This window comes from Streptomyces sp. 6N223 (genome assembly GCF_052246635.1).
In the GTDB taxonomy this organism is placed as follows: Bacteria; Actinomycetota; Actinomycetes; order Streptomycetales; family Streptomycetaceae; genus Streptomyces.
Genome location: NZ_JBQQCA010000063.1, coordinates 1 through 41,719 on the forward strand (window position 1 = coordinate 1; position 41,719 = coordinate 41,719).

Here is a 41,719-nt window from a genome sequence, read left to right on the forward strand (position 1 = left end):
CTGTTCTATGAGGGTGGTGCCGTCCCAGGTGAAGTCGGTCTGTTCGGCGATGGTGTGGCCGTCGGGGGCGAGGCGTTGTTTGGCGATGCGGCGGCCGAGGGGGTCGTAGAGGTAGCGCCAGTGGGTGCCGTCCGGGGTGATGACGGTGGTGAGGCGGTCTTCGGCGTCCCAGGTGTAGTGCCAGGTGTCGGGCTTGCGCGAGAGGCGGGTCTTCTGGCGGAGGGTGACGCGGCCGGCGGCGTCGTGTTCGTAGCGCATGCGGCCGGCGCGGACCAGGCGGGTTCCGGTGTAGGCGCGCGGGCCGGTGGCGGCGGTGGAGGGGTGGCGGTCGGGCCAGGTGGCGTGGGTTTGGTTGCCTGCGGTGTCGTAGGCGTAGGTCTCGGTCCAGCCGTGGGCGTGGACGGCGGTGACGCGGCCTGCCGGGTCCAGGTCGAAGGTGCGGTCGCCGCGGGTTTGGTCGTGGATGCCGGTGAGGTGGCCGTCGGGCCGGTAGGTGTAGGCGCGGTGGCGGATGGGCCGGGCGGCGGTGGTGAGGGTTTGGGTGGTGAGGCGGCCTGCGAGGTCCCAGGTGTGGGTGAGGGTCAGGTCGGCGTTGCCGATGTGGCGGGTGGTTTCGCGGCCTGCCGGGTCGTAGGTGAAGTCGAGGGTGTGGCCGGAGGCGGTGAGCGTGGTGCGGTGGCCTGCGGCGTCGTAGCGGAAGGCGGAGGTGGCGCCGGTGGGGGTGGAGCGGCGGGTGCGGCGGCCGGCCGGGTCGTAGGCGTGGGTGAGGACGCGGCTGCCGGTCATCTCCGCCTTGATCCGGCTCATGCGGTCGTGGCGGTAGACGATCTGCGCGTCGGGTCCGGCGGCCTCGGTGAGGCGGCCGGCCCGGTCGTAGGCGTAGGTGGTGGTGCGGCCGTCGGCGATCTTGCGGATGACGCGGCCGAGCGCGTCGCGTTCGAGGGTGAGGGTCTGGCCCAGGGGGTTGGTGCGGGAGATCACCCGGCCCGTGGCGTCGTTCTCATACCGCAGGGTGCGGCCGTCGAAGTCGGTCTCGGAGATCAGGCGTCCGGCGGCGTCGTAGGCGTAGGTCCAGGTCAGGCCCTGCGGGTTGGTGACCTTCCGCAGGCTCAGGTCGGTGCCGTGCTCGAACTCGTACCGCGTCCCGTCCGGGTCGGTGCGGGCCGCGAGCAGGTCGAAGTGGGTGTACTCGAAGGTGGTGACGCCGCCGACCGCGTCGGTGTGCGCCACGCAGTTGCCCTCGCCGTCGTAGGCCCAGCTCTGCCGCGCGCCGTCGGCGTGTGTGCGGTGGGCGAGCCTGCCCTCGGCCGTCCACGCGAGGTGGATGGAGGAGCCGAGGGGGTCGGTGATGGCGGTGGGGCGGCCGAAGGTGTCGCGGCGGCAGGTGGTGACCGCGCCGAGGGGGTCGGTCATCTCCACCGGCAGGCCCGCCGCGTCGCAGCGGATGCGGGTGGTGTGGCCCAACGGGTCGGTGACGGCGGTGAGGTGGCCGTGGGCGTCGTGGTGGTAGCGGGTGGTGTGGCCGGCGGGGTCGGTGACGGCGGTGCGGTTGCCCCGCTGGTCGTACTCCTGGCGCCATACGGCCCCGCCCGGCTCGGTGATCACAGCCGGCAGGTTCAGCTCGTTGTAGGTGGCGGCGGACTCGCCGCCGTCCGGGTGGGTGACGGCCGTCAGGTTGCCGTGCTCGTCGTAGCGGAAGCCGGTGGTGTGGCCGACGGCGTCGGTGCGGGCCGTGACCCGGCCTCGCTCGTCGTAGGAGGTGCGGGTGGTGTGGCCTAACTGGTCGGTCGCGGCGATGACCCGGCTGGCGGCGTCGACCGTGTAGCGGGAGGCATGGCCCTGCGGCGTGGTGACGGTGGTGACCCGGTGGCCGGTGGCCGGGTCGGGCTCGCCGTAGGCGATGCGTACGGCGAGGTGGCCCTCGGTGCCGCCTTCGGCGACGCACCGGTGCAGGTCGTCGTAGACGTAGTCGTAGCGGCGGTCGTTGGTGTCGGTCCAGGCGATCACCCGGCGCTCGTCGTCGTACTCGAACCGCAGCGGCAGGCCGGAGGAGTTGGTCACCTCCGTGAGGTTGCCGTCGGTGTAGCCGTAGCTCACCAGAGTCAGATCGGAGCCGTCCTCGGCGCCGCCGGCCAGGTGCAGCCCGGTGATCCGGCCGCCGTCCGTGCTCAGCTTCAGGTGATAGCCGCCGGAGTGGACGATGCCTGCCGGGACACCGCCGTTGTCGTAGGTGATGGTGTAACGGTGGCCGTTGCGGTCGCTGACCTCCACCAGGCGGGCGGTGCCGTCGCCGCCGTTCGGCGCGCCGGGCGGGGCGGCGAAGCGCCGGGTGCGGCCGGTGCCGGGGTCGGTGAGGAGGTAGTCGCCCTCGGCCGTCCGCTCCAGCGGACGGCGGGGACCGGCCGAGGGCAGGGTGGGAACGCCGGGCGCGGGGTGGGGGTAGGTCAGCACCAGCCCGTCCTCGGAGAGGAAGACCACCCCTTCGGCGTCGATCTCCAGCCGCTCGTCCACCGTGCTCGACCACGACGGGCCGAACCACCGGCCCGCGCGGTAACCGGACTCCACCTGACGGTGGAACGCCAGCGGCAGCGCGCCCGGCAGCACCACGTCCGTCTGCGCCAGATACATCCTCCCGGTGGCCAGGTCCACCGGGTCCGTCCCACCCGACTCCCTGCCTTCGTTCGGGGTGGCGTTGGTGTCGGGGCCGTCCTCGCGCACCTGCGCCCGCCCCGGCGAGGGCGAGGGGGAGTCCGGCACGTGCCGGGCGGCGCCTGCGGCCGCCCTGGCGCCCCCCGCGCCCCGGGTGCCCAGTAACTCCGGCACCATCCGGCCCACGCCCTCCGACGGGTCCCGCTGCAACCCATCCCACATGCTGCTCGCCGCGCCGACCGGGTCGTTGGCCGTCTGGACCAGACCGGCGGCGGTGCTGTTGAGATTGGTGAGGTACTCCCCGGGGTGGGTGAGGTTGTACGGATCGAAGGGATTGACCCCGCGGACGGTGTTCAGCACACCGGCCGAACCGCGGACGATGCCGCCCCAGTAGTGGGAGAAGTGCAACCGCACGCCGTCGCGGACGTCGCCGACCTGCTCGGAGTAGGACGGCATCGGCGGGGCCGCGTCCCGCGCCGCCTCGATCTCCCGCTGCGCGGCGTCGCGGGCGTCGGTCCGCTGGCGCCGCGCCTCGGCGAGGATCTCCTCCGCCGCCTCCCGCTCCCCGGGGCCCGGATCATGGAACTCATCCGCCGGGCGCGCCGGCAGCGTGCCAGGATTCCGGCACTCCGGCGCGGTGGCGTTGTACACCTCCACCGCCGCGTTGTACGCCGCGACCTCCGCGTCGTACGCGGCACGGGCCTCCTCCGACGACTCGCCCGCCGCCTTGTACCGGTCGATCGCCTCCTGCGCCTGACCCTGTGCCCACTCCACCGTGTCCGCGAAATCGCTCAGCGCGTCAGCGGCGCGTCGGCACGCGTCCGCCGCCGTGAACCACTTCTCCGGCTCCACCCGGACCTGCGCGCGGAACGCGTCAGCCGTCTGGCCGCGCAGCTCGTCGGCGTCGACACCCCGCAGGCCCTCGCCGACGTCGTTGAACGCCTTCTTGAAGTCCCGCAGATGGGCGGCGGTGGAGCGCAGCTTGCCCACACTGCCGTGGATCAGCTGCTTCGGATCCTCCGTCTGCCCGAGCTGCCACTCCCCGACGTCGGCGCCCAGGCGGTTGGCAACCGAGTCGCCGGTCTCCCGCACCCAGCCCGCCGCGCCGTCAAGGCCGACGTCCTCCAGCCGATCCGCGCTGAAGTCGGACGCCGCGTCGACACCCTCGCCGACCATCTCGACGCCGTCCTCAACGGCGTTCTCGACCGAGTCCGGAGTGAGGTCACTGACGACGTCCCCGATCCCCACCGGACCTCACCCCCCGTCGCTGCCGGTATGTCCATCGGCGGCACCCAGGTCGCCCACCCCGAACGACTGCCTGGTGTCCTGCCACGTCTGCGCGATGTCACTGCCCGCCTGGCCCAAGGACTCCCTGCTGTAGTCCGGTGCGTCCGGCGTCAGGATGTCACCGAAGCTCTCACCGGAGACCTCCTCCTCCGTGGCGTGCGGATTCCCGGTCGCCAGCACGGCGTTGGCACCGATCGCGAGGGTGTCCGCCCAGTACTGGTCCTCCTCCCACATCATCCCCGCCGCCAGCCCCAGGCGCTCGGCCAGCACGTTCGCGTCCTGGATCAGCCCGCGCACCCCCCACTCCCAGCGCTCGCAGAAACCCTCGAACGCCTCGGTCAGCCCACCGCCACCGGCCTCCATCTCGGTCAGCGACATATCGTCAAAACCACTGCCCTGAAGAGCCCCCGTCGCGTCCCCGACGACCCCCAGTTCGTCCATGGCCGCCCGCAGCCCCCTGGTGATCAGGTCCACGGACTCCTGACTGATCGACAGATCGGCTTCGCCACTCATCGTCCGGCCTCCCCTCGTTCTTTGTGCTGTCAGCGTCGGGCTTCGGTCGCGTCCACCGCGATCGCGTCCGGCACGATCCCCCTGACCGGCGGGAACAGCATCGAACGCTCTTCATCCGCCACGTCCAGGGCCACCCCCACCGGGCCGTCCAGCGACGGCAGCACCACATCCAGCAGCCGCGCCCCCAGCACCGAGGCGTACTCCCACTCCTGACGCGGCGCCGCCCCACGGGCCACCGCGAAGCGCGCCAGCGCGGCCTCGTCGGAGAAGGCATAGACCCAGCGCACCCCACCCTGCACCGCCGAGACGAAACGCCCGGCGACCACCGGCACCAGCAGCGCCGTGCGCCGGAACTCCCCCACCATCGCGGCCGGATCACCCGCCCCCGCGCGCACCGCCGCGATATGTCCCCCCAACTCCATACACCCCATGCTGCAACGGGCTACTGGCCCCCGCAACCACCTTCCGCCGCGCCCCCTCAGGTATGCCGCGTCTGGTGGTCGATCCGGCCGCTCAGCAGCTCGGACGATCGGAAGCGGTCCCGGAGTGGGGGCGGGCGGACGTGGAGGGCGCCGGGCCTCCGTGTCAGCCTGTCCGGTCATGGTGGAATACGAGACAAGTGACGAAACGCTGGGCGCCATCGCCATGCGGCATGGGGCCACCGCCGAGCAAGTGCGGCCCCTTCCCACAGGGGTGGCCAACCGCGTCTTTCTTCTCGGTGACAACCTGGTCCTGCGCATCCCCCGGACAAAGCAGTTCCTCCCGGACCTGGTCAAGGAGGCTGCGGTCGCCCCTGCCGCCCTGCGCGCGGGCGTGTGCACGCCCGAAGTCGTCGCCTTCGACGACACCTGCTCAGTCGTGGACGTGCCTTACATGCTGCTCACCCGAGCGCCGGGAGCAGATCTCGCAGATCTCGAACTGCCCACCACCGACACGGACCGTGTCTGCCGCCAGGTGGGTCGAGAGCTTGCCAGGCTCCACCGGGTAACCCCGACGACCGCACCTGACCTTGGCACTGTCCCGGCAGACGATGGAACCGCAGACCCCTGGGCACTCATCAACCGCCTTCTCACGGATGGCTGGATAGACGTCGAGATCGCCCGCTGGCTCACCGGATGGTTCGACCGTCTTTCGCCACATCTGCCTGCGGACCCGCCCTTGGTCCTGGTCCACGGCGACATTGCTCCCCAGAACCTGCTCGTCTCCCAGAAGGGGGCTCAGCTGACGGGGATCGTGGACTGGGGCGATGCCCAGTGGGCCGATCCTGCTGTCGACTTCGCCAAGATGCCCCTGACCGGCATCCCGGCCATGCTCGACGGCTACCGGCTGGAAACCGGTGAACAAACCGCAACGAGTACACCGACCTGGGAAGCCCGTGTGCTGTGGTTCCACCTCACCTGGGCCCTCGGCCGCCTGGCAGATCCTCTCCCGCATCCAGGCGAACGCCACTGGACTGCCCCTCCAGCCAGTCGGCTCCTGGGCCTGCTCCGCTTCTTCGCCTCAGTCCCTCCGGCCCCCTGGGACAACCTGGCGTGATCCAAAGGTGCCAGTTCTCGCAGACATTCTGCGAGCCTCCGCCATCCTGATCTCGGCTGGTGTGCGGGGTGGTGTGACGGCCTGGCGTGATGCTCGGCCTGGTGGCGGGCGACAGTCACGCGTCTCGATCATCTGGCAGGCGTCCGCGAGATCCGCCGCTGAAACCGGCTAACGATCAAGACGTGGGACTTCCGCCGCCGACCATCCCCCATACCCCACCGACGCTTCACGCCAGCCCCGCCCACCAGTGGACATCGGGATGGTGGAGGGGGACTGTTCGTCGGCGCAGACTCGCTCGTTGAGATCAGGCGTCGCCCTGATCGGCAGCTTGCTTCTCGGCGAGGGCGTGCGCGTAGGCGGCGGCCATCCGCTGGGACGGGGGAGGCTCGGCACTCTCGGGACGGGGGATGCCCAGGTGCCGTTCGCGGAGCTCGGCCATGAAGTCGTCCCAAAACCTCGGTCCGGCGGCCAGCAGCCACTCGGCGCCGGCCCGCCGGTCGGGGGTGGTGGGGCGGTGCCGCACGCCCCAGGCACCCAGGTGCGCCAGGGTCGGGACCAGGTGGATGGCGGGCTCGGTGAGGCTGTAGGTGGCGCGCCGGCCGCGGCCTGGGGCGTCGCGGGTGAGCATGCCCGCCTCGACGAGCTTTGCGAGCCGGTCGGCGAGGATGTTGGAGGCGATGCCTTCCTCCGAGCCTGCCTGGAGCTGTCGGAAGTGCCGCCGGTCGCCGAAGATCATGTCGCGCAGCACGAGGAGTGTCCAGCGGTCCCCGAACACCTCTACAGCGGCGTTGATGGGGCATTCCGAGCGCGGCCCTGAGCGGGCCGCTGTCTGCGGTTTGGTCTTCATGTGATCCTCCTCGGGATACCGCTTGCATTTTACTAGCACTCTTGGTTAGGCTCGGAACCGCTTGCAAAGTACAAGCAGCTGAGGAGAGAAGGAACCATGTCCCGCAACAAGCAGACCGTCGAGCGCTACCTGGACGGCTTCCGCAAGAACGACCACGCGCAGATCCTCGGCTGCCTCACTGACGACATCCAGTGGACCGTCTACGGCGCCTTCAACCTCACCGGCAAGGAGGCATACGACGCCGCGATCGAAGGCCCGGGGTTCGTCTCCCCACCGAAGCTCGAGGTCGTGCGCATGGTCGAAGAGGGCGACGTGGTGATGGCGGAGCTCACCGGCAGCGTGGCCGTCGGCGATGAGAACACGGTGATGCGCATGACAATGGCCGAGGTGTTCCGCATGCGCGACAGCCTGATCTGCGAACGCCGCGCCTGGGTGATCCCGCTCAAGGAAAACGACTACCGCTGACCGCTCTCAGCGGAGCCCCGATCATGCAACACCAGAGCATGCGAAGCCAGCCGGCATGATCCTGCGCTTCACCGGGGACGGCAGGGAGCACATCACTGCTGCGTGGCGGGACGGCCGGCCGTCCGGCCTCCTCGAACCGTCGACCGGTGCAGGAAACGTCGGAGCGAGGCCTTGGAGTGACCGTAGGAAACCCCGCGCCCTGGCCCAGGGACGAGTCCGCTGTCGGACAGCAGCGGGGCCTGGCCACGCGACCTGCAAACGGACAGACCGGCGTTGACGTCTGCCAGATGATCAAGACGCGTGACGGTCGCCCGCCACCAGGCCGAGCATCACGCCGGGCCGTCACACCACCCCCGCACACCAGCAGAAATCAGGATGGCGGAGGCTCTGCGGTCCACTGATCGACAAGTGATGTCCAAACTGGAGCTCTGGCTCAACTCCCGTGATGCGGTGGCTGCCCGTCAGATCAGGGGAGTTCGCGCAGGCGTATGACCGCCTTGCCCCGGTCCAGATCAACCCTGGAGTGTGGAAGGGCGCCGTCCCCTTCCTCCTCACGGAGCAGCGTCATCGTCTCGCGCTGCCGGAGTTCGTGTTCCTTGCCCGGAAGGAGGCTGGCGTGCAGCATCTCGAAGCCCGTCGCCGAGACTCCGCCACCGCGCGCTACGCCCCGCCAGGACAACAGCACTCGATCGACGAAGGCCACCGCGATCAGCAGGATGACCAATCCGGGCAGCGTCATGAACACCATGATCTCCACAGGGCGCCCTCCTAGCTCACCTTCCAGTCTCCCCCACGGCCCGCGCGTCTTCGGATTGCTCAGGCGGCCTGCACGGCAACGCGTGGCGCCTGACCTGGTGGACGAAATCACGCGCTCTCTTCACGCGCGCCTCAGACCAGCACCTGAACTCTCAGTAACCGACCACGAAAACTGAGCCAGAACCGCATGTACCGGCTGGGGTGGATGCAAGGGGTTCTGCCCTGGTTGCTCGTTACTCGGCCGAGCCGGTAGCCGGGGGCACCTCCAGAACGAAGAAAAGGAAGCACATCTTGGTCGAGAGGCTGTGGAAGTCGTCGGGGTACAGCTCGCGGGCGGCCGGATCGGGCTGTGGCTCGCTGATGACGGCCAGGCGGAAGCCGGCCGCGGTGAAGGCGTCGGTCATGGCGTGCAGTGGCCTGCGCCAGAAGGTCATCGGGGCGGCCTGCCCCACCAGGTCGGCCCAGTCGTCGGTGTAGCTGGTGGTCGCGTGATAGTCGGGCCGGGGATCCTGGATGGCGTAGTCCACGAAAGGGTGCTGCACCGATGCGATCAGTCGGCCGCCGGGCCTGAGTACCCGCCGCATCTCGGCCAGCGTCGGCCTCCAGTCCTCCAGGTAGTGCAGCACCAGCGAGGCGAGGACATCGTCGAACGCGCCGTCGGTGAACGGCAGCGGGTCGCTCAGGTCGGCCACGTGCAGGTCGGCGTCGGCGCCCAGCCGCCGCCGCGCCAGCTCCACCATCCCGGCGCTGGAGTCGAGGCCGGTGACGAGGGCACCCCGATCGCGTAGCGCGGCGAACAGGGGGCCGGAGCCGCAGCCGGCGTCGAGGATCCGGCGGCCGACCACGTCCCCGGCGAGGGACAGCATCGCGGGCCGCTCGTAATAGGCGTTCACCAGGCTCGACTCGCTCAGCGCCGAGTACGCCTCGGCGAAGCTGTCATAGTCATTCGCCTGGGACGGAGGAGCGGGCTGGGCATGGTTTTCGGCGGTCGTCATCCTGCGGTCTCCGTCTTGCCATCTCGGCATATCGCACTGGCGTCGTCCTGGCGATCGACGCCGATGCGGTACGCCCCGGTTCCCGCGTCGCCGTCCAGGAGCTGGCCGGCGAAAACGCTGGCGCTTCGAGGAACGACGACACCCCCGCTGACGCGGGGGTGGGTTGAATACGCGCAGTTCGGTACTCATGGCGATATGCGCTCTTACTACGCCAAGAGCGCCATGCCGGAGGAACTCTCGAGGGCCGAGTGTGAGACCTGGGAAGACTTCCAAGCGAGCGGTAGGTACCTGTACACCGTGGACGGTGATCAGCGAGGCGAGATCGCCTGCTACATGAACCAGTACAACGAGGCAGTGATGATGTGGACCGATAGCAAGTTCAAGATCGCCACCTTCGCGACGGAAGACGACCCGAGGGACATCCCGGAGTTCGTGGACTGGGTACTGAATGAAGCCGGGCCGATATAGGAGCCCGGGTTCTGTTCTCAGGCGGATCGTGATGAGCGACGCCGCAGGCAGGCGCCAGCACCCCGGGCAGGAGGCCAGGAACCGTGGGTGACGTCTGCTGTCTGCATGGCATCAGGAGATCGAAGGCTCGCTGTGAGACCGTCAGAGCAGAGTGATGACGGTGCCGTCTCGAGTCAGGACTTGGCCATCGCTCAGGCAGCGGTGTTCCAAGCCGGCCTGCGCGAGCCATGCCGCAGCCCGCTCTGCCGCTGGACCTTCCGGGTGGTTTGAGCGCCAGTGCGGCACGATGCGGAACGGCACTAGTGGCTCGACTCAGTTGGTCGACCCGGTAATTGCTGTGTAGGCGGTTGGCCATCAGGCTGTCTCCAAGAACTGATCTTGGAGGTGGTCGTGGGGCGTCGTCCGGGAGTGTTTGTTCGGCCGGTGAGCATGGAGGAGGGCCGGAGGCTCCAACGGATCGGCCGGACCTCGAAGGATCCGGTCCGGCTGCGTCGAGCAATCGTGGTGCTGATGTCCGCCCAGGGCCAGCCGGTGCGGAACATTACCTCACTGTTGCAGGTCAGCGATGACTACGTGCGTGATGTCATTCACGCGTTCAACGAGCGGGGGTTCGACGCGCTGGACCCAAAATGGAGCGGGGGACGGCCCAGAACGATCAATGACCAGGTGCGCGAGCGCATCTGTCTGATCGCCCGGACGTCCCCCGCCGACTGGGGCATCGCCGCGTTCTCCACCTGGAGCCTGACCAAGCTCGCCGAGCACTTGGTCAAGCGGAAGGTCGTGCCGGCTCTCAGCCGGGAACCCTGCGCCGGATCCTGCATGAGGGCAAGGTCTCCTGGCAGACCACGACGACATGGAAAGCCTCCACCGACCCGCATTTCATAGCCAAGATGCACCGCGTGCTGGAGCTGTACGACGCTCCACCCGCCGACGGCCGGGTGGTCTGCGTCGACGAGTTCGGCCCGCTCAACCTCCAGCCCCGCAAGGGCAAAGCGTGGCGCCCACTGTGCTCCCCGCACCGACTGCGGGCCACCTACAACCGCTACGACGGCGTGATGCACATGCTCGCCGCTCTCGACCTGTCGACCGGCAAGATCTACTACCGGATCCGCAAGCGCAAGCGGTGGCGTGAGTTCCTCGGCCTGCTCAAGGCCCTGCGCAGCCGCTGGCCCCGTGAGAGCTCTACGTCGTGCTGGACAACTTCTCCCCGCACAAGCACCCGAACGTCCGGGCCTGGGCGGCGGCGAACGAGGTCGAACTGGTCTTCCTGCCCACCTACGGTTCATGGCTGAACTGGATCGAGTCCGAGTTCGCGGCCCTGCGTTACTTCGCCCTCAACGGCACCGACCACCGCAGCCACGACGAGCAGAACACTGCTATCGGCGCCTACATCCGCTGGCACAACGCCCGCGCCGAGCCGAAGACGAACTTCGCCCCCGATTCACGCATCCGCACCTGGACCCAGTACACGGCGAAGGCGGCTTGAGAAGTTCTCCACCGGGTCCTCAGGAACTCTCGGCCACCTCTCGATGGCGACGACCTACGCCAGTTGGGCCTGGAAGTCCGCCATCTCGACCTCGCCTCGCCCAAACGCCTGCCACGGGCCTACGAGCAGGTCCTCCCACTTGCCGGACTCGATCAGCTTGTCCGCCAGCGTGAACCCGTCCAGCGACGGCTTACCGACCTCAAGCACCCAGCGATTTTGCGGACGCGCTCGCGGCCGGCCAGCTCGACCACGGCGAACGGTGTCCGGTCATCCGCCGCGACCGCGAGGAACACACCCAGCGACACGGAGTTGTTCACGGCCAACCCCCGCCGGAGGCGTCCGACTCGCTCACTCGCCATCCTTCCCTCCTGGGCCCCAATCCGGAGCAGCCTGCCGAGTTGCCCGACAACGATCCGAGACGAACCACTAGGTTTTCCTCCGTGGCACACTCCGAGAACTCTGAAGTGACGACGACCTTCGATGAGCCTGGCGGGGACGCAAGCCAGCCGTGGCTAGTACTCGCCCGGGGCTACGAGCAAGCCCGAGCCAAGGAGGACTCGCTGGATCGGCTGGTCGAGTGGCCCGCGCAGCGCGGCGTCCTAGGCGACGTCACCTCCCGGTCCGTGCTCGATCTTGGTTGCGGAAACGGCGCGAAGCTCGCTGAACTCGTTCGAGACGGAGCAACTACGTCGGTTGGCGTCGACATCAGTGGCAACTTCCTTACTGATCTACCGCCCGGGATGGAACTCGTCCAGGGTGACCTCTCGGAACTGGACTCGGTGCCCGCGCTGACTGGTCGCACCTTCGACCGGATCATGTTCCTGCAGTCCATCGGGTACGCGAATGATCCAGTTCGCACGTTGCAGGCGGCGCGGAGGATGCTGGCCGACGACGGCTTCATCCTCCTGACCCGCACCCACCCGATCCGGTACGCCGTCGAACGGGCGGAGCAAAACGGGACCACTTTGGGCGAGGAGTACTACTCCAACACCCCTTACGAGTACGTCCACAGCGGATGGAACGACCAGGTCACGCTCACGAAACGCGTGTACACGATCGCTGACCTGGTCAACTTGTTCAGTGCGGCAGGACTGTGGATCGAGGCCGCGGTCGAACCGCAGCTCTCCGAGGAGGCCGGGCGCCGTTACCCGCACAAGCAGGCGTGGATGAACAAGCACCTCGGCATCCTGATCTTCAAGCTTCGACCCCGTCCTGACATGTAGGCGAAACCACTAGTGGTTCGTGGCGATCAGACAGATGCGCTCGCGCACCAGTCCTTGCTGACCTGCAACAGTGAGGTAAAGTTCCGCACCGGCTGGCCCTGGGCGGACATCAGCACCACGATTGCTCGACGCAGCCGAACCGGATCCTTCGAGGTCCGGCCGATCCGTTGGAGCCTCCGGCCCTCCTCCATGCTCACCGGCCGAACAAACACTCCCGGACGACGCCCCACGACCACCTTTGACCTGTGTCCATGCCATCCCACGATAAGGACAAGCGCTGACACACGCTCCCGAAATAGGACGATGGGCCGGCCCGGGGCAGAGGGGCGTGCCGCCGACGGCTGCCAGCGGCCCGCCTTCCCGAGATGCATCTGAATTGCCGTAGTGGGACACTGATGGTTGTGGGAACCGCATCGAAGTCTTTCTCTAGCGGTAGTTACGCCCCAAGATCCGCGAGGTTCGAAGATGAGACTCTCATATCTCACGGCAGCTGCGGTTCTGCTGGCCCCTATCCCGTTCGCCGCGCAGCCCGCAGAGGCAGCCACTTCACACACCGTAGATGTCGACGGGACTCTAACGGTGTATGACCATGGTGGATTGTTCGGGAGCAGTGAAACCAAAATCGAAAATATCGATAGACGAGTAACGCTTACCCACAATCGCCCGCGAGCGAATGTGTTGGTCGTGGAGTGTGCAGGTGGCGAGACCAGAGCCGAGCTGAGTGTCACGGTGCGGCTGCTTGGTTCCGACGTGGTTTCCAGCTCGCCAAGGCTGAGGCTGTACGAGGGGGCGGACTGCGACAGCAACGATCTCGACGCTGAGGACTGGCCTGTGGCCAAGAATGTCACGCCTAATACCTCGCGGGGCTGGCGGCTTTTCGCGACTAATGACGAGTTCGGCTCGTATTACGATTCGGCCGATGCCGCCTTTGGTGTGACTCATTGGCTAGGCGCTGGGCCCCCGTGAGGTCGCACGTGAGTTGTCACGCATTCATCGCTGACGCTCTCGGGCCAGCCTCCTGACCAACTACGCCACACACGGCCCCGAGTGCGTGCCATTGAACCTTGTTGGACGCGAGTTTGTGTCATCGAAGATTGATCGCGCTGGTCAGAGGCCCCCAGCGCAGCCGGGTCCAGTGCTGGCCTGGGGTACTCAGCACGTGCGGCACAGCACCGGTGCGCCCGTGACCAGGGCTTCTACCGATCAACTTCGTTGGCACAAGCTCAAGATTCGGTGTCACAGGACAGCGCACCGGCGCGCGCCACGGAACGCCACCCCCCTTACGATCGAACGTATGTCCGATCCGCTCCCGCCCGACCCGGCACGGCTCCACACCATCGCCCGCTACCTCGAACTCCAGCTCGCCGCCGTCCACACCGCGCTGGCCGCGGCCGAGCAGCGGCCCTGGTGGTGGGTGCAGTGGGCCCGGAGGCGGAAGGGGGAGGCGCGGCACGGGCTGCTGCACCAAGAGGGTTGCTGGCGGCCGGGAGAGCCGACGCTGACCGCCGAGCAGGTACGGGTGTTGCTGGCCGAGCATGGCGACCGCATCATCCGGTGCGACATCTGCAGGCCTGAGCAGCGGCAGGCATGACGAAAGCCCCCGCCCGGCCGTCCCCGTAGTGGGGCTCGGTGGGCGGGGGCGCTCTGGCGTGCCGCGGGAATGGTCGCGTCACGCGGGGTAACTCTTAAGGCGTGGAGTGGCTCCAAGAACATCTCGTGGTAGTGCTGTTGGGGGCGGCCGCACTCGCCATCCTTGTCCCGCTCATGATCTGGGCCGCAAAGCATCATGAGGGGGGAACGTGCCCGGTCTGCGACGGCACCGGGTATCGAGATCACGACGGCACCGGGCACCACGAACAGGTGCCTTGCTACATGTGTAACGGGCAAGGCTCACACGATCTCCCGTGATTCCCCGCCGCCCGCGAGGGCTCAGCCGCCGAGGGCCTTTGCGATGTATCCAGCCGCGCCGCCGATCGCCGCAGCGGCGCCGGACGCGGTCCACACGCGGCGCTCCAGTGCGCTCACCCGCGCGTCCAGGTCGCGGATGTCCTGCTCGGCGGTATCCGTGCGCTGAAGCGCGGCGCGTAGCTCCCCACGCAGCTCGGCGAAGCCGGTCGTCATCACCCCGCGCAGCTGCTCCAGCTCGACCGCGATCGCGCTCGTCTCCGGCGGCGTCACCGGCGCACCACCCGATGCCGACCCACCTCGTCCGGGGGCGCGTTGCCCAGGCCAAGGCGGTCGAGCGCGGCCTGCACACTCGGCAGGGCCATGATGCGGGTGACGGCCGCGGCGACGGCCAGACCGCCCGCCACCCACGGCAACGACTCCGATATGCCCGAGGCGGCCACGATGCCGGGCAGCATGACGGACACGCTCACGATCCACTGGATCGGTTCGCAGCACGGTCTTCGTTGAGCGCTTCATGGTCAGCCCTCCTTCGCGTTGACGAGCTGCTGCACGAGCGCGCGCACTCGCGCACCTCGCGGATCAGCTCGGCCACGCCCTCGTCGGCCGAGCGCAGGATCGCGCCGGCGTGGCGGCCGTCCTGGTTGGGGAGTCGGTGCCGCCACACCTCGTCGGCGGTCTCTCGTGCGACGGCCATGTCGTTCTCCTGCTCAGGGGGTGGCTTGGGGGTTGTGGGCTGCGTGGCGGTGCCCTTGGCGTGCTCCAGCACCCGGGCGAAGTCGATGTCTCCAGGGTCGCCGTGGTCGTTCTCCGGCACGTGCTGATGCCCCAGCCAGCCGTAGTACGCCAGCCACTGAGCGCCGGTGAGGCGCACACCGTTGGGGCCGTAGCTGGCCGGATAGGGCTTCCACGTCACCGTCGAGGACAGCCGGATGCCGTGCTCGTCGTGTCGTCCTTGACGATGTTGCCGACCGTGGCAGGCGGCCCGGTGCCGTCCAGGCGGGTGTGGACGATGAGGGACAGGTGCCGGTCGACCTCGCGCCGGTAGTCCTTGCGCGTCCGCTCGTCGATGCCCGTGAGCCTGTCGACGTACCGGTGCGCCCAGTCGAGCAGGGACATGTCGTCCGGCGTGGTCTCGGGCTCGACGAACCACTTGCCGGGTATCCAGCCCGGGGGCCAGCGCTGGCCGTGGGCGTTGACGAGGTCGCGGAACTGCTCGGCCTGTACCGGGTCGGTACGGCCGCCACCCTCGCGCCACCGCACCTGATGGGTGATCTCCCCGTCCTTCTTGGGACGGTCCACGATGGATGCCATGGACGGGACGATACGACCGGATTTTATGATCGTGTTCCCGGCGTGTTCCCAAGCATCCGGGCATGAAGAAAGCCTGACCGCGTATGTGCAGGTCAGGCTCTTACCGGCAAGGTACCCCCGACGGGAAACCCAGAACATGGGCGCAGCCAGCGCCGCCCGTCGGCGGCGGCGGTCAGCTGACGATCGACGCGGTCGTCCGGCTGAAGCGGTAGGGCGATCGACCCGGCGCCAGGCGCAGCCGTTGCAGATCGGCGCCTGACCTGCGGTGACGCATGGATGCCCGTTGCGCGGGCGGCAATCTCACCCGCGACGGTTTTCAAGCCACCACGTTCTGGGAGCGCATAGCGACCCTGACCTGCACAGCATCTCCGCCGACCGGCCCTCTACCCCGTCACCGGCCCACGCATGGCCGACTGGCTCTCCGGGCGTTACTCCCGCTCGACCTGATCCCGATGGAGCAGCACCCGATTTGGCTGTTCGACCGGACGGCGACTCAAGAAGCCGCCCAGCGAGGCAAGCATGGAAATAGTTCCTCAGCGCTGCTGTGCCTCATCTCTACCCGCTGAGACAGCCGCCGGGCAAGCACACCAAGCAGCACCTCGTACCGAGCCTCCACGCTCGCGCACGAGTCACCCACGCTGGTCGAGCAGGTGGAGGCCGTCACTGGCACGCTGCCGGTGAGCTGGACGGCTTCGGCCAGCCAGCGGCCGGTCAACGAGGGCGACGGCAGGGAGCCCTTCTACCCGTACGGCTACGGGCTCGCGTGCTGACCGTGCTTACCGGTGCCGAGGGGCAGCCGCGCGGTCGCCGTCAGCCCTTCGCCCGGGGCGGTGTCCAGTTCCACGCTGCCGTCGTGCGCTTCGACCACAGCCTGGACGATGGACATGCCAAGGCCGCTGCCGCCGGTCGCCCGGGCGCGGTCGGGGTCGGCGCGGAAGAAGCGGTCGAAGACGCGCGCCGCATCCTCAGGTGCCATCCCTGGCCCGTTGTCGGCGACCCGCAGCACCGCCTCGCCCTCGGCGGCGTGGGCGGAGACGGTCACCAGGCTGTCCGGCGGGGTGTGCACCCGCACGTTGCTCAGCAGGTTGCCGACGAGCTGCCGCAGCAACGCCTCGTCGCCGCGCACGACCACCGCCCGGTCCGTCTCCGTCGCCACCGGCCGCTCGGGCTGCTGGGCCCGCAGGTCGGCGATGCCGTCCGCGACCAGCCGGGCCAGGTCCACCGGGCGCGGCCGGGGCGCCGGGCGGCGGTCGATGCGTGCCAGGGCGAGGAGTTCGTCGACCAGGTGGCCCATCCGCTCCGACTCGGCGGCGATGCGCTCGAACGCCCGCCGCTCCTCCTCACAGTCGAGCATCCCTCGCTCGTGGAGCTGGAGGTAGCCGCGGATCGAGGCCAGCGGGGTGCGCAGTTCGTGGGAGGCGTCGGCGACGAACTGCCGCAGCTGGCCGTTGACGCGCTCGGTCTCCTGCAGCATGGCGTTCAACGCCGTGCGCAGCTGGTTCACCTCCGTGCTGTCGCTGCCTGCCCGGGCCGTGCCGATCCGGTGCGAGAGGTCGCCGTCCGCGATCGCGGCGGCGACCTGCGCCATGTCCTCCAGCGGACGCAGCCGCCGCCGTGCTGCCGCCAGCGAGGCCGCCGTGAGCAGCACCAGCAGTGTCAGGCCCGCCGCCGCCTCGATCAGCAGCAGCCGCCGCACGCTGGAGCGCGCCTCGGCCAGCGAGGTGGCCAGCACCAGAACGGAACCATCGGAGAGCTGGGCGGCCGTGGCGCGGTATCTGCCCGCGCCATCGGCGCGGAGCGAGACGGGCCCGTCCGCGTCCGCCAGCGCGTCCGGGTCGTCCACCCCCGCGATGAGTGCCGCGCGTTCCTCCGGCGTGAACGAGGTGACCTCCGCGCAGGCCGGTCGCATCCGACCGTCCGAGGTCACCACGGCGACCACCTCCGACAGCGGCTCCGTGGTGGCCGAGACCACGGCGCCCGCGGCGGTCTCGCTGGCCTCGTCGACCAGCCGGCAGGCAGTGCCGATCCGCTGGGAGCTGACCGGGGCGCTGGCGAACGCGTCGCGGGTGTCGGTCAGCTCGCCGTCCAGCTCGCCGAGGAGGAAGCCGTAGAGCCCCATCAGGCTCACCCCGGCCGCCACCACGAGACCGACGGCCAGCAGCAGCACGTTGACCAGGGTGAGCCGGCCGCGCAGCGTGCGCGGGCGCAGCCTCACTCGGGATCCTCGGGGCTGCGCAGCCCGTACCCCATGCCCCGCCGGGTGGTGATCAGCGGCGGACCCAGCCCGTCGAGCTTGCGCCGCAGGTAGCTGATGTAGGTCTCCACGACCGTGGACTCCGCCGGGAAGTCGAACTCCCATACCTGCTTGAGGATCTGCTCCTTGGTCACGATCCGGTCGGCGTTGTGCAGCAGGTAGCGCAGCAGCCGGTACTCGGTCGGGGTGAGGTCCACCGGCTGGTCGGCGCGGCGCACGGAGTAGGTGGCCTCGTCCATCTCCAGGTCGCCGTGGCGCAGCACGCTGCCCCCCGCTGCCTCGGCGCGGCGGGTGCGGCGCAGCACCGCCCGCACCCGGGCAAGGACCTCGTCCACGTTGAAAGGCTTCGTGATGTAGTCGTCCCCGCCCAGCGCCAGGCCCCCGACGATGTCGGCGGCGGCGTCGCGGGCGGTCAGGAAGATCACCGCCAGGTCCTCGCGTTCCGCGCACAGCTCGCGGCAGACCTGCCAGCCGTTGCCGTCCGGCAGCATCACGTCCAGCAACAGCAGCTCGGGCCGGTGGCGGCGCGCCAGCGTCAGGGCCTCGGCGCCGGTGGCGGCGGTGAGCGTGCGGAAGCCGTGAAACCGCAGCGTGATGGTGAGGATGTCCGTGATGTTCGGGTCGTCCTCGACGATCAGCACGGTGGCCGAGTCGCGTGGGCTGTCCATGGGCCCAGTATCGAGCGCCATAGCAGGGTCAGCAGCCAAGCTGAGCGCAGATCATGTCAAGGGTCTCCGGCGGGACGCCGTCGGGGAACTGCGCGTAAAGCCGCTCCAGAATCATCGGATCCAGGTCGGTGGGGATGCCCTGTTCCTGGGCCCACGCCTCCGCCTCCGGGCTGAGACCGCTGCTGCCGCCGCCCGTCGGCGGGCCTCCACCGGCCCCCGGGCTGCCTCCGCCACCGGGGTCGAGCATCCCGCTGGACATGGCATCCCTCATCGAGTCCTTGACGCCGTTCATCTTGTTTCCCATGTAGAGCAGGCTGGTGCCCGCGCCGGCGAGGAAGATCAGCACCCCCGCGAGCAGCAGCGCGGCGGCGTTCACCCCGGTGTGATGGCGATCGTAGAACGACCCGGGGGGCGGCATGCGCGCCGCGGCGACCCGGGGGCGGGGAGGGCGCTGGCTGCCGTGTGCACGTGTCCTGACGGGAGCGGAGGGGGTCATCGTCGGTGGCCTCTCACGGTGCGTCGCTGGGTCTCGTCCCGGCCACTCTCCCGGCCGAAGTTTGGAGGCCCGTCAGGTTCGCTTGTGAGTTCGCTGTGAGATCCGGGCCGCGCTTGTCCGCCGCGCGCCACCCATCGACGCTGGCCACGCGCGATGACACGAACGCGATGGGGCACAACGACAGGAGCAGTGACCGTGGCCGCATTGGCGAGCTGGTGCTTCCGGCACAAGTGGGTGGTGATCCTGCTGTGGCTGGCGGCCATGGCGGGCGTGACCGTGGCGGGCAACCGCGCCGGTGACGCGTACACCGACAACTTCGAGATGCCGGGAGCGGAGGCCTCGGAGGCGACGGAGCTGATGGACGCCGCTGCGCCCGAGCGGTCAGGCGACTCGGCCAACGTGGTCTGGTCCGTGGCGGACGGCGCCGTCACGGACGAGGACGTCCGGGACACCATGTCGGCCACCCTCGAGGAACTGGCCGGGCTGCCCGACGTCGGTTCCGTCGCCGGCCCCTACGGCCCGGACGGCGGTCGGCGGATCAGCGAGGACGGCTCCACCGCGTACGCGACCGTCACCTTCACCAAGAAGACGCCGGAGCTGGAGCGGGACCAGAAAGCTGGCTTCGTCGACACCGCCCGGGCCGCGAGCGGCGAGGTCGAGGGGCTTGAGGTCGAGGTCGGCGGTCACGTAGCCCAGGCTGGGGAGGAGGAGCAGGGCCCCATGGCGGAGCTGGTCGGCATCGCCGCGGCGGCCGTCGTGCTCTACCTGGCCTTCGGCTCGCTCTTCGGCATGCTGCTGCCCCTGCTGATCGCCCTCTTCAGCGTGGGCGTCGGCATCTCCGCGATGGGCCTGCTCGCCCACGCCATGGACGTGGCCGAGGTAGCCCCGACGCTCGGTACCCTGGTCGGCCTCGGCGTCGGCATCGACTACGCCCTGTTCATCGTCACCCGGCACCGCAACGGCATCAAGCGCGGCAGGACTCCGGAGGAGGCGGCGGTGGCCGCGCTCAACACCTCCGGCAGGGCCGTGCTGTTCGCCGGCGGCACCGTCAGCGTCGCCATCCTGGGGCTCCTCACGATGGGCATCGCCTTCCTCTACGGCATGGCGCTGGCGGTCACCGTGGTGGTGGCGCTGACGATGCTGGCCTCGGTGACGCTGCTGCCCGCGCTGCTCGGCGTGCTCGGCCTCCGCGTGCTGTCGCGGCGCGAGCGGCGCCGCCTGTTCGAGCACGGGCCCGCGTCCGAGGCGCCGACGGGCGCGGCCGCCCGCTGGTCGCGCTTCGCCGAACGCCACCCCAAGGTGCTCGTGGCCGCCGCCCTCGCCGTTCTGGTGGCGCTGTCGATCCCCACGCTCTCGCTGCGCCTGGGCTCCTCCGACGAGGGCAACGACGCCGAGGGCACCACGACACGCGAGGCGTACGACATGCTCGTCTCCGGCTTCGGGCCCGGCTTCAACGGCCCCCTGCAGGTCGTCGCCCAGACGGACTCCGGCGCCGAGCGCCGCGTGATGGCCTCCCTGGCCACGGACATCGCGGCGGCCGACGGCGTCGCGCGGGCCACCATGGTGCCCATCCCGCCGGAGAGCAGACTGTCGGTGATCGAGGTGGTCCCCGCCATCTCCCCGCAGGACGAGGCGACCGACGAGCTGATCAACCGGCTGCGCGAGGAGGTGATCCCGCCGGCGGTCGCGGGCGCCGGTGTCGAGCCGCTGGTGGGCGGCCAGACGGCGGTCTTCAAGGACTTCGCCTGCGGCATCACGGCGAAGCTGCCGATGTTCATCGGCGTGATCGTCGGCCTCGGCTTCCTGCTGCTGCTCGTCGCCTTCCGCAGCCTGGTGGTGCCGCTCACGGCGGCGGCGATGAACCTGGTCGCCGCGGCCGCCTCGTTCGGCATCCTCGTCGCGGTCTTCCAGTGGGGCTGGGGCTCGGAGGTCATCGGCGCCGGGCCCGGCGGGCCCGTGGAGTCCTTCCTGCCGGTGATCATGCTCTCGCTGCTGTTCGGCCTGTCCATGGACTACCAGGTCTTCCTCATCAGCCGAATCCACGAGGAGTGGGTGCACCGGCGGGACAACCACCGCGCGGTGCGCGTCGGCCTGGCGGAGACCAGCCGCGTGATCAACTCGGCCGCCACCATCATGATCTGCGTCTTCGCCGCGTTCGTGCTGCGGGGCGAGCGGGTCACCTCCGAGTTCGGCATTGGGCTGGCGGGCGCGGTCGCGCTGGACGCCTTCGTCATCCGCACCGTGCTCGTCCCGGCGCTGATGCACCTGCTGGGGCGGTCCAACTGGTGGCTGCCGGGCTGGCTGGACCGGCGACTGCCGCACCTGGCCGTGGAGCCGCCCGAGGAGGCGCCGGGCCCGCTCGCGCCCGCGCCCGGAGAGCCGGTCGCCGTCGGCGGGCATCTCACGACGGGGACACCCGGAACGATCGGCGGCACCGTCAGCAACGGCCAGACACCGCTGAACGCGGTCCGCGTGACCCTGGAGAGCGTCGGCGCCGGCCACAGCGTCGCGGTCATCAACGCCACCACCGTGACCGACGCCGACGGCCGGTTCGCGTTCACGCGGCTGGCTCCCGGCGACTACACGGTGACGGCCAGCACGACCAGCGGAGACGCCCCGGTCATCTGCCCCGTCAGACTGCTGGAGGGCTCGGAGCGCACCCTGGACATCTGGTTCGGATCGCCGCCCGAGAACGCCTGAGGCGCCAGGAGCCGCTGGAGCGCGACGTGGTCGAGCGAGGACATCGGGCTGTAAGACGGGGAGAGCGGCATGGTTCATAGGGGAAGACCGCGGGCTCACCTGCTGACGAAGTATTCGAGTACATCGCTCCTTACCAGCCCCCAACGCCCTCTCCTAGGGCCTGTATCGAGTCGTGATCATTGATTGGCTTGCGCGAGGTCCTTGATCCAGATCATGGAGGCGCGGAGGTGGAGTCCAGCGAGGTAGCTCTCGTGGGTCTTGTCGAAGCGGGTGGTGATGCCGCGCCATGCCTTGAGCTTGTTGGTCAGGCGCTCGACGGTGTTGCGCTCCTTGTACAACTCGGCGTCGTGGGTGATGGGCACTCGGGGACCGATAATCCGGGGTGCCGTCTCGCCGGGACATTCAGCGGCCTCTGCACGCGCTGTTCGCACCTACACTCGGCGGTGGCCCGCGTATCGAAGCGAGGGTCACCGCTTGGCAAGACGACGGGAAGGCACAGTGCAACGCATCGGGATCATCGGCGTGGGTGAGATCGGCCGGGCCCTCGTGGACGGCCTGTGTGAGGGCGACGAGGAGCCGCCGGAGATCTACCTCTCGCCACGAGGCGCCCGTACAGCCGCCGAGCTGTCTCAGCGGTATCCGACGGTGCATGTGTGCGCCGACAACCAGGACGTGCTGAACTGTTCAGAGTTGGTGATCCTCGCCGTCCGCCCCCAGGACCGTGTCGAGGCCCTCACCGGGCTCCGGGTCGGCGACGACAGGGTCGTGGTCAGCGTTATGGCCGGCGTCGCCATCAGCGAGCTGCGCCGCACGCTGGGCACCGATGGCCCCGTGGTGCGCGCCATCCCGTTGCCCTCCGCGCGCGAGCGCCGGTCTGTCACCGTGACCTGCCCCTCCCACCCGGCCGTGGACGACCTCTTCGGCAGCCTCGGCGGGACGCTCCCCGTCGCGGACGAAGCGACCCTCAACGTCTTCCAGGCGCTGACGGCCACGCTGACCACTCATTACCGGTATCTGGCCACGCTCGCCGATTGGGCTGCCCGGCAGGGCGTTCCCGCCGAGGGCGCGGACCGCTACATCCGCGGCCTCTTCCAGGGCGTCGGGCGCGCGCTGGGCGACGACACGCGCTCGCTGCAGCAGCTCGCGGGCGACCACGAGACACCGAAGGGACTCAACGAACGCCTTCGCACCACGTGGTTCGACCCAGCCAATGCCGAGGCCCTGACCAAGGCGCTCGACGCGCTCCTCGCAGACCTCAAGTAGCCGCGTCGGCACAGATCCCCGCTCCCCTCCTCATACCCACTCAACCAGTCAACAGAGTGAGCGCAGGCGTCTCCAGCACATCAGTGCGCACCCGAGGGTGAGGAAAGCCTCGTGGATGTCGTCCCGTATCTCCCAGCGGATCCGCAGGCGGCGAAACCAGTGCAGGTGGGCGAACGCGCGCTCTACTACCCGGCGTTGGGTTCCAAGGCCGGAGGGTTGCTCGGTGCCGCGGCGGGCGATGACCGGCTTCACGCCTAGGTCCCAGACGAGTCGGCGGTACTTGTCGTGGTCGTAGCCGCGGTCTCCGAGTGCGACGTCCGGGCGGCGGCGCGGTCGGCCGCGCTTGAGCGGTGACTACAGCCAGCTGCCGCGGCGCATGGGCTGCTCAGCCAGACCAACTCGTCCTGCTGACCCCCTCCTGACCGGCGCCCCCGCACCCCGTGCGGGGACGCCCATCCATGTCCGGCACGACTCGGGGACACGCTCCTCGACCATCATCTTTCGAAGCGCTTCGATGCTGGTTGGGAGCCCATGTGGCCCGAGAGGCCGTGAGGCAACGACGGAAACCCCCTGCGTCTCCTCGTCAAACAGCGATCACACTCGTCCCTTGAACTTCTGCCGCAGGGCTTGTGCGACCCGCTCATCAGTCCTAATCTCTGCGCGATCGAAGCGCTTCGATCACTCGTCTTACGTATAACGCATCGACGCCACGCGACACCCCCCACACGCGGCGCTCGGGCCCGGACGGCCCCTGACCCGCCCGGCCCGGAGCTACCACGGACAGCGAGGAGCAGTTCATGTCGCACAGCGTGATTCGCGGACCTCCGTACCGCAGAGCGCGGGTGGCTGAGCACCGGCGCTGATCCGGTACGACGGTGGCAGCCGGCGTGACGCGGGGAAGCACTGTCTCCGCCTCGCAACGTCTCCGATCCCCATCCGCAGCGTCCCACGGGCCCCGGTCTCGATCAGAGCCGCTGCGCACCGCAGCACATCGACAGTCCGGACAGCCTCCGGCGGAACGAGGCCGACCGGAACCGCTTGCTCAGGAATCAGTCAGGGACGAGGAGGTCCCCCCATGCGAATAGGAAGAATCAGCCGCGGGCGTCTGTCCGCGATGCTCACCGCCGCGGTCGCGGCCCTGGTCGCGGTGGCGGCGTTGCTCGTCGGCAACCCGGCTCAGGCGGGCACCAGCGACACCAAGCAGTGTTCTCTTCCATCGACGTACAACTGGTCCTCGACGGATGCGCTGGCGGAGCCGGCCAACGGGTCGGTCTCGCTGAAGGACTTCACCAACGTCGTCCACAACGGCCAGCACCTGGTCTACGGCTCGATCTTCAACGAGGCCGGGTACAGCTCGATGGGCTTCGCTCCCTTCACGGACTGGCCGGAGATGGCCTCGGCCCCCCAGACCCAGATGAACGTGAGCACGGTGGCGCCCACCCTGTTCTACTTCGCGCCCAAGGACATCTGGGTGATGGCGTCCCAGTGGGGTCAGTGGCCCTTCTTCTACAGCACCTCGAGCGACCCCACCGACCCCACCAGCTGGTCCCAGCCCCAGGAGCTGTTCACCGGCAGCATCCCCAACTCCGACACCGGCCCGATCGACCAGACCCTGATCGCTGACGACGAGAACATGTACCTGTTCTTCGCCGGCGACAACGGCAGCATCTACCGGGCCAGCATGCCGATCGGGGACTTCCCCAGCAGCTTCGGCTCCTCCTACGAGACCATCATGACCGACGCCAGGGAAAACCTGTTCGAGGGAGTGCAGGTCTACAAGGTCGACGGCCAGGACCAGTACCTCATGATCGTCGAGGCGATGGGCACCAACGCCGCGCGCTACTTCCGCTCCTTCACCGCCTCCAGCCTCGACGGTGAGTGGACCCCGCAGGCCACCAGCGAGGACAACCCCTTCGCGGGCAAGGCCAACAGCGGCGCCACCTGGACCGACCACATCAGCCACGGTGACCTGGTCCGCAGCAACCCCGACCAGACCATGACCATCGACCCTTGCAACCTGCAGTTCCTCTACCAGGGCCTGCCCCACGGCACCCCGCCGGACACCCCCTACAACGAACTGCCGTGGCGGCCGGGCTTGCTCACCCTGCAGCCCTGACCCGCCCGATCCACGGTGATCGCGATGCGGGGCGGTCCACCGACGCGTAGACGAGCGGTTTACGCCGTGGGCAACGTCACCCGCTGACCGATACCCACCGCCTTGAGGAACCCCAGCCGCGCGTCGGCCGGGGTTCCTCTCTTTCGTCGACTCCCCGGCCATCAGCGAACGACCCGGACACCCACGGAACGTGATCAAGCCTGCGCACGGGACCGGGTGGTGGTCCTGTACGCCCCGATCGTGTGGTCAGCGGGGGGCGAGCTGGCCGGTGGTCACGGCTGTGATGACGGCAACGGCGGTCCCGGCACACGCGAGGGCGTCGAAGCGTACTTCCGGCACGGTCGGGAACAGTGGGAGATTGCCGGGTCACTCCGCGCGTTCGTCATCCGGGCGGGCGCTCACGAGGCGCTCGCGGGGACGATCGGCTTGCGGTTCGAAGGAGAGGGCCTGACTCCCGTCCCGGTCAGGTGAATGTCGCGTACGGCCTCTACCCGTCCTGGAGGGGGCGCGGCCTGGCCACCCCGCGCGGTCCTCCTGGCGTCCCCAGTACGCGGCCAGTGAGGGCGGGCAGGAAGCGGTGATCCCGGTGGAGCCGGAGAATCCCGCATCTGCCGCAGTCGCACAGCGGGCAGGATTCACCCCCAGCAAGCAGACGCACGGCAAGGACGGCACACGGCTCGACTGGTACATCCGGGACCTGCTCGACGATCCCAAGTGACGGCCCTGCTGCCCTAGGTGTTCCATCCACAGAGGTTAGGAGCGATGAACAGCGGCCGGGACGTGTTTCTACGCCTTGGTGGTGTGCGCGGGGTGGGCTGAACTCCGTGCCGCCGCGCTGGCGGGGCGGCACGGCGGACTCTCTCAGGAGAGGGCGACGGTCATGCTGAATGACGCTGTGAGTCCTTCTTGCAGATGGCCGGGCACCATCGGTTGCACGTTCAGGAGTAGGTCCTTGCCGCCGGCGGACTGGTAGGGCCCTTCGGTCGTCTGCGGGGAGGTACCCGTGGTGGGCTCGCGGCCCGCATCGGCGCCGGCGAGGACATCCGTTGCCGGTCGGCCGTGGGCCGCCAGGATGGACTGCAGCCGCCGAACACGTCTGGTGCACACCTCGGTCCCCGTCGGATTCCCGACAGTATGAACAGCTGTCGATTCAACCAGACCTTGGCCCTGATGTGTCGTAGCGTCTCGATTACTCGCTGCAGTATGGACTGCGCCCGTCGAAGAAGAGGCACTCACAGATGAGTAATCTTCAGGGCCACCGCACCCGGGGCGGCCACCGCCCAGGAAGTGCCCACCTGCAACGGCAAACCCGCCACCATCACGGCAGAACCCGGCGGAGGGACCACCGGCGGAACGTTTGGCGACGACGTCATCATCGGCACCGAGGGCCAGGATCTGATCATCCGCTGAAGCGGCGTGGGCACCTGGGTCCCCACGCCGCCTTGCGGGTTGCCGCCTAGGCGGAGGTTCCGGTCACGGTCGTGCCGGTCTTGGTGATCGTGTAGTCGATCGTGCCGCCGCCCCAGAAGTGGAAGGTGAGGGTGACGGGCTCGTCGTCCCTGACCTCGTTGAAGAAGTCAGGGGTGAGGCTGATCGTGCCCGCATCGTAGTCGGGCCGGTAGGTCCACCAGAACTCCTTGAAGGCGGTCCACGTGTGGGGCCCGGCGTTGGTGCCGTCGGCGTACTTGGCCTCCATCGTGGAAAGCTCGTCGCCGTTGAACTCGGTCGGGATCGCGAAGCACGAGGAGTTGCAGTCCTCCCACTGGGACCAAGGTACGCGGTCCGTGGTCCCGGTGAGGTCGGAGATCTGCGGCGTGTCGTAGGTGATGACGTGGATCCGCCACGGCACACCGTCCGAGAAGCGGGCTTCGATCGTGCTGTTCACGCCGTAGGCGCGGTCGCCGGCGAGGCGGGTGAGCGCGGCGGCGGTGAGGGTGAGCGTGTCGCCCTCGACGGTGTAGTCGTCGCCCTCGGCCAACTCCGTGTCCCCGTGCCACAGTCCCTCGAACTCCAGGCCGTTGCGGTTGAGGGTGAGCGACTCGTCCGCGATGGTCCCGGCCTTCTCGAGGTAGATCGAGTCGAACGAGGCGGTGCCCGAACGCGTGGTCAAGCCCGTCGACATGTACGAGTGCAGGTGCGGGTCGCGCCATTCGAGCGTGTGGCGGTTGAGGTACGAGCCGGCGTCCCACAGCATCAAAGTCAGGTGCTGCTCCCGGGCCTGGAACATGATGCCCTCGAAGAGCTTCAGGAGCTCGCCGTACTGCTGGGACTGGGGGACGCCAGGGCGCGTGTAGTCGTAGCCGAGGACGCCCCACTCCCCGACGATGACCGGGATGTCGTTGTCGACGAAGGTGTCGTTCACGCGCTGGAAGGTGTTCTCAAGGTCCTGCTGGGTCGCCTCGTCGTAGGTGGTGACCCCGGCGACGTTGACGCTGAAGGGCCAGAACCCGTAGAAGTGGACGGTCGCGGCGATCATCGGGTCGTCGAGGGAGTCGATGGTGGCCTTGAGCGCGTCCAGGTGCGGCTGCTCGGAGTTGGTGACCCACGTCGGCAGCACCAGGAGCCGGTCCTCGTTGTTCCCGCCGGTGGCGCGGACGGCCTCGTGGAAGGCGACGTTGAGCGTGGCGGTGTGGGCGTCCTTGTTGGCCTCGTCAGTGGGGAACTGCGGTTCGTTGATGCTCTCGAACGACAGCTCGGACGGGTAGTCCTTGAACCGCTCGGCGATCTGGGTCCACATCGAGTCGAACTTCGCCAACACGTTCTCGCGGTCGTCCGGCAGCTGCTTGGTCCACATCTGGTCGTGCATGTTGACCATCACTGGGAGGTCGTTCGCGATCGCCCAGTCGACGACCTGCGCGACGCGGTCGAGCCAGGCCGGGTCGATCGTGTAGTCCGGTCCCGGGCCGGTGTGCTCGTCCCAGGACACCGGAAGGCGGATCGAGTTGTAGCCGTTGGCCTTGATGGTCTGGAAGAGTTCCTCGGTGATCAGCGGGTTGCCCCAGGCGGTCTCACCGCCCAGCGCGTCCAGGGTGTTGCCGACGTTCCAGCCCGGCTGCATAGCCGCGACCTGCTCCATGGCGGTGGTCGCCTGTGGCGGCTTCCGATCCGTTTCGGCGTCGGCGTTCGAAGCCAGGGCGGTCATAGGTATGGCCACCAAGCCGAGGAGGACCGCCACCAGGGCGATCAGGAGTTTGCGCTTTCGATGCTTCACAAGGTGTCCCCTTTCTGTGGGGGGTTGAGGCGGCTCGCGCCCCCGTAGGCGGAGGCGAGGGGGGGACGGTCGTGGCCAGTCGGGTTCTCACCGCTCGGAGCCACCGCCTGTGGGGAGCGGGGGGTGGGGCGTGGAGTCAGGTGTTCGTGTCGTTGGGGCCCGCCGTCATGGGTAAGACAAGGGTCGAAGCGCTTCGATGTCGGCTGACATTAGGACCGATGAAGGGGTCGCACAAGCCCAACGGCAAAAGTTCGATGAACGAGTCAGGACGCCCATTTGCGAGAGGATGCAGGGGGTTTCCCCTGTTTCCCTGACGACCTCTCGGCGCCAGTGGGTTCTCAACCAGCGTCGAAGCGCTTCGAAACTCTGAGGTCGCCGCCGCAGCCCTCGTCCTGCTTCAGCTCGAGTACGACCGCACCATCTGAACGATCACGCAACGGCATGAGCCATGACTGGAGTGGTTCAGTCACGGCGGGAGGCGTTCACCTGGTGCCGATTGCCCCGCAGGAGAAGAGCGGCCCTCGAACCCCGGGCGGGCGGTGAGCTGGCGGTGTCAGGGGCGAGACGGTCACGCAGATCGCGCTGTGGCGGTACCACGAGAACCTCGGTTTCCACGATCGTCGACCGGCTCAACGCCGACCCACAGCGTTACCCGCCGCCGGTCCCACCCGGCGGCACACGGGCCCGGGGAAAGTGGGCAAGTCCTCGGTCTCGGAGATCCTGCGGAACCCGAAGTACACGGGGTACCAGGTCTTCAACCGCCGCGCCACCCGCTCGAAGCGCGGGGCGCACAACGACCCCTCTCTCTGGGTCCGGTCTCCGGAGGCCGTGCATGAGCCGCTCATCCCGAAGTGGATGTACGACGAGCTGGAGCAGCGCCGGAACGCCAAGCGTGGCTCGCGCGATGGCGGGGAGCGCAACAGTCATCCGCTGACGCGGCGGACCTACGTGCTGCGCGGGATGGTGCGCTGCGCCTGTGGGCGGCGTATGTCCGGCGCCCATCGGAAGGGGAACACGTATTACACGTGCTGGCCCCGGCGTAACAACCGAGGACGCCCCGACGTCTACGCCGGACACCCGAAGACGGTCTACCTGCGCGAGAGCCTCCTCCTGGAGGCGGTCAGCGCCTTCTACGGCGACCGGGTCTTCGGCCCGCACCGGCGAGAGCTGCTCGCGGCGGAGATCGCGAGCGTGGACGACCGCGCGGCGAGACTGCGAGAGGCCGAGCGAGAGCGACGTCAACGCGCTCTCGCGGACATCTCCCGCCGCCAGGACAACATCCTCAGACAAGCACAGGACAGCGAGCCCGGAGACCCGTTCGCCGAGGGCCTGCGACGCAGCTACAACGAGCTGGAGGCCCAGCGGAAGGCCACCCTCGCCCTGCTGGCCGAGCTCGACGACGCCGAGGCGGCCGAGCCGGCCCGTGCCAGCGCCGACACCGCCGAGCTGCTCGACGCGCTCCCGCTCCTGCGGCTGAGCCTCGACCGTGCGCCCGAGCGGCTCCAGCGGCGTCTGTACGAGGTCACGCAGCTCACCATCACCCTGCACCAGGACAGCGACGACGTGACCCTGAGCATCAAGCTGCCCGCCGAGCAGCTACCAGCGGTCACTCACGCGGCCGAAAGGATCGACATCATGCCCCAGCACACAGAACAGCCCGCGACAACCAAGATCGCGAGCTGTGGTGTGGATGCTGTACGTACCCCCGACGGGATTCGAACCCGCGCTACCGCCTTGAAAGGGCGGCGTCCTGGGCCACTAGACGACGGGGGCTGGCGGGCCGCCTCGGCACCCTGCGGTGCGGTTGGGGGCGCAGGCAGCATAGGCGATGGGGCGGGCGATCAGCAAAGCGATTCGGGTTGGGCCGGCCGGGTCAGCCCCAGCCGAGCTCGTGGAGGCGGGCGTCCTCGATGCCGAAGTGGTGGGCCACCTCGTGGACGACCGTCGTGGCCACCTCCTCGACGACCTCCTCCGGGGTCTCGCACAGGCGCAGCGTCGGGCCCATGTAGATCGTGATGCGGTCGGGCAGCGCCCCGGCGTACCACTCGCCGCGCTCGGTGAGCGGTATGCCCTCGTAGAGGCCCAGCAGCCCAGGGTCCTCGGGCGGGGGCTCGTCCTCCACGAACACGGCGACGTTGTCCATCAGCCTGGTCAGCTCGACCGGGATCAGGTCCAGGGCGTCGCCGACCAGCTCCTCGAACGCATCGCGCGTCATCTCCAGCACGCTGCCATTCTCGGCCATGGCGGGTGCGCGGCGCACCGCGCACCCGCCACCGCGTTCCCCGATCCGTGTCAGGCGCCGATGCGTCCGTAGCCGTCGCGGGTGACGGTCAGGACGGAGGGGCGCGGGAGCGTGCCCTGGCCGTCGGGCCAGTGGGAGCCGGGGGTCTCGTAGCTGGCGCCGTCGAGCTCGCCGGGGTGCTGGACCGCGACCAGCACCCGCCGGTCCTCGACGATCGGGCCGCAGGTCTCGGCGCCTATCGGCACGGTCAGGAACTGCTTGACCTGGCCGCGGCGCCGGCCCTCGAGCGGAACGCCGAACAGGCCGTCGTTGCTGCCCAGGGCGTTGCCGTCGGTGGAGATCCACAGGTTGCCGTGCGGGTCGAACGCCAGGTTGTCGGGGCAGGAGATCGGGCTGACCTGGTCCTTGGGGAAGCCGGCGAAGTACGTCGACGGGTCGGCCGGGTCGCCGCAGACCAGCAGCAGCCGCCAGCCGAAGCGCAGCGCGGCGGCGTCGCCCCGCTTCTCCTCGACCTCGACCACCTGGCCGTGCTTGTTGGCGTTGCGCGGGTTGACCTCGTCGGGCCCGGCGTAGGTTCCGACGCCGCGGTTGGTGTTGTTGGTGAGCGCGATGTAGACGGCGCCGGTCTTCGGGCTGGCCTCGATGTCCTCGGGGCGGTCCAGCTTGGTCGCGCCGGCCTTGTCGGCGGCCTGCCGCGTGAAGACGTAGACCTCCTCGGCGCTCATCCCGTCGACGAAGGACTCGTCACCGGCGGCCAGCGCTATCCACTCGCCGACGCCGTCGAACGCGCCGTCCTCGGGCAGGGCGCCGGTGCCGTCGATCTCCTCGGCCGGGCTGTTGCCGGTGAACTTCGCCACGTAGAGGGTGCCGTCCTCCAGCAGGCCGCAGTTGTGACGGCGCGCCCGCTCGTCGGTGCCGGACATCATCCGCCTCTTCGAGACGAACTTGTAGAAGTAGTCGAACCGCTCGTCGTCGCCCATGTAGACCGCCACGCGGCCGTCGCCGGTGACGCGGATGTTGGCGGCTTCGTGCTTGAAGCGGCCCAGCGCGGTGTGCTTGCGCGGCGTGGACTCCGGGTCGTAGGGGTCGATCTCGACGATCCAGCCGTGGCGGTTGACCTCGTTCGGCTCCTGCGCCAGGTCGAAGCGCGGGTCGAACCGCTCCCACTTGCGCTCGCTGTCGGTCCCGGCGATCCCGTAGCGGGCCAGGCGGGCCGCGGCGACCGGGTCGGTGACGGAGGCGGCGTTCCCGAAGTACTGGTTGAAGTTCTCCTCGGCCGAGAGGATCGTGCCCCACGGGGTGGTGCCGCCGCTGCAGTTGTTGAGCGTGCCCAGCGCGGTGGTGCCGGTCGGGTCGGCCGAGGTGGCCAGCAGCTCGCTGCCGGCGGCCGGGCCGGTGAACTCGAACGGCGTCGTCGCCGTGATGCGCCGGTTCAGCCGGTGCCCCACGACCGGGGTCAACGCCCCCGAGCGGCGGTCCTCGTCCAGCACGACGACCGTCAGGCCGTGCGCCGCCCACGCCGTCTCCACCTGCTCGCGGGTCGGGTTGTCCGGGTCGTACCCGGGGAACATCATCTCCTCGCTGGTGTACTCGTGGTTGGCTACGAGCAGCCGCTTGCCCCGCTCCCAGAGGAGGGGCAGCAGGCCGAGGTAGTCGCAGTTGTAGCCGAACTGGGCCGCCTGCGCCGCCGCCGTCTGCCGGGCCGGCGTGAACTCGGGCGCCCCGCTCAGCACCGGGTCGCCCCAGCGGATCACGATCTGCGACTCGTAGCCGGGCGGCACGGTGACGGCGTCCGCCCGGTTCGGCGCCACCGGCTCGAAGCCCAGGCCGCGCGGCCCGCTCCCGGCGGCGCCGCCCGCGCCGTCGCCGTTGCCGCCGCCCCGGGACGCGGACGCGGTCGCCGCCAGCACGCCTCCGCCGACGCCGGCCGTGACGCCCACCACGGCACCGGCGCGCAGCAGCGAGCGGCGCGAGACGGCGCCGGCGATCAGGTCGCCGAGGTAGGAGTTCTCCGAGGTGTTCGGCACGGCGTGGCTACACGCGTCACCGCAGCGGTACCGGCAGGTCAGTGCGGCGCGTCCCCCCGGGTGCCCCGGGTGCGAGGAGAGCAGCGGCAGGGGCACGATCCGCTTCTTGTCGCGGTCGTCGGGGGATGGGTGGGACACGGTTCCTCCAGGACTGGACTGGACTGGACTCCATACGGAAGAAATATGGACGGTCTTGATGCATCTCGTTGCAGGAAGCTATGCGGAGATTCAGCCATCCTGGCCAAAGCGCGCGTGAACAACCAAAGAACGAACACCGCCGGGGTGCCCCGGCTGGCCCCGGGTGACCCCTGGCGGAACCGGTTTGCGCGCGAGGCGACACCGTGCGTATGCTTGTAGATCGTTTGATCCCACTTGCCCGGCGCCCCGCGTAGCGCGCCGTGTGGCGCGTTCCTCGTCCAAGCCGTGGCGGACCGCATACAGGCGGTCATGAGCACCTGCGGAGCCGGAGCCAAGGCGCGTGCCGACAACGACTCCGGAAGGGTCTCCACTTCGCATGTCCGCAACTGCCACCGTCACCGCGTCCGACACCGAGCTACTGCCGCCGGACGAGCCGACCACCACCTTCGCCGACCTCGGCCTGCCGCAGCCCATCGTGCGCCGCCTCGCCGAGAACGGCGTCACCACGCCGTTCCCCATCCAGGCCGCCACCATTCCCGACGCCCTCAACGGGCGCGACGTGGTGGGCCGGGGCCGCACCGGCTCCGGCAAGACCCTCGGCTTCGGCCTGCCGACCCTCGCCCGCCTGACCGGCTCCCGCAGCCGTCCGGGCCACCCGCGCGCCGTGATCCTCACGCCCACGCGCGAGCTCGCGATGCAGGTCTCGGCGGCGCTTGAGCCGTACGGCGTGCTGCTCGGCCTGCGCATGAAGGTCGTCTGCGGCGGCACCTCCATGGCCAACCAGATCTACGCCCTGGAGCGCGGCGTCGACATCCTCGTCGCCACGCCGGGGCGGCTGCGCGACGTGATCCGGCGCGGCGCCTGCTCGCTGGACGAGGTCGAGATCGCCGTGCTCGATGAGGCCGACCAGATGTCCGACCTGGGCTTCCTCCCCGAGGTCACCGAGCTGTTCGACATGCTGCCGGCCGGCGGCCAGCGGATGCTGTTCTCCGCGACGCTGGAGCGCGAGATCGACACGCTGGTGCGGCGTTACCTCGTGGACCCCGTCAGCCACCAGGTCGACGCGGCGCAGGGCGCCGTCACCACCATGAGCCACCACGTGCTGGTGGTGAAGCCGCAGGACAAGGCGCCGCTGACCGCCGCCATCGCGGCGCGCGAGGGGCGCACGATCGTCTTCGTGCGCACCCAGCTCGGCGCCGACCGGGTCGCCGAGCAGCTCCGCGAGGCGGGCGTGCGGGCGGACGCGCTGCACGGCGGCATGACGCAGGGTGCGCGCACCCGTACGCTGGCCGACTTCAAGGACGGCCGTGTGCGTGCGCTCGTCGCGACGGACGTCGCCGCGCGCGGCATCCACGTCGACGGCGTCGACGTCGTGCTCAACGTCGACCCCGCCGGTGACCACAAGGACTACCTGCACCGCTCCGGCCGCACGGCGCGGGCGGGCCGCTCCGGGACCGTGGTGTCCCTCGCCCTGCCCCACCAGCGGCGCACCATCTTCCGCCTGATGGAGGATGCGGGCGTGGACGCTGCGCGGCACATCATCGGCCGGGGCGACCTCTTCGCCGACGAGCTGGCGGGGATCGTCGGGGCGCGCTCGCTGAGCGAGGTCCAGGCCGAGTCCGCCTCGCGCGCCGCGCGGCACGCGGAGCGGGAGGCGGCGCGGCTGGAGCGCGAGCTGCGGCGGGCCCAGGAGCGCGCGGCCGAGCTGCGCGTGGACGCCGAACGCCTGATCGGCCGCGCGGCGCGCGAGCGCGGCGACGACCCGGCCGAGGCGATCGCCCAGGCGGCCGCCGAGGCGGAGCGGGAGGCGGCGCGCGAGGAGCGCGAGGCCCGCGAGGCCGAGCAGCGCGCGCGGCGCGCCGCGGAGCGGGAACGCGAGCAGCGGGAACGCCGCCCCTCCCAGGGCCGGGACCGGGACCGCGGCGGCGACCGCGGCGGCGACCGGCGTGGCGGTGGCTACCAGGGCCGTGACCGCGACCGTGGTGGCTACCAGGGCCGTGACCGTGACCGCGACCGTGACCGTGGTGGCTACCAGGGCCGTGACCGCGATCGGGACCGGGACCGGGACCGCGGCGGCGACCGCGGCGGCGACCGGCGGAGTGGCGGCGGCCTCCAGGGCCGCGACCGCGACCGCCGCCCCTACCCCCGCGACGGCTTCCGCCGCACCGACAAGCCCGGCTGGAAGCGCGGCTAGTCCTCGGGAGGCGGCCGGGACCACGACCCCCGGCCGCCCCGCCCACCCGGGCCTTCACTCACCGTCGCCAGAACCCCTCGCCCCGTCGCCCTGCCGCGCTCCTTGCTGGACCACCCCTACGCGCGTTGATCCCCCGCAAACAACCACATACCACCCCACCCCGGGTCACTTATCGCCTCGGACGGGGCCCGAGAGGGGGGCTATGCTGCTCCTCACGGGCCGTTAGCTCAATTGGCAGAGCAGCGGACTTTTAATCCGTTGGTTGTGGGTTCGAGTCCCACACGGCCTACCCGTGGAGACCTGGTCAGACGGCGTGTGAGCCGGGACCACAGGCGGCAGCTCGGCGATTCAAGGCGTTTGCTGGCCCGCTGCTGGCCCGAGCGCTACGCGATCACGCATAGCTGAGTGCCGTCGGCAGTCGCCTGGGGGCAGAACCGCCGGCGGCCCGTCTGTGGGGTGGCGCCAACCTGTAGGACATGTGGCCCGTGACCGGCAGATCCTGCCTGGTCGGACCTGTCCGGGTCTAGACCGAATCGATGATCCAATTCTGTCGGTGGCCAGCTACTGACATCCAACCATGATCATCCGAGCGTGGCCGGGTGCCGGTGACCCGCCCTCGCCCCGTGTGCTCCAGCGGCGCCGCGAGATCGGCGACCGCATCCGGGGCGTCATGCTCCACGCCAACCTCACGCAAGAACGCCTGGCAGAAGCCACGGGACTTTCTCGGGACACGATCATCCGCGTGGAGCTGGGGACCGCCGACGCCCGCCTGTCGTGGCTCATCGCCATCGCCGACGCTTGCGGCACCGAGCTTGCCGACCTGGTGCGGTAGCCCTCGCGCCCCGGAGATCAACGGTCCGCATGCGCGGACGTGTCCGACCGCCCGGAGGCCCCGGCCACGTGTGGCGGCCGGGGCCGGTTCAGCTCCCCGCTCGGTCGCGGACGCAGGCCGTGCAGATCCACGTCGCCCGCAGCACCCGGCGCTGCTTCGCGTCCGGGTGCTCCTCGCACTCCGGCGGAGGCGGGGCGGTGTCGATCGTCGGCCGGTGCACCATGTCCTTGATGCGCGGGGGTTCGCGTGGATCGACTGCGTTACTTGCCATCGTCGTCCTCAGGCGGAGGGGGCGGCGGCGGGGTCACGATCTCCTGCTCGAACACGTCGTACCCGTTCACCTCGTCCTCGTCTGGCATGGTCACCTCCTTTCCTACCCATCGGCCGGGCCTGGTGGTGTGCGGCCTGCCGAGGGCTGCGGGCCGGACAGGTGGGCGTCGTCAGTCGCAGTCGCACAGGTCGCCCGTAGGGCCGCACTTCTCGCATTCCAGCGCCTTGTACTCCTCCTTCTCCTCCGGTGTGAGGTCGTCCTAGGTGAGATCGCGCTCGCCGGGGTCGCCGGGCTCTCCCATGACTCGGTCCCTTTCTGTGGTGTGGGTTGGGGCGCCCCGGGCCCTGTTTCCCGGGGCGCCCCGGTCCCTGCTCCGGCCCGGCGTACCGTGGGCCGGTCCGTCCGGCCCTCGGGCCGGAGCAGGGGACTGTGGGTGCCCGCCCCCGGCGGGGGGTGGACGCCGGGGCAGGCAGCTTGGGGGCGTCAGGGCGGCGGCGGGGGGTCGGGCAGGCGGTGCAGCCCGTCCAGGACTCGGCGGAGGGTGTACACCGTGGTGTCGTGCCAGCAGTAGGGCAGGCACGCTGCCAGCGGGAGTCGCTGCCCGTGGTTGGTGATGACGCCGACGGGCCGGGCGCGGACGCCGAGGCGGCGCCCGCACCACACGCAGTCCGCGCGGATCTGCTGCCGTAGCGTCAGCGCCTCCAGCTCCGGCAGCGCCTCGGCCGTCGTCTGCTCGCGCTCGGCCGTCACGGCGGTCACCGCGCCCGCTCCGGCTGCGCGGGCAACTCGACGGGCCGCAGGGCGTCGAGGGTGTCGCCGGGGCCCATGAGCCGGGCCTGGCCGCCGGGGAGTATCAGCGTGACGGCGTCGCGCCTGCCGCCCACGGCCCGCATGTCCGTGACGATGATCTCCCGGCCCTCGATCCATACGATGTCGCCGGGGCGGATCGTCTCGGGCGTGACGACCAGGGAGACGTACCCGAGGCGCACCGGTCGCCGCCTCACCGCTGGGCCTGCTGCCTCGGGACGATGCTGTCCCACGCCAGCCGGAGCACGACGGTGCCGGCGGTGATCTCCCACGCCGCTTCGTGCACTTCGTCGGCCGTGACCGCGTCGTGTGCCGACAGGCACTCGGTCGCGATCTCGTCGTCCAGGTCCCGTAGGGCGTCGGCGGCGTCCTCGTACACGCCGACCAGTTCGTGTGATCTTTCGAAGCGCTGCACGCTGGTGAGCACCCACACGCCGCCGCCCATCCGGGTGGCGTAGCAGATGACGCGGGCGCGCACGTCGTCCAGGCCGAGGACCTCGTTGCTCGGTGGTGTGGGGCGTGGCGGCAGCAAGTCGTCCAGGGCCACGGGCGCGGGCGTCTCCACGGCGCTCACCCCCTCGGCCTCGGCCGCTTGGGGCAGCTCCGCGCGTGATCGGACTCGTCGCCCTCGGACATCCAGGCATCGCAGTACCCACACTTCACCGTCCGCCGCACGGGTCGCCGAAGGTGGGGCGGAAGCGGCGGCGTGGCCGGGGGCGGCGAGGGTTGGGCTGGCTCGCTCTGCTGTGGCATAGCGCGCTCCGTCATCGAAAGCCGAGTAGTACGGCGAGTCTCGTGGCGATGACGGGGGGTTAGGAATGACCGGCTGGGGTTACCAAGGCGGTAATAGACTCGCCCCCCGCACTGACCGTTACTGAGTGCATGACGCACGTCGGAGATGGCCGCCATGACCGCAACGCCGCCCCTCATCTCGCCGGACCTGCTCACTAGAGAGGACCTGACGCGCGCGCTGGCGGAGCATGACTTCGCCAGCGCGTTCGCCCTGCTGAAGAAGTACGGCGGCCTCAGCCAGAACCGCATTGCTGCGGCCTGCCGCCTCACGCCCGGCAAGGTCTCCAGGATCGTCAACAACTCGCACCAGGTGACCTCTTACGAAGTCATCGCTCGGATCGCCGACGGTCTACGCATCCCTGGGCACCTGGTCGGCTTGGCCGCGCGCCCCTGGGAAACACGAGAAGCCTCGCCCACACCACCACCGTCGGCCCCCGCTCAGCCCACCGAACAGCCCTGGATGCCCGAGGCAACCGTGAGCCTCGCAGCCCGACTCACAAGGAACGACCTCGTGATGGATCGCCGTGCCGCCTCACGTGCCCTGGCCGCCACCGTGGCGTCAGGTGCTTCGTTGCTCGACTCGCTCGAAGGCTGGCTCCAGAATGCCCGCAGGAGCCCGGAAGCCCAACGGGTGGGGCGGCTGGGAGGCCGCGAGGTCGAACAACTGGAGCAGACAGCCGAGGCGTTCCGGAGATGGGACCACCAGTTCGGTGGCGGCCTGCGACGTAAGGCTGTGCTCGGCCAGTTGAACGAGGTGGCCGCAGCCCTGGAGGAGCACCAGACCCCCGACATCGAGCGGCGTCTCTTCCGCGTGCTCGCCCAGCTCGCCGGGACGGCGGCCACGATGGCCTGGGACAGTGGCCTCCAGCGCACCGCGCAGGACTACTACCGGCTCGCCCTCCGCGCCGCCCATGCTGGCGAAGATCGCGCGTTCGGCGCCAACGTCCTGGCCGGCATGGCGCGACAACTGCTCTACCGGGACCGCCCGCAGGATGCCCTCGAACTCGTGCGGCTCGCTCAGGACGGATCACGCGGAGCCGTCGGCGCCCGGGTGCGCGCCATGCTCCACACCCGCGAGGCATGGGCGTTCGCAGCGATGGGGCGGCCAGCCGCGTTCCACCGCGCCACCGCGCACGCTGCGGAGGCGCTGGTCGACGCAACCACGGACAGCGAGCCCTACTGGATTCGGTACTTCGACGCCTCCGAGCTGGCAGGAGTGACCGGGGGGCGCCTACTGGACATGGCTCGGAAAGATCCCCGCGCCCATGCCGACGCTGCGGCAGAGCAGATCCGTCAGGCGATCACAACCCGGGGGCCCGAGGCTCGACGGAGCCACGCTCTCGATCGGATCGGCCTCGCCGAATGTTCGTACCTGCTCGGAGACCTGACCGCAGCCGTCGCGGAGACCCACCGCGCCGTAGACGCCTCTTCCCGAACCCAGTCCAGCCGTGTCCGGGCACAGCTTGGCAACCTGTACCCCTACACCGTAGGGCGCAGCGCCTCAGCGCCTGTGCGGGAAGCCCGCGATAGGATCCGCGACCTGCTATCAACCGGATAGAGAGGGCCACATGACGACCATCGCCGTGACCGGGCACATGGACCTCACCGAGAAGAGCATCCCGCTCGTTCGGGCGGCGCTCCGCGATCTGCTCACCACCTACGCAGACGGCCTCATCGGCGTGTCCTGCATCGCGAAGGGCGCTGACTCGCTTTTCGCTGAGGCCGTGCTTGAAGCGGGTGGCCGACTGGTAGCGGTCATCCCTTCGCGGGACTACCGGCAAACCAAGGTGAAACCCGACCACGCGGCGACCTTCGACCGGCTGGTGGACACTGCGGCAGAGGTGCATCAGGTGCCGCACGAGACAGCGAACCGCGAGGCGTATGAGGCGGCGAATAAGGTGCTGTTGGAACGCGCCGACCGGCTGGTGGCGGTATGGAACGGGGAGCCGCCCAGCGGTAAGGGCGGGGGCACGGCCGACGTCGTCATCCAGGCCCGGGAGGCTGGCCTGCCGGTAGACGTCGTGTGGCCGGACGGCGCAGCGCGACGCGACTAGCTCCATCCGAGCCGACGGGCCCGCCGCTGGTGGGAGGGCCATTCTGCTGGCCCGCTGCTGGCGCGGACGCCCCGGGCTGGACGGTCGTGACGGACGCGATAACACGTGATGACCCGAGGCGCTGCCCTCTGACCTGCGACGGTGCAGACTCACCGGACGCACCGGAGTGGGCGGTCCGCAGGTCGAGGAGGTAGGCGGGTCGGTGGGGGACCCGGTCCAGAACGGCCCTCGCTCCGGCCCGGGGTCCCGCGCAGCGAGCAGGCGACGCGCGCGGCGGGCCTTCGCGGCGATGCGGCGGCGTTCGTGCTGCGGCAGGGCGCTGAACGCCTCGGTGGTGGCGTGGGCGCGCAGCTCGCGGTAGTGGGCGGCGAACTCCGGTTCGAGCTCGGGGTGGTGGCGGGCGACGTAGCCGGTGACGCGGGCGAAGAGTGACGCGGGGATGCGGGGATGGGCGAAGTCGTTGCCCATGAAGTGGACGGGGGCGTCCGGGTGGCGCAGGTTGTGCTCGCGTGTCCACGTGATCACGTCGAGGTATTCGCGAACGCCCCACGGGAAGGCGCCGCCACCGAACTCCTCGGCCATGATGGCGCGAGAGTCGCCGGTGCCGTGCAGGGCGTGGGCGGCGCCGGTGAGGCTGGACAGGACCGTCCGCGAGCCGCCGGCCGCGGCGGGGCGTGCCGTGGCGGCTGTGGCGGCTGTGGCGAGGACCGCGCCGGGCAGAGCGGCGAGCAGCGCTCGGTGTGAGGGGTGGGTGTACGGCATCCGTCTTCCTCGGACGGTGACGACGGCGAACGCCTCTCACCCTCCGTGAGCCCCCGCCTGGCCGCCATCCGGTCAGCCACCGTTCGACGGTGGGGCAGCTCCACCTACCGCGTCAGGTGAGGCCGAGGCGTTCGCGGCAGGGCGCGCGCGGGCGCGGGTGCTCCCGTTCCCCGTCCAGCCGCGGGGACGGAGCATGCTCAGTGGTCGTCCCAGTGACCCTCGTGAGCGGCGTGGCGGTGACCGTCGTGCACGTAGTCGACGTGCTCCCCGTGGGGCACCGCGACGTGGCCGCAGCCCTCGCCGTGCTCGTGCGCGTGGCCATCGTGCGTGACGTGCCCGCTCGGCTCGCACTCGTCGACGTGGTCGTCGTGGATGCGGTGGAGGTGGCCGTCGTGCGCGTAGTCCACGTGGTCTCCGTGGGGGAGGGCGACGTGGCCGCACCCCTCGCGGTGCTGGTGGACGTGCTCGGCGTGGAAGGCGTGTGTGGTGGTCATGCTTGTCTCCGTTGTTGGTGATGTGGGCGCTATTCATCCAATTGTGCGCCCTGTCGCCGCCACCGGAGAGGAACGCGACGCCGTGTCCTCGGGGGCCCGTCAGGCGTGAGACGTCAGGCGTAGGGGTCGAACGGGATGCCCGCCGGCAGGGCGCGCTCCAGGTGAGTGCTGAAGCTGCCGTCCTTCAGGCCGAAGGTCGCGCTGCCGAAGTCGGCCTGGCTCAGGCGGTCGCGCAGGTCGCCGGGGTAGCCGTTCCAGCCGACCAGCGCCGGGAACTGCCAGGCGCCCTCGTGGTTCTCGGGCGGCTCGTCGCCCGTGGTGGCGGGGCGGAAGGCGTGGGTGCCGATGCCGTCCTTGTGGTAGACGATCTTGGGGTGGGTGCCGTCCCACTGGATCTGGTCACGGCCGTAGACGTTGAAGTCGCCGTGGGCGGAGGTGGCGACGTACTCCGCCTCGGCCTGGCCCTCCGGCACCCACACCACGACGTGCTCCCAGTCGTGGCGGTGCCCGCCGACGCTGCTGCCCGCGAGGGCCTGGTCCTTCTCGAAGTACAGGCCGTACATGATGGCGCACCAGCCGTTGTTGCAGGTGTAGCGGGCGTACCCGTTGGTGTTGTCGAGGTCCCAGGCGTCGCGGCACTCGCCGCTGAGGTCCCCGGTCGGGTTGAGGCCGCCGTTGACGATGCCGTCCGGGCCGATGGCGGGGGTGGGGTAGCAGCCGTCGGTGTCGTAGTCGTACGCCGGCTGGAAGGCGTCCTCCAGCGCTTCGGCGCTCGCGGCCAGGGCCGGGGGCGGGTCCGCGAGGGCGGTGCCCGGGAGGGCGACGACCAGGGCCAAGGCGCCGGTGAGGATGGCGAGGATGCGAACTGCTCTGCGGATCGGCGAACCCGTCTTCGTCTTCACTGCGTGCGTCCTCCTGGTCGGCCGCGGTGTGGGGGTGGCGGGGGTGGGGGGT

38 protein-coding genes, 2 tRNA genes and 5 pseudogenes are annotated in these 41,719 nt (G+C 69.8%); 18 read left to right on the forward strand and 27 right to left on the reverse strand.

The window, feature by feature from the left end; all coding sequences use genetic code 11:
* The 3 genes from ACTWQH_RS28105 to ACTWQH_RS28115 form a co-directional block, all read right to left on the reverse strand.
* A partial coding sequence (locus ACTWQH_RS28105) for a putative T7SS-secreted protein (RefSeq protein WP_443289587.1) occupies positions 1-3,897 on the reverse strand: 3,897 nt, incomplete at its 3' end.
* 6 nt (positions 3,898-3,903) lie between these two features.
* The gene (locus tag ACTWQH_RS28110) at positions 3,904-4,449 is read right to left on the reverse strand and encodes a hypothetical protein (protein ID WP_443289588.1); all 546 of its coding nucleotides are present in this window, start codon (positions 4,447-4,449) and stop codon (positions 3,904-3,906) included.
* A gap of 29 nt (positions 4,450-4,478) precedes the next feature.
* On the reverse strand, positions 4,479-4,871 hold the full coding sequence (locus tag ACTWQH_RS28115) for an SseB family protein (RefSeq protein ID WP_443289589.1): 393 nt from the start codon (positions 4,869-4,871) through the stop codon (positions 4,479-4,481).
* Positions 4,872-5,049: 178 nt separating this feature from the next.
* Between ACTWQH_RS28115 and ACTWQH_RS28120 the strand changes: the two genes are divergently transcribed.
* The gene (locus ACTWQH_RS28120) at positions 5,050-5,985 is read left to right on the forward strand and encodes a phosphotransferase family protein (protein ID WP_443289590.1); all 936 of its coding nucleotides are present in this window, start codon (positions 5,050-5,052) and stop codon (positions 5,983-5,985) included.
* Between the two features lie 304 nt (positions 5,986-6,289).
* Here the strand turns inward: ACTWQH_RS28120 and ACTWQH_RS28125 are convergent, their stop codons facing one another.
* A complete protein-coding gene (locus ACTWQH_RS28125) occupies positions 6,290-6,832 on the reverse strand; it encodes a winged helix-turn-helix transcriptional regulator (RefSeq protein WP_443289591.1) in 543 nt (180 codons plus the stop codon).
* Between the two features lie 96 nt (positions 6,833-6,928).
* Here ACTWQH_RS28125 and ACTWQH_RS28130 point away from each other — a divergent pair, with 96 nt between their 5' ends.
* The gene (locus ACTWQH_RS28130) at positions 6,929-7,297 is read left to right on the forward strand and encodes a nuclear transport factor 2 family protein (RefSeq protein WP_443289592.1); all 369 of its coding nucleotides are present in this window, start codon (positions 6,929-6,931) and stop codon (positions 7,295-7,297) included.
* Between the two features lie 466 nt (positions 7,298-7,763).
* Here the strand turns inward: ACTWQH_RS28130 and ACTWQH_RS28135 are convergent, their stop codons facing one another.
* The gene (locus ACTWQH_RS28135; protein ID WP_443289622.1) at positions 7,764-8,045 is read right to left on the reverse strand and encodes a DUF6191 domain-containing protein; all 282 of its coding nucleotides are present in this window, start codon (positions 8,043-8,045) and stop codon (positions 7,764-7,766) included.
* Positions 8,046-8,286: 241 nt separating this feature from the next.
* Complete coding sequence (locus ACTWQH_RS28140) at positions 8,287-9,048, reverse strand: class I SAM-dependent methyltransferase (protein ID WP_443289593.1); 762 nt, start codon at positions 9,046-9,048, stop codon at positions 8,287-8,289.
* 195 nt (positions 9,049-9,243) lie between these two features.
* Here ACTWQH_RS28140 and ACTWQH_RS28145 point away from each other — a divergent pair, with 195 nt between their 5' ends.
* The 3 genes from ACTWQH_RS28145 (at position 9,244) to ACTWQH_RS28155 (ending at position 11,002) form a co-directional block, all read left to right on the forward strand.
* Complete coding sequence (locus tag ACTWQH_RS28145) at positions 9,244-9,516, forward strand: hypothetical protein (RefSeq protein WP_443289594.1); 273 nt, start codon at positions 9,244-9,246, stop codon at positions 9,514-9,516.
* Between the two features lie 429 nt (positions 9,517-9,945).
* Positions 9,946-10,401 (forward strand): helix-turn-helix domain-containing protein, encoded by a 456-nt coding sequence (locus ACTWQH_RS28150; protein ID WP_443289623.1) that lies wholly within the window; start codon positions 9,946-9,948, stop codon positions 10,399-10,401.
* A gap of 304 nt (positions 10,402-10,705) precedes the next feature.
* On the forward strand, positions 10,706-11,002 hold the full coding sequence (locus ACTWQH_RS28155; RefSeq protein ID WP_443289595.1) for a transposase: 297 nt from the start codon (positions 10,706-10,708) through the stop codon (positions 11,000-11,002).
* Positions 11,003-11,056: 54 nt separating this feature from the next.
* On the opposite strand, the gene ACTWQH_RS28160 is transcribed toward ACTWQH_RS28155, so the two are convergent.
* Entirely contained in the window at positions 11,057-11,209 is a 153-nt protein-coding gene (locus ACTWQH_RS28160) for a hypothetical protein (RefSeq protein WP_443289596.1), read from the reverse strand.
* Positions 11,210-11,442: 233 nt separating this feature from the next.
* Between ACTWQH_RS28160 and ACTWQH_RS28165 the strand changes: the two genes are divergently transcribed.
* Together ACTWQH_RS28165 and ACTWQH_RS28170 are read left to right on the forward strand one after the other, a co-directional pair.
* Positions 11,443-12,225 carry a class I SAM-dependent methyltransferase gene (locus tag ACTWQH_RS28165; RefSeq protein ID WP_443289597.1) on the forward strand — a complete coding sequence of 261 codons (783 nt, stop codon included), beginning with the start codon at positions 11,443-11,445 and terminating at the stop codon, positions 12,223-12,225.
* 1,294 nt (positions 12,226-13,519) lie between these two features.
* Complete coding sequence (locus ACTWQH_RS28170) at positions 13,520-13,816, forward strand: DUF6233 domain-containing protein (RefSeq protein WP_443289598.1); 297 nt, start codon at positions 13,520-13,522, stop codon at positions 13,814-13,816.
* Positions 13,817-14,154: 338 nt separating this feature from the next.
* On the opposite strand, the gene ACTWQH_RS28175 is transcribed toward ACTWQH_RS28170, so the two are convergent.
* The 7 genes from ACTWQH_RS28175 to ACTWQH_RS28205 all read right to left on the reverse strand — a co-directional run bounded on the left by ACTWQH_RS28175 (position 14,155) and on the right by ACTWQH_RS28205 (position 18,742).
* Positions 14,155-14,403: a hypothetical protein gene (locus ACTWQH_RS28175; RefSeq protein ID WP_443289599.1), complete on the reverse strand. Its 249-nt coding sequence runs from the start codon at positions 14,401-14,403 to the stop codon at positions 14,155-14,157.
* Positions 14,400-14,603 (reverse strand): hypothetical protein, encoded by a 204-nt coding sequence (locus ACTWQH_RS28180; protein WP_443289600.1) that lies wholly within the window; start codon positions 14,601-14,603, stop codon positions 14,400-14,402. The genes ACTWQH_RS28175 and ACTWQH_RS28180 overlap by 4 nt, the downstream gene beginning before the upstream one ends.
* The gene (locus ACTWQH_RS28185) at positions 14,600-15,046 is read right to left on the reverse strand and encodes a hypothetical protein (protein ID WP_443289601.1); all 447 of its coding nucleotides are present in this window, start codon (positions 15,044-15,046) and stop codon (positions 14,600-14,602) included. Before ACTWQH_RS28185 ends, ACTWQH_RS28180 begins: the two co-directional genes overlap by 4 nt.
* On the reverse strand, positions 15,043-15,444 hold the full coding sequence (locus ACTWQH_RS28190) for a hypothetical protein (protein ID WP_443289602.1): 402 nt from the start codon (positions 15,442-15,444) through the stop codon (positions 15,043-15,045). Before ACTWQH_RS28190 ends, ACTWQH_RS28185 begins: the two co-directional genes overlap by 4 nt.
* A 751-nt stretch (positions 15,445-16,195) precedes the next feature.
* Positions 16,196-17,659, reverse strand: coding sequence for a sensor histidine kinase (locus ACTWQH_RS28195; RefSeq protein WP_443289603.1), 1,464 nt, complete (start codon positions 17,657-17,659; stop codon positions 16,196-16,198).
* Positions 17,656-18,366, reverse strand: coding sequence for a response regulator transcription factor (locus tag ACTWQH_RS28200; RefSeq protein WP_443289604.1), 711 nt, complete (start codon positions 18,364-18,366; stop codon positions 17,656-17,658). The genes ACTWQH_RS28195 and ACTWQH_RS28200 overlap by 4 nt, the downstream gene beginning before the upstream one ends.
* Before the next feature lie 28 nt (positions 18,367-18,394).
* Positions 18,395-18,742 carry a hypothetical protein gene (locus ACTWQH_RS28205; protein ID WP_443289605.1) on the reverse strand — a complete coding sequence of 116 codons (348 nt, stop codon included), beginning with the start codon at positions 18,740-18,742 and terminating at the stop codon, positions 18,395-18,397.
* A 315-nt stretch (positions 18,743-19,057) separates the two neighbouring features.
* On the opposite strand from ACTWQH_RS28205, the gene ACTWQH_RS28210 reads away from it, so the two are divergent.
* Positions 19,058-21,562, forward strand: a complete 2,505-nt coding sequence (locus ACTWQH_RS28210) for an MMPL family transporter (protein WP_443289606.1) — start codon at positions 19,058-19,060, stop codon at positions 21,560-21,562.
* Between the two features lie 176 nt (positions 21,563-21,738).
* On the opposite strand, the pseudogene ACTWQH_RS28215 reads toward ACTWQH_RS28210, so the two are convergent.
* Positions 21,739-21,921 (reverse strand): annotated as a pseudogene (locus ACTWQH_RS28215) (IS5/IS1182 family transposase); the annotation flags it as partial.
* Positions 21,922-22,060: 139 nt separating this feature from the next.
* Here ACTWQH_RS28215 and ACTWQH_RS28220 point away from each other — a divergent pair.
* Positions 22,061-22,825 carry an NAD(P)-binding domain-containing protein gene (locus ACTWQH_RS28220; RefSeq protein ID WP_443289607.1) on the forward strand — a complete coding sequence of 255 codons (765 nt, stop codon included), beginning with the start codon at positions 22,061-22,063 and terminating at the stop codon, positions 22,823-22,825.
* A gap of 48 nt (positions 22,826-22,873) precedes the next feature.
* Here ACTWQH_RS28220 and ACTWQH_RS28225 read toward each other — a convergent pair.
* A pseudogene (locus ACTWQH_RS28225) lies at positions 22,874-23,167 on the reverse strand (IS5/IS1182 family transposase); the annotation flags it as partial.
* 817 nt (positions 23,168-23,984) lie between these two features.
* On the opposite strand from ACTWQH_RS28225, the pseudogene ACTWQH_RS28230 reads away from it, so the two are divergent.
* From ACTWQH_RS28230 to ACTWQH_RS28240, 3 genes and pseudogenes are all read left to right on the forward strand, one after another.
* A pseudogene (locus tag ACTWQH_RS28230) lies at positions 23,985-24,941 on the forward strand (non-reducing end alpha-L-arabinofuranosidase family hydrolase); the annotation flags it as partial.
* A 577-nt stretch (positions 24,942-25,518) separates the two neighbouring features.
* Positions 25,519-25,659: a hypothetical protein gene (locus ACTWQH_RS28235; protein ID WP_443289608.1), complete on the forward strand. Its 141-nt coding sequence runs from the start codon at positions 25,519-25,521 to the stop codon at positions 25,657-25,659.
* A 569-nt stretch (positions 25,660-26,228) separates the two neighbouring features.
* Positions 26,229-26,351 (forward strand): hypothetical protein, encoded by a 123-nt coding sequence (locus ACTWQH_RS28240; RefSeq protein ID WP_443289609.1) that lies wholly within the window; start codon positions 26,229-26,231, stop codon positions 26,349-26,351.
* A gap of 46 nt (positions 26,352-26,397) precedes the next feature.
* On the opposite strand, the gene ACTWQH_RS28245 is transcribed toward ACTWQH_RS28240, so the two are convergent.
* The gene (locus ACTWQH_RS28245) at positions 26,398-28,152 is read right to left on the reverse strand and encodes a cellulase family glycosylhydrolase (protein ID WP_443289610.1); all 1,755 of its coding nucleotides are present in this window, start codon (positions 28,150-28,152) and stop codon (positions 26,398-26,400) included.
* A 693-nt stretch (positions 28,153-28,845) separates the two neighbouring features.
* On the opposite strand from ACTWQH_RS28245, the pseudogene ACTWQH_RS28250 reads away from it, so the two are divergent.
* Positions 28,846-29,268, forward strand: a pseudogene (locus tag ACTWQH_RS28250) (recombinase family protein); the annotation flags it as partial.
* 584 nt (positions 29,269-29,852) lie between these two features.
* On the opposite strand, the gene ACTWQH_RS28255 reads toward ACTWQH_RS28250, so the two are convergent.
* From ACTWQH_RS28255 to ACTWQH_RS28265, 3 genes are all read right to left on the reverse strand, one after another.
* Positions 29,853-29,925, reverse strand: a tRNA-Glu gene (locus ACTWQH_RS28255).
* A gap of 100 nt (positions 29,926-30,025) precedes the next feature.
* A complete protein-coding gene (locus ACTWQH_RS28260) occupies positions 30,026-30,376 on the reverse strand; it encodes a metallopeptidase family protein (protein WP_443289611.1) in 351 nt (116 codons plus the stop codon).
* Between the two features lie 68 nt (positions 30,377-30,444).
* A complete protein-coding gene (locus ACTWQH_RS28265; RefSeq protein WP_443289624.1) occupies positions 30,445-32,517 on the reverse strand; it encodes a PhoX family protein in 2,073 nt (690 codons plus the stop codon).
* 418 nt (positions 32,518-32,935) lie between these two features.
* Here ACTWQH_RS28265 and ACTWQH_RS28270 point away from each other — a divergent pair, with 418 nt between their 5' ends.
* The 3 genes from ACTWQH_RS28270 to ACTWQH_RS28280 all read left to right on the forward strand — a co-directional run bounded on the left by ACTWQH_RS28270 (position 32,936) and on the right by ACTWQH_RS28280 (position 35,585).
* A complete protein-coding gene (locus ACTWQH_RS28270; RefSeq protein ID WP_443289612.1) occupies positions 32,936-34,753 on the forward strand; it encodes a DEAD/DEAH box helicase in 1,818 nt (605 codons plus the stop codon).
* 216 nt (positions 34,754-34,969) lie between these two features.
* Positions 34,970-35,042: transfer RNA gene (locus ACTWQH_RS28275), tRNA-Lys, on the forward strand.
* Between the two features lie 288 nt (positions 35,043-35,330).
* Positions 35,331-35,585: a helix-turn-helix domain-containing protein gene (locus tag ACTWQH_RS28280; protein WP_443289613.1), complete on the forward strand. Its 255-nt coding sequence runs from the start codon at positions 35,331-35,333 to the stop codon at positions 35,583-35,585.
* A gap of 88 nt (positions 35,586-35,673) precedes the next feature.
* On the opposite strand, the gene ACTWQH_RS28285 is transcribed toward ACTWQH_RS28280, so the two are convergent.
* The 4 genes from ACTWQH_RS28285 to ACTWQH_RS28300 all read right to left on the reverse strand — a co-directional run bounded on the left by ACTWQH_RS28285 (position 35,674) and on the right by ACTWQH_RS28300 (position 37,228).
* The gene (locus tag ACTWQH_RS28285) at positions 35,674-35,856 is read right to left on the reverse strand and encodes a hypothetical protein (protein ID WP_443289614.1); all 183 of its coding nucleotides are present in this window, start codon (positions 35,854-35,856) and stop codon (positions 35,674-35,676) included.
* Between the two features lie 483 nt (positions 35,857-36,339).
* Positions 36,340-36,615 carry a hypothetical protein gene (locus ACTWQH_RS28290; protein WP_443289615.1) on the reverse strand — a complete coding sequence of 92 codons (276 nt, stop codon included), beginning with the start codon at positions 36,613-36,615 and terminating at the stop codon, positions 36,340-36,342.
* The gene (locus ACTWQH_RS28295; RefSeq protein WP_443289616.1) at positions 36,612-36,860 is read right to left on the reverse strand and encodes a hypothetical protein; all 249 of its coding nucleotides are present in this window, start codon (positions 36,858-36,860) and stop codon (positions 36,612-36,614) included. Before ACTWQH_RS28295 ends, ACTWQH_RS28290 begins: the two co-directional genes overlap by 4 nt.
* On the reverse strand, positions 36,857-37,228 hold the full coding sequence (locus tag ACTWQH_RS28300; protein ID WP_443289617.1) for a hypothetical protein: 372 nt from the start codon (positions 37,226-37,228) through the stop codon (positions 36,857-36,859). The genes ACTWQH_RS28295 and ACTWQH_RS28300 overlap by 4 nt, the downstream gene beginning before the upstream one ends.
* Before the next feature lie 333 nt (positions 37,229-37,561).
* Between ACTWQH_RS28300 and ACTWQH_RS28305 the strand changes: the two genes are divergently transcribed.
* Positions 37,562-39,013 carry a helix-turn-helix domain-containing protein gene (locus ACTWQH_RS28305; RefSeq protein WP_443289618.1) on the forward strand — a complete coding sequence of 484 codons (1,452 nt, stop codon included), beginning with the start codon at positions 37,562-37,564 and terminating at the stop codon, positions 39,011-39,013.
* 10 nt (positions 39,014-39,023) lie between these two features.
* Entirely contained in the window at positions 39,024-39,509 is a 486-nt protein-coding gene (locus ACTWQH_RS28310) for a hypothetical protein (RefSeq protein WP_443289619.1), read from the forward strand.
* Positions 39,510-39,767: 258 nt separating this feature from the next.
* On the opposite strand, the pseudogene ACTWQH_RS28315 reads toward ACTWQH_RS28310, so the two are convergent.
* The 3 genes and pseudogenes from ACTWQH_RS28315 to ACTWQH_RS28325 form a co-directional block, all read right to left on the reverse strand.
* A pseudogene (locus ACTWQH_RS28315) lies at positions 39,768-40,271 on the reverse strand (erythromycin esterase family protein); the annotation flags it as partial.
* A 197-nt stretch (positions 40,272-40,468) separates the two neighbouring features.
* Positions 40,469-40,765, reverse strand: a complete 297-nt coding sequence (locus ACTWQH_RS28320) for a hypothetical protein (protein ID WP_443289620.1) — start codon at positions 40,763-40,765, stop codon at positions 40,469-40,471.
* A gap of 113 nt (positions 40,766-40,878) precedes the next feature.
* Complete coding sequence (locus tag ACTWQH_RS28325) at positions 40,879-41,667, reverse strand: NPP1 family protein (RefSeq protein WP_443289621.1); 789 nt, start codon at positions 41,665-41,667, stop codon at positions 40,879-40,881.
* Between the last annotated feature and the right edge of the window lie 52 nt (positions 41,668-41,719).

Bases quoted from the DNA above. Each gene is read 5' to 3' on its own strand.
- ACTWQH_RS28110 (WP_443289588.1), bottom strand. From the start codon at position 4,449: ATGAGTGGCGAAGCCGATCTGTCGATCAGTCAGGAGTCCGTGGACCTG.
- ACTWQH_RS28150 (WP_443289623.1), top strand. From the start codon at position 9,946: ATGGAGGAGGGCCGGAGGCTCCAACGGATCGGCCGGACCTCGAAGGAT.
- ACTWQH_RS28170 (WP_443289598.1), top strand. From the start codon at position 13,520: ATGTCCGATCCGCTCCCGCCCGACCCGGCACGGCTCCACACCATCGCC.
- ACTWQH_RS28280 (WP_443289613.1), top strand. From the start codon at position 35,331: ATGATCATCCGAGCGTGGCCGGGTGCCGGTGACCCGCCCTCGCCCCGT.
- ACTWQH_RS28320 (WP_443289620.1), bottom strand. From the start codon at position 40,765: ATGACCACCACACACGCCTTCCACGCCGAGCACGTCCACCAGCACCGC.
- ACTWQH_RS28140 (WP_443289593.1), bottom strand. From the start codon at position 9,048: ATGACGACCGCCGAAAACCATGCCCAGCCCGCTCCTCCGTCCCAGGCG.
- ACTWQH_RS28310 (WP_443289619.1), top strand. From the start codon at position 39,024: ATGACGACCATCGCCGTGACCGGGCACATGGACCTCACCGAGAAGAGC.
- ACTWQH_RS28115 (WP_443289589.1), bottom strand. From the start codon at position 4,871: ATGGAGTTGGGGGGACATATCGCGGCGGTGCGCGCGGGGGCGGGTGAT.
- ACTWQH_RS28135 (WP_443289622.1), bottom strand. From the start codon at position 8,045: ATGGTGTTCATGACGCTGCCCGGATTGGTCATCCTGCTGATCGCGGTG.
- ACTWQH_RS28190 (WP_443289602.1), bottom strand. From the start codon at position 15,444: ATGGCATCCATCGTGGACCGTCCCAAGAAGGACGGGGAGATCACCCAT.
- ACTWQH_RS28125 (WP_443289591.1), bottom strand. From the start codon at position 6,832: ATGAAGACCAAACCGCAGACAGCGGCCCGCTCAGGGCCGCGCTCGGAA.
- ACTWQH_RS28270 (WP_443289612.1), top strand. From the start codon at position 32,936: ATGTCCGCAACTGCCACCGTCACCGCGTCCGACACCGAGCTACTGCCG.
- ACTWQH_RS28120 (WP_443289590.1), top strand. From the start codon at position 5,050: ATGGTGGAATACGAGACAAGTGACGAAACGCTGGGCGCCATCGCCATG.
- ACTWQH_RS28305 (WP_443289618.1), top strand. From the start codon at position 37,562: ATGGCCGCCATGACCGCAACGCCGCCCCTCATCTCGCCGGACCTGCTC.
- ACTWQH_RS28200 (WP_443289604.1), bottom strand. From the start codon at position 18,366: ATGGACAGCCCACGCGACTCGGCCACCGTGCTGATCGTCGAGGACGAC.
- ACTWQH_RS28130 (WP_443289592.1), top strand. From the start codon at position 6,929: ATGTCCCGCAACAAGCAGACCGTCGAGCGCTACCTGGACGGCTTCCGC.
- ACTWQH_RS28285 (WP_443289614.1), bottom strand. From the start codon at position 35,856: ATGGCAAGTAACGCAGTCGATCCACGCGAACCCCCGCGCATCAAGGAC.
- ACTWQH_RS28145 (WP_443289594.1), top strand. From the start codon at position 9,244: ATGCGCTCTTACTACGCCAAGAGCGCCATGCCGGAGGAACTCTCGAGG.